Here is a 43,965-nt window from a genome sequence, read left to right on the forward strand (position 1 = left end):
TACCACCTGCGTTTCTTTATATAAAGGATACAGCTCCGTCCACGCATGGGATAATCATGCATACGAACTTCCTCATAGAACCCTTTGCTTTCAAGCTTATCCTGTTGATATTCTTCAGGAGGATTATTTTTCTCCTCAAAATAGATTTCAACTTTATCGGCAAGTTCATTGAAACGAACCATGTTGAAGTAATCAAACATGCCATCGGGAAAGATAAAACGAAGGAAGATATCGTAATTCATAAGTTTTTGGGCCAAAGATAAAGATTATCAATCAAAGCCCCTCAGGATTTCGGTATGATCCTAATCTTCGCCAAACCAATATAAAACACACTTTTTGTCAGAACAAAAGCTTTTATCCTACTTAATAAATGTCATTTTTTCAGCTTACACCATTGGCACATGATTTGCCATATAGTTATCGAAAAGAATACTTCAAAAGGGTATTCAAAAGATATTGTAAATTGATTGTTTAACTTAAAGATAGGAGATTATGATTATGATGCCTGTAAGAAGATCTCAAAATTGGTTACCAAGTATCTTTAATGATTTCTTCGATAGCGACTGGGTGGAAAGAACTAACGTTACTGCACCTGCAATTAACGTAATTGAAACAGCAAACCATTTTAAAGTGGAGGTAGCCGCTCCGGGTATGACGAAAGATGATTTCAATGTTCGTCTCGACGAAGATGAAAATCTGGTCATTTCCATGGAGAAGAAAACCGAAAACAAAGAAGAAAAGAAAGACGGCAGATATCTGAGAAGAGAGTTTTCATACGCTAAATTCCAGCAAACAATGATACTGCCCGACAATGTGGATAAGGAAAAGATTACCGCGAAAGTGGAAAACGGAGTTCTAAACATTGAACTGCCTAAATTATCCGAACAAGAAACGAAGAAAGCCCAGAAATTGATTGAGATTCATTAATTGCCCCAAACGGCAAACGTAAATGATGAATGATAACCACAGAAGGAGTGCCTTGCAAATAGACACTCCTTTTTTTGCTTTAAGCACTCTTTCGATAACTCTTCACAGCCCAGAAATTAAATAGGGTTGCAAAAGCCAGCAAGGCGCCTATCTGCAAAGACAAATCGGTCAATCCGCTGCCTTTGAGGTAAACCATTCTCATGATGTCAACAAAATACTTGAGCGGATTAAGAATGGTGATAATTTGCGCCCATTGAGGCATACTCATAACCGGAGTAAAAAGACCGCTCATCAGCAATAGAATAATAATAAAGAAAAACATGACAAACATAGCCTGCTGCATGGTGGCCGAGTGATTGGAAATAACGAGTCCGAAACCCGACATAACCAGCACAAATAAAGCGGAGAGAAGGTAGATGATTCCCAAACTGCCCACCGGAAGTATTCCATAGATAAGCCAGGCAAAGCCGAACGACAGAGTAAGCACCACAAAACCTACAACCCAAAAGGGAATCAGTTTGGCCAGTATGAATTTGAACTTACCCACTGGCGTTACATTCATTTGCTCAATAGTACCTACTTCTTTTTCACTAACAATATTCAGGGCAGGCAAAAAACCACAAATCACAGTAACAAGCATCACCATCAATGCCGGTACCATAAACAGTTTATAGTTCAAGTGAGGATTATAGAGGTTTTTCTCCGACACACTCACGGAGGGTTGCACAGAGCTAGCGGCTTCCTGAACAATGCCGGACGAAGGGTTTTCTACGTGCAACTGTGCATTGTAATCGGCTAGCGTGGCCGTCATATACGAACTGGCCAGTCCGCCTATGCTTCCGTCAACCGCATTGGCAGCGAGCAACACGTGCGAGGCTTCGCCATTCTCGAGTTTCTTCTCAAAATGACGGGGAATCTCCAATATCACATCGGCATCGCCCGACTCTATATCTCGCAAGGCAGAGTTATAGGTAGGTGACAGGTTGTTGAGGCGAAAATAAGAAGAGGCATCAATTTTATGAATCAACCGCTGAGAAACAACGGAATGATCATTGTCGACTACATTCACAGAGATGTTTTTAATCTCCATATTCGTCGCCCAGGGCATAATAATCATCACCATGCAGGGATAGCCGATGATAAGCCGCGGCAGGAAAGAGTTGCGAAGCAACTGCTTGAATTCTTTTTCAATGAGGAACTTTAGCATAATTCTACTCCAAACGTATTTTAAATTTCTTTAGACTAATCATAATAAGCACAAAGGCCATCAGGGCTAAAATGGCTATCTCTTTGAGGACAAAGACAACACTGACTCCCTGAATCATGACTTTCCGCACAATTTCAATGTACCAGCGTGCCGGAAGAATGGAAGATATAACCTGCAACGGAGCCGACATGGCATCGATGGGAAAGATCATGCCCGACATCAGTGTGGTGGGCATTAGCAGAACCATACCCGATACCAACATGGCTGCAATTTGGTTTTGCGTAACGGTAGATATAAGTAGTCCCAACGACAGGGAGACAAAGATAAACAGCAGCGATACCAGAATGAGTACAAAGAAATTTCCGGCTATGGGAACGTGAAGCACAAAGACCGACAGCAGTAAAATGGTGGCCAGATTGACAAATGAAAGCACAAAATAAGGTACTGCCTTAGCCAAGATAATATAGATAGGTTTCATAGGTGATACCAGCAGCACTTCCATAGTTCCTGTTTCTTTTTCCCTCACAATGGAGATGGAAGTCATCATGGCACAGATCAGCATCAGGATTAGTCCCATAACACCGGGGACAAAGTTGTAGGCACTTTTCATTTGCGGATTGTACAACAAACGAACGTCGGGCACAATTGTAGAACCGGTCGCACCTTCGGGCAACAGTTCTTGTTGCACTGCCGCTATAATACCCGTGGCATAGTTAGTACGGCTCACGGCCATGTTCGGATCGGTTGCATCGGCTACCAACTGCACCTTGGCATCACCGTTATATAAATTACCGGCAAACTGCTCACTGAAGACCAGCGCCAAATCAATATCTCCTTTCCGGAAAGCCTCATCCATCTGTTGTTGGTTGTGCACACGCAGGCTGATCGTAAAATATTCACTGGCATCTACGCGATCAATAATACGACGTGTGAGAAAGTCGGACGACGGGTCAAGCACGGCTACCCGTACATTCTTAACTTCCGTACTAATGGCAAAACCGAAAAGAATGATTTCAATGACAGGCATGCCGAGTAAAATCATCATGGTTCTTTTATCACGGAAAATGTGATAAAATTCTTTTCTTATAAATACAAAAAACTGCTTCATCGTTTAATCTGCTTTACGTATGGCCTTGCGCGCCAGTTGTTGAAAGACTCCATCCATATTGTCAGCACCGAACTGTTTCTTCAGGTTATAAGGCGTGTCGAGCGCATCAATACGTCCGTCAACCATAATGGAAACCCGGTTGCAATACTCCGCCTCATCCATGTAATGGGTCGTGACAAAAATCGTAATTCCTCTGTCGGCCGCTTGATAAATGAGTTCCCAGAACTGCCTGCGGGTAGCGGGATCTACCCCGCCGGTAGGCTCGTCCAGAAAAACAATTTTCGGTTCATGAAAGATGGATACCGAAAAAGCCAGCTTCTGTTTCCAACCCAGTGGCAAGCGTCTGACCAATGTGTTACGCTCTTCCGAAAACTCCAGCCGTTCCAACAAAAGCTCTGTCTTATAGGCTATTTCTTTGTCCTTCATGCCATAGATGCCGGCAAAAAGGCGAATATTCTCCCATACTTTGAGGTCTTCATACAGAGAAAACTTCTGGCTCATGTAACCGATGTTCTTCTTCACCTGCTCGGATTGCAGGGCTACATCAAACCCGGCAACCATACCCTTCCCCGAGGTAGGCTTACTGAGTCCGCACAACATACGCATGGCCGTTGTCTTCCCCGCTCCATTGGCACCAAGAAAACCAAAGATCTCCCCTTTTCTGACTTCAAAAGAGAGGTGATCAACTGCCGTAAATGTGCCGAAACGTTTGGTAAGCTGCTCTGTTTGAATTACAATATCATTCATGTTCTTGAGATGCTAATTTCATGTAACAATCTTCTATGTTGGGTCTGACGGACTCCAACAACAATCCTTTATGTCCCTTTTCCTCTAATTCACAACGAAGTTGCGCCGCGCTGTACCCTTCTTTCAAGGTAATGTGATGCATATCTCCGAATCCGAAGCTGGAAAGGACCTGTTCATTGGCACGCAAATCTTGAAGCAACGCATACATATTCTGCGCACGAATGGCCCAGAGATCTGTCCCGAAAGCATCCATGATATGTTCCGGAGTGTCAATGTTCAGGAACTTTCCCTGACGAATCAGTGCGATGCGATCACACAAAGTAGCCTCATCCATATAAGGCGTGGAAACCAATATGGAAATACCTTGTTGCTTGAGGCGTTTGAGCATTTCCCAAAACTCCTTGCGCGACACCGGATCGACGCCCGTAGTGGGTTCATCCAAAAAAAGCACGCTGGGCTTGTGAATCAGGGCACAACACAAAGCCAATTTCTGCTTCATGCCTCCGGAAAGGGCTCCGGCCTTTCGGGTTTTAAACGGCTCAATCTGCTTGTAGATATCCTCAATGAGATGATAGTTTTCCTGAATGGTTGTTTGAAAAACCGTTGCAAAAAAGGTCAGGTTTTCCTCGACCGACAGATCTTGATACAAAGAAAACTTGCCGGGCATATACCCTACCCGCTTACGAATCTCCTTGAAATCTTTGACCGTATCGAGTCCGTCGACCTTCGCCGTACCACCAGCGGGCAAAAGCAAGGTGGTCAGTATGCGAAACAGCGTGCTCTTGCCGGCTCCGTCGGGACCGATGATGCCAAAGAGTTCTCCCCGGTTAACCTCAAAGGAGATGTCTTGCAAAGCCATGACCTTACCGTAACTTTTGGAAATATGTTCTACTTGTACCGCTTTCATCATTTGTGTAAGTTCATGCCACCATACATTCCAATCTTAAGACCTCCGTCGTTTTTAACCAATACCTTGATGGCGTAAACCAGATTGGCTCTTTCGTCTTTTGTTTGAATGGTCTTGGGCGTAAATTCGGAACGGGAAGAAATCCAGGTAACCACGCCTGCATATTCTTTGCGTATCTCGTCGCCGTAATCGGCAAAGACCGTGACTTTATCTCCCAACTTCACTTCGGCCAGCTGAGCAGATGTGATGTAAGCGCGCAAATACATTTGTTCCACATCGGCTATCTTGAACAAGGGTTTTCCGACAGATGCCAATTCGCCGGCCTCGGCATAACGTGCCAAAACCGTTCCGTTTATAGGTGATGAGATGTGGCATTTAGCCAGCTGATCGGCAACCTGTGCCACTTGTACTGCCACGGAAGTTCCCTGGTCGGTCAGACTTTGCACGTTGTTTTGCAGAGAGGATGTCTGCGCTGTCAACTGTTTCTGTAGCACGGCTATCTCGGAATGAATATCATCCAGCTGTTTCTGGTTGGCTGCACCGGCTTTTAATAAGTTTTCGACCCTCCTCTTTTCACGCTCCGCGGTGGCTATTTGCTGTTTGGTAGCAGCTACTTGTTTATTGAGGTCGGGGCGCTGACTTTGTACCGATTTCATGCTAGCCTCCAACTGTAGTTTCTTCAGTGCCAGCTGCATTGTATCTATAATGCCGACTTCCGCACCGGCTGTAAGCTGACTGCCTTCTTCTACATCAAGGAACAGCAAACGTCCCGCAGCCTCAGCCGAAACGGTAACCTCTGTCGCTTCAAAAGTTCCGGTTGCATCATAATTATCCGAACCGCTACCACATGCCACACATAAAGCAAGGGAAGACATCATCCCTAAAAATTTCATTGCTCTCATATACTTAATTATTCGTTGTGTATTTCAATTGATAAATATTCATTAGTAACTGAACTTCGTGCAAAGCCTTGACTTGTCTGGCTTTGTTTTCCGAATTAATTTCGCGCAGCAGATCAGTCACCGCCAACGTACCGTTTGACACCTTGGCTTCGGCCGCTTTCCGGATGTTGGTTCGCAGGGCAATGATTTCATCGTCCTTGTCGAGCAACGCCCGTACCGAATTAATGGCACTGTTTTGCTGCGTGGCCTGTAAGCGTGTGTTAAACAGAAAGACATCCCGATTGGAATCTAGCTGAGCACGGTTGACCTGAATTTGTTTTTTATCATTCTTCAGGGTGTACAAACCACCGAAATTCCATGAGAGTTTAACACCCGCAATGTAATAGGTTTCAAACTTATCTTTGAGCATGTTGAGTCCCGGATTGCCATAAGCACCCTGCACAAACAATCCCAGACGAGGCATATTACGAGCCTGAAGCATTTGTTCGTTCACATCCAGTCGACCGTTTTGAGCTTCAAACCACGACAACTCCGGACGACGGAAGTAGGCCGGGTCAGTCAGCGGGGCAACACTCTCCACCGGCTTAGCAAACAATGCAGTTTCAGCAATCTCTTCGCCCGTAAAAACAGACAACATCTTCACATAAGCCTCCCGTGAACTTTTTAATTCCGTCCGCTTTTGAAGAGCATTGAGCTGTTCAACCTTTACCTCATCTAAATCAGCCGAGTTAGCTACTCCGTTGGCTACATAAGCCGATATTTGTTTGTGAGTTCTTTCCAGATCATCTAAAAGAAGCGTGTTTTGCGTAAGCTGCTCATCGAGCATCAAGATGCCGAAATACAGATCGTTCACCCGTTCGATCAACGCATACATGTCGACGTTTAATTTTTCACGATCCACATCGGAGTTGGCTTTGGCCAGTTCTTTTTGCGAATGAATGTTGCCACCGTCCCATATCTGCTGATTCAGTTCAACCATAGCCTGATATTGATCCTTGGGAGCAACACGATTCAAAGCAAAATCACCTATTTTCAGATTGATTGTCGTAGCGTCACTTTGGTAAGTTGCTTTGGCCGACAAGCTAAACTGAGGCAAATAGCCCTTGGCGGCGTTACTCACACTAAACTCTTTTGTTTTTTCAATAAGCTCGTACTGCCTTACCAACGGATAATTTGCCTGTGCCTTTTGCCGGCAACTTTCCAAGGTAATCTGAGCCTGAGAAGGTGCGGCAAAACAGCCAATGAGAATCCAGAAAACAAATTGTTTCATAGTTCTTGGGGTTTGAATTTGATATACTTATTTTTGATTGAATTTTCGATACCGCAAAGATAGAGTGTGTAAAAGAGGTACAGACAATCTGTTTGTTGGTCATTATGTTCCAATAGTTCGTTTTATGCTCTTTAAGAAGCAATTTTATGTTCTCTTTATTATCTTTGTGAGATAAATAAACCTTTTGAGGAGGAAAGTATTATGGTAGTAAACGAACCTTTAGAAATATCATTGAAGAATGTGCTGGATTATTTTATTGTTCAAAACAACGAATATCGGTTTGTAACAAAGGACTTTGGCATAGTCAGTAGTTTCATGAGGATGACTAGTGAACTTTTTTTCATCCACCAGCCCTACAAGCTGAAGGAAGGCAGAATCGTTTATGCCGTGAGTGGACAAGTTACACTGTCCATCAATCTGATTCAATATACTGCTAAGAAAGGAGATTTATTGCTATTAGCTCCAAACTCCATTATTGAGATACACGAATTCACTACCGATTTTGAGATGCGAATGATGGCCATTCAAAATGATTTCATTCAGTTCCTGAACAAAGATGAGGTGCTGGAATATTACATTGGAAGACGAGAGAATCTGTTTTTGCCGCTTTCCGAGAAAGATTATGAAATGACTGAACGGTATTTCTTTCTGATCTGGGATACGGTTCACGAAGAAGTATTCCGGAAAGAAGTGGTACAAAGTTTGGTATCGGCTCTTCTATTCAACATTAGCTATATACGAAAAAGAAGCAAAGCGAATAATCAGACGAGGCATACCAGACAGGAAGAAACGTTCCACCGCTTCATCGCTTTGGTGCATGAATATTGCACGCGGGAACGCAATGTGGCTTTCTACGCTGACAAACTGTGCCTATCACCCCGATACTTGAATACATTGGTAAAAAACACCAGCCGGCAAACTGTGATGGAGTGGCTGAACCAAGCCGTCGTTATTGAATCAAAAGTGCTCTTGAAACACAGCGATTTGCTCGTTTACCAGATTGCCGACAAGCTAAACTTCCCCAATCCTTCCTTTTTCTGTAAGTTCTTCAAGAAGATGACCGGAATGACTCCTATGGAATACCAGAAAAGTTAGGCAATCAAAGTGTATAAAACAAAAAAAACGAGAATTCATTAACTGAATTTCCCGTATCCCTTTAAGAAAAGCCAAATGGCTTTTCTTTTTTCTACCTTGTTACCTTAAAAACTCTAAAACCTAATTGTTATCCTAAATCTTTTACCTGAAAACTATTCTCAAACTAATACCTGATACTTATTTGAGCGAAAATTAATTTCTTAATTGCATTGCAAAGATATATAGATTATGGGAATTACAAAAGCATAAAGTGTAATATTGACACTTTTTAAATTATATGCCTTTCACCTCCCCTATTTCCACTAACTTATTAACAATTGCATAAATGGTAAGACCGGCTGCACTGTGTATCTGCAACTTCTTACTTATGTTTCTGCGGTGAGTAATTACTGTATGAATTGACAAATAGAGTTGCTCGGCAATCTCTTTATTGGTCATTCCTTTCACTACACACACTACTATTTCTTTCTCTCGTTGGCTCAATGCTTCCTGGCTATCGCTATCGTCATCAGATTCAATGTTCTGCAGGCGACTTATTTTATTGGATATCACCTCTAAGTCATCATAAACGGATATGGAATCATCATATTTACTCAATACAGAAGCATCGATAAAGGTACTTACTAATGCTATGACACTGATTCCCTTGCCAATGGGGCTTTCCTTAAAACGGAGCACATCAAAGTAATTGCCGAAATTGGGACTCACAATCAAAATATCAATGGGTTGAGAGCGCAAGCAATCATTCAAAGCTTCTATAGAACCGAGTTCTACCGATTGCACTTTGAGACTAGGCAAACGTTTCAACGCAACCGACAAACCGCTGCGGATAATAACAGATGATTCGGCGATAGCTATTCGGATCACCTCATTATTTTTAATCATGTCTCACCCTCCTCTCCAGTTTCAAAATGGCCGGAACAAAAATAAGATCTTCTACTTTACAGTGCGAATCCAACGCCTCTTCACAAGCGAAAATATCAAACAGAGCTGCATTGAGCAGGTTATTGTTTGCGTTAGAAGGACAATATTTGATAATGATATTTTTCAATTCGGTCAGTTTCTCACTGATTTGGTCGTGGTGTTTTGAAAATGTACTGATCTGATAATTTTTTGGCGCCTGATTATGGAGCAAATCATCAACATACTTGAAGACAGTCTTTTCTTCGTATTCCATGTGTTTCCTCACCTCGCTAACGTACGAGTCAAAGAAATTAAGCATGAGCACAACTACTTCCTTTTCGGAGTAGTCAATGGAGTCAAGCAATTTGCGACGAATACTCGGCAAAGAGAAATCAAGAAAATAAATATGTGATTGACGAAGATAATCAACCAAAGCGGGAATGGATATATCATCAGAATCATCATTCATTCGCGAATATCCCTCTTCAACAAAGTTCACCACCGTGAGAAAAGTACGGTAGTCAACCCCATTCATCTGGCATACCTCTTTAACGGTTTTATCACCAAAGCCAAGCGAGAGTCCGAAACGGCTCATTACTTGTAACAAGGAATAGTTATCACAGATGAGATCACTCATCTTATCGGCCGGTTTGTATTTCTGAATTTTGTCCATAAAATACCTATTATATATTAGTTGGTGCAAATTAACACATAATTTTGTGCGCGCACAATCACTAAAATTAGGTATTTTTCTCAAAATAACAATATGTAGGTACTCATAAGTTGTATTTCCACTATAAATAGGGATTGAATAGTGATTATTTTGGCCATATATTTGCACGTAACAAAATCAATTAAAAAGTAGTTATGAGTAAAATAGGTATATTTTATGGTTCCACTACAGGAACTACAGAAGATGTGGCACGTAAAATCGCAGCAAAATTGGGCGTTGAAAAGTCTGATTTACACGATGCAGCCAAGATTTCGGAAGAGTTAGTTAACAAATATGATGTGTTGGTTTTAGGATCGGCCACATGGGGCGACGGTGAACTGCAGGACGACTGGTACGATGGTGTTAAAGTACTGAAAGCGGCCGGTATTTCTCACAAGTTCGTTGCGTTATTTGGTTGTGGTGATTCTGATTCATACAGTGACACATTTTGCAACGGCATGGGTAATCTATACGAAGAATTAAAAGAAACCGGTTGTACATTCTGCGGAAGAACTGAAACAGACGGTTATACGTTTGATTCTTCAATTTCTGTAGTCGACGGCAAATTCGTAGGTTTGGCTCTTGATGAAGTTAATCAGGACGATTTGACCGATCAGCGTATTGACAACTGGATTGAAAAGTTGAAAACAGAATGCCTTAACTAAATATTAACAATAGATATATCCGTTATACATTTCGTCAAAGTTATAGTTGTTTTTCTTATTTAACTTGTATTTTTTTCAAAGAGTGCCCTTAAACAAGGCACTCTTTTTTGATTGTATGAAAGAGTAAACCTACTTTTTCCGGGGTGCCCGAAAAAGATTAAAGCCCGATCGAATCACTTCGCCCGGGCTTCCTAAATAAACTTGGCAGAGTTTATTTCTTAGAAAATATACTAGTTATAAAGAAATCATTCGGTCTGGCCCCACAGCTTTTTAGCAGCTATCATGGCCATGTCAATGGTAGTCCATTGTTTCTTAAGCGCGGTTTCATACGCCTCATTGGGCAACACCTGCGCATTAGGCACACATAAACTTAACCTGTTTAGTGCAATATAAGGTGTTACTTCGTCTATCTTTTCATAAATCTCATCCAGCTCATCGGGCATCGGATAATGTGACGGAATAAATCCGAATGTAGCTTTTTGCTCTTTGATGAACCACAGCAGACTTGTACGCCCGCAACATTCATCATCATAATCCAAGAAAAAAGCCTTCACTCCTCTTATGGCCGATAACATATCGACAGAAGCATGAAATGAGACATACAAATCAGCCGGAATTGCTTCCAAAACCAAATTATTCAAGGCAATACCTTCTTCACAGACATTCCTCGAAGAATCATCAAACTGAATATACCGACATCCCGAATCATACAACTTCTGAATCAATTTACAGTAGCTTGCACTTATATCTGAGACTAACAATTCTCTGTCTTCATAAAAAACATTCAACTGCTCAGCATCTGTTTTCAACACTTCAGACAATAAAAGTGAAGGTGCCGGCAAAACCTGTTTAGCAATTACATCTCCCCCTGTGACGCCCGTCAGAAACATGAAACCATCAATAACAGGATGGTGATGAAAATCAATTCTTCCATTCAGACAAATACCGGTCTTCTTAGCGTTTACGGGTTGTACACCTTCAAAACTCCACATAAAGTCAAGCGGCCACATGGCATTACGAAAACGCCCGTCTGTAACTACTTGTAATCCTGCCGACTTAAGTCGTTCTACCAGATTGCGGATTTCAGCATCTTCCATAGCACGTAATGTAACCAAAGAAATCTGCTCATTCCGATATTGCTCGCGAGCTTCTTTTAATGCCTGAGGCAAAAGAAACGCACCTGCAAGGTCAATCTTGAACGGAGGCCTGATGTTTTCCATACGTAAAATATTAAATTGATTTTATCTTGTACTATACCCTTAACCCACGAAGAATATAGACTTCAAACAGATGGCAGGTCTTCTGACTTAGCTTCCGTTTTGATAAACCTTCCCGGCTAAGGCCAGTGGTTAAAGGGGTATTAATTATCAAAACGTTGAAAATAAAGCTTCACAGCAGCGGGACTGTCCGGGATTTACACCCGATTCCCTTTTAATTATCACTACCGAAAAGTAGCGATAAACCATTCCTAAATGCAAATATATGGAAAAGAATGAATAAGCAAAGCAATCTGTTGTTAATTAACACAAATAGCTAGTAGAATGTATTTTTAACATTTGTGCTCCGAACAAGAGTTTTCTACATCTTCAAACTCCAATGTCACGTGCCTGATTCCGGAGTTCAACAAGATGGTTTTCACCTCTTTCTTCACCACTTCGAGTACGCTAAAGTTTTCAATAACAATGTGTGCAGTCAGCGCCGTTTCCGTTGTACTTATGGCCCAGATATGCAAGTGGTGGCATTCTACAACATCAGCGACTTCCATAATTTGCTCTCTGATTTTCTCTCCGTCAGTTCCTACCGGAACTCCGTCGAGCGACAGCCTGATGCTATCATGCAACAAAGACCAGGTAGAATAAATGATAATACCAGCAATGACAATACCAATGAGAGGATCTATGATGGACCAGCCGGTGTATGAAATAAGTATCCCCGAGAAAACAACTCCTACGGAAACCAACGCATCGGCAGCCATGTGCATGTAAGCTCCCTTCACATTCAGGTCTTTATCCTTGTCTTTCATAAACAACCAGGCAGTTATTCCATTGATAAACACACCTACGCCGGCCGTCCACGCAATAGCCACACCCTCTACAGGTTGCGGATTAAAAAGTTTGCCCAAGCTTTCGCCCAAAATAACGCCGACGGCAATCAACAAAATAATCGCATTCAACAAGGAAACAAGCACCGTACTCTTTTTATATCCGTACGTGTATCTTCCATTCGGTGCGATTTGCGCCAGACGAAAAGCAAGCATGGCCAGAATCAGACTGGCAACATCACTCAGATTATGTCCCGCATCAGATATAAGTCCTAGCGAATTATAATAGATTCCAATGCTAAACTCAGCAATGACAAAAGCAATGTTAAGTCCGATACCAATCAAAAACGACTTATTTAAAGACGTGATCACGGTAGTATGATCATGATGGTGGTGATGATGGTGATGTTCGTGTTCCATCAGACAAATTATTAGTTATTCAATGCTACAAAGATAACTTTATCTTAAAACATATCAAATACCTAGAAGTATGTATATCAACTTCGTTTTTTTTGTAACTTTGCGACCTGAACTGATATTTCACATTTATTTTTGTATGGACATTCACCACCAACTGAAAGAACTATCCAAGTTTCTGTCCGATTACTCCACCTCCTTAATGGCTGTAGGTGTGCAAACTTCGCGTGTTGTGAAAAATACCACCCGAATTGCCGAGTCTTTTGGATTCGACCTGGACATGACTATTTTTCAAAAAACCATCATTATGACTTTGAGAGATGCCGACAACTCTCATTCGTATAGTACAGTAAGCAGGATCAAGCCTATGGCTCTGAACTTTGCCGTCAACTCTAAGCTAAGCACGCTTAGCTGGGAAGCCTACGACAACAGGCTGGGGCTTGATGAGCTCAAGCAGCGATACCATGAGATTATAAACAAACCGCGTGAAAGCAAATGGTTGGTTTTATTCCTGGTTGCTTGTGCCAACGCATCGTTCTGCAGGCTTTTCCAGGGAGACGTCACTTCCATGGGCATTGTATTCGTAGCCACCCTAGCCGGTTTCTTTGTTCGCCAATTCTTAATAGAAAGACATTGGAATCATTTAGCTGTTTTCATTATTTCCTCATTTATTGCTTCCATCATTGGTAGTACCGGTTATTTGTTTCATTGGGGTAATACGCCCGATATGGCTTTAGGTACAAGTGTGCTCTACCTGATACCGGGCGTTCCATTGATAAACTCCATTATGGATATTATTGACGGACATGTATTGGCCGGAACCTCGCGATTTATTAATGCCTGCTTGCTCATTATCTGTATAGCAATAGGCTTATCGATAACACTTTTAATTACAGGAGTCAGCGCCTTATGATAGATTACGAATTTATTCAAGCAATCATATACGACGGATTGTTTGCCGCCGTTGCAGCGATAGGTTTTGCCATCATCTCTAATCCGCCTCGTAAGGCATTGGCTATTTCGGCATTTCTGGCTGCAGTAGGGCATGGACTGCGTTATTTCCTGCTACACACTGAAATGTTCACAATGGATATTGCCACTGCATCATTTTGTGCAGCCGTATCCATTGGTTTGCTGGCTATTCCGTTTGCCAAATTCATCCATTGTCCGGCAGAAGTATTCTCCTTCCCTTCATTGCTCCCAATGATTCCGGGAATGTTTGCCTACAAAAGCATTCTGGCACTCACCAAATTCATGCAAAGCACGGATCAGACGGCTTCATTCAATTACATCGAACAATTCTTCAGAAACGGTATAACCACCATTTTTGTATTGTTTGCCCTAGTTGTGGGCGCTGCCATTCCTGTGTTTATTTTCCACAGACAATCGTTCACCGCAACCCGTTTTATTGATAAGCTGGTTAAAAAATAAAAAACAAACCACCGAAATGACTCACTAACAAAATCATTCCGATGGTTGTCCCCTTAAACACCTTTAAACAAAATGGGAAAAATATGCCTCTAATAATATTAACTAACTAACCCTTTTAATCGAGGCATATTTTATTACTGACCGGCCATTTGCCTTTACAAGCAGATGGCCGCATTAGTAAATATCATTATTTTCTAGCTTCAGCAATATAGCCGAAAGCTTCTTGACACTTCGCAACAATCCATCCCCAGTCCTGAGCATCAACGACTTCTTTAGGGAAAAGATTAGAACCCATACCCACACAAGTAACTCCGGCTTTAATCCAAGCAGTCAAGTTCTCTTTAGTAGGTTCAACACCACCGGTAACCATCAGCATAGACCATGGCATAGGAGCTTTCACGTTCTTCACGAATGAAGGACCGCCTACATTGCCGGCAGGGAATACCTTGCATAAATCGCATCCTAGTTCCTGAGCAAAACCGATTTCAGATACAGATCCGCAACCCGGAGTATAAGGAATTAAACGACGGTTACAGATTTTAGCAATTTCGGGATTGAACAACGGACCAACCACGAAGTTAGCACCTAACTGAATGTATAATGCAGCAGTACCCGGATCAACGATAGAGCCGATACCCATAACCATTTCAGGACATTCTTTAGCAGCCCATTTCACCAATTCAGCGAAAACATCTTGTGCAAAGTCGCCACGATTGGTAAATTCGAATGCACGAACACCACCGTCATAACAAGCCTTAACAACATTCTTAGCTACTTCTACGTCTTTGTGGTAAAAAACGGGAACCATTCCAGTGCTTGCCATTGCATTGAGCACCTGTATTTTATTAAATTTTGCCATTTTCTTTTATCAATTAATAGGTAAGATATTATCTGCTAACACGACCCGAACCGTCACCTTTCATCAGGTTTTCAACTTCAGCTACTGTTACCAGGTTGAAGTCACCGTAAATAGTATGCTTCAAGCATGAAGCAGCAACAGCAAACTCAAGCGCTTTCTGATCATCGGTAGGATAGCTGATCAAACCGTAGATAAGACCTCCCATGAATGAGTCACCACCACCTACGCGGTCAACGATGTGTGTGATATCATATCTTTTTGAAACTTTCAAAGAACCGTCAGAGTAAAGAACGCCACCCCAAGTGTTGTGGTTTGCATTGATTGCACCACGAAGAGTTACAATCATCTTCTTGCAACGTGGGAACTTCTTCATCATCTGAGTACATACAGATTCAAATTCGGCAGAATTCACTTCACCACCGGTAGCAGTTACATCAAATCCTTCTGGTTTAATACCGAATACCTTTTCGCAATCTTCTTCGTTACCCAAAATAACATCACAACCTTCTACCAAAGCAGGCATCACTTCGTCGGCAGTTTTACCGTATTTCCAAAGATTCTTGCGGTAGTTCAGGTCGCATGAAACGGTTACTCCCATTTCATTGGCAACTTTGATAGCTTCCAAACAAGCATCGGCAGCACCTTGAGACAAAGCAGGTGTAATGCCGGTCCAGTGGAACCACTGAGCATCTTTGAACACTTCTTTCCAGTTAACCATTCCCGGTTCAATAGTAGAAATAGAAGAATGAGCACGGTCGTAAACTACTTTAGAAGCACGGGCAACCGCACCTGTTTCTAAAAAGTAAATACCAACACGTTCGCCACCAAAGATTATTTCTTTTGTGCCCACATTGTGTGCACGTAAATCCATAATACAAGATTGAGCAATATCGTTCTTAGGAAGACGGGTTACAAATTCAGTGTCAAGACCATAGTTTGCCAATGAAACTGCCACATTCGCTTCTCCACCGCCAAAAGTAGCAGTAAATTCTTTAGCTTGTGAAAATCTTAGGTAACCCGGAGTTGCCAAACGAAGCATAATTTCCCCAAAAGTAACAACTTTCTTTCCCATAATTCTGTTTAATTCAAATAAGTTATTAATATTGTTAAGTTTCAAATTATAATCATTGATAGCAAAAGGCTCTTAAACAAAAGGTTTTAGACCCTTTTTCCGAGACATTTAAACCTCTTGTTTGTGTCTCGTGTGCGGGCACAAAGATACGATAATTTTCGTAATTACAAAAATTGTTATATATTTGTGTCGAAAATATTAAGATTATTATTGTGTGCGGGCACACAACCCCATAATACAAAGCAAAAATGAATAAGTTACCGGATAGAATCAGAATTAAAGATATAGCCAGACTAGCAGATGTATCTGTAGGAACTGTAGACCGTGTGATTCATGGACGAAGCGGTGTTTCTGAAGCCAGTCGCAAAAGAGTGGAAGAAATACTGGAGCAACTCAACTATCAGCCCAACATGTATGCCAGTGCTCTGGCATCGAATAAACGGTATTCTTTTGCGTGTTTGTTGCCGCAACATCTGGAAGGCGAATATTGGACGGCCGTTGAAACCGGAATCAAAGAAGCATTGGCCAACTATTCTGACTTCAACACCTCGGCACAAATATCTTATTATGATCCTTACGACTATCATTCATTTGTTGATGCAGGCAAAGCCATTGTTGACTCCAAACCAGATGGGGTTCTTCTGGCGCCTACGGCACCGCAATACACCAAGGTGCTTACCGATGCCCTCAACACATGTAGTATACCTTATATATATATAGACTCAAACATAAATGAACTTCGCCCGTTGGCATTCTTCGGTCAAAACTCCCACCAGAGCGGTTATTTCGCGGCGCGGATGTTGATGATGCTCACCCAAAACGAAAAGGAGATTGTCATTTTCAGAAAGATAAACGAAGGCATTGTGGGTTCAAACCAGCAAGAGAACAGAGAGATCGGCTTCCGACAATACATGAAAGAGCATTATCCCGACTGCCGCATACTGGAATTAAACCTCCATGCCAAAAGACCCAGTGAAGACAACATCATGCTGGATGATTTCTTCCGGCAACATCCCGATGTACGTTTCGGAATTACATTCAATTCAAAAGCATACATTATCGGAGAATATTTAAACCAAAGACAACAAATACCGTTTAACCTGATAGGATACGATTTGCTAGAACGCAATATCACTTGCCTGAAAGAAGGAAGTGTTACGTTTTTAATAGCTCAGCAACCCGAATTACAGGGACTCAACGGTATCAAAACATTGTGTGACTATCTTATCTTGAAGAAAGAAGTTACTTGCATTAATTACATGCCAATAGATCTTCTGACGGCAGAAAACATTGATTTCTACCTGAAGATACCCAGATAATAAATTTAAAATAGAAACTGATGAAAACAAAGTATTTACAAATTAATCCGGCCGACAACGTAGCTGTGGCAATAGAGAATCTGTCTGCAGGAGAAAATATTGTAGTCAACGGAATACAAGTTACGCTAAAGGAAGATATCCCGGTCGGACATAAATTTGCTCTGAACGATTTAGCAGAAGGCGAAAACATTATAAAATACGGATACCCGATCGGACATGCCACTACTGCCAAGAAGCAAGGTGAGTGGATGAATGAAACCAATATCAAAACAAATCTGGCAGGATTGCTTGATTACTCTTACAACCCTCAGCAAGTATCGTTGGATATTCCTCAGAAAGACCTTACGTTCAAAGGCTATCGCCGCAAGAGTGGCGAAGTAGGTATTCGTAACGAAATATGGATCATTCCAACTGTGGGATGTGTTAACGGAATTATAGCCCAACTAGCCGACAGTCTGCGTAAAGAAACCGAAGGCAAAGGCGTTGATGCCATTGTGGCCTACCCTCACAACTACGGTTGCTCACAGTTAGGTGACGATCATGAAAACACACGTAAGATTTTGCGTGACATGGTGCTCCACCCCAATGCCGGTGCCGTATTGGTAGTTGGTTTGGGATGCGAAAACAACCAACCCGATGCTTTCAGAGAATTCCTGGGAGATTATGATCAAGACAGGGTTTCATTCCTCGTTACACAGAAAGTTGGCGACGAATATGAAGAAGGCATGAAAATACTTCGCGACCTGTATGCAAAAGCATCCAAAGATGTTCGTGTAGATGTTCCTTTGTCTGAACTTCGCGTAGGCTTGAAGTGCGGCGGATCCGACGGATTCTCAGGAATCACTGCAAACCCATTGTTGGGTATGTTCTCTGATTTCCTTATCGCACAAGGCGGAACCAGCGTATTAACGGAAGTTCCCGAAATGTTTGGCGCAGAAACCATCTTAATGAATCGTTGCGAGAACAAAGATTTGTTCAACCAAACCGTTCACCTGATCAATGACTTCAAAGAATATTTCCTTTCACACGGCGAACCTGTTGGCGAGAACCCTTCACCGGGAAACAAGGCCGGAGGTATCTCTACACTGGAAGAGAAAGCGCTGGGCTGCACACAGAAATGCGGAAAGAGCTACGTTTCGGGAGTTCTGCCTTATGGAGAACGTTTGAAAGTGAAAGGCCTCAGCCTATTGTCTGCACCGGGCAATGACTTGGTAGCCTCAACGGCGTTGGCATCGGCCGGTTGTCACATGGTACTTTTCACCACCGGACGCGGTACTCCCTTCGGAACGTATGTTCCTACGATGAAGATCTCTACTAACTCGGGCTTGGCAGAAAGAAAACCGGGATGGATAGACTTCAATGCGGGAGTTATTGTTGAAAACGAACCCATGGAAAAAACATGCGAACGATTTATTGATTACATCATTCGGGTGGCCAGCGGTGAATTAGTTAACAATGAAAAGAAAGGATTCCGTGAAATTTCAATTTTCAAAACCGGAGTTACTTTATAAGAAGATGGTAGTTGTCGGATGCCGGACTGCGACAGCTACTCTATAAAACCGGCATTTATATATTGGGGAACACTGATTATAGCGTTACAAAGCTGCTTGTTATTTGTTTCAATTGAGAAACATCATGCAAAAGAACTGTAACTGTTAGAGTCAGTGTTCCTTCTATGTATTATCTTTGCCTCGCAAAATCAAATTATAACATACTGCTTCATGGATAACAACAACAGCAAACCAAAAATATCGGGCATGCTGGCTTTAAGTCCGCTACTGGTATTCATGTGCCTTTACCTGGTCACCTCCGTTTGGGTGAACGACTTCTATAAAGTACCCATTACCGTTGCCTTTTTGTTTTCGTCTTGTTATGCCATTGCCATAACACGCGGACTAAACCTGGAGCATAGAATACAACAATTCTCCGCCGGAGCTTCCAACAAGAACATCCTGTTAATGATATGGATATTTGTTTTAGCCGGAGCATTCGCACAAAGCGCCAAAGCCATGGGCGCCATTGATGCAACCGTGAACCTCACTTTGCAGATACTGCCCGACAACCTGCTGATTGCCGGTATATTCATCGCCTCGTGTTTCATCTCTTTGTCCATCGGTACCAGCGTTGGCACCATTGTAGCCTTAACTCCCGTGGCTATCGGTCTGGCACAAAAAACCGGAATTGACCTGCCCTACATGGTAGGAGTAGTGGTGGGAGGTTCCTTCTTTGGCGATAACTTATCGTTTATATCAGACACCACCATAGCCTCCACCAAAACACAAGAGTGTGTGATGAGAGATAAATTTCGTGTCAACTCCATGATTGTGGTTCCCGCTGCCATTGTGGTCCTGGGCATTTATATTTTTCAAGGATTATCCATCACGGCACCCGTCGCGCTCACATCCATTGAGTGGATCAAGGTAGTGCCCTACCTCATTGTTTTGGGAACGGCCATCACCGGGATGAACGTCATGTTAGTGCTGCTGCTGGGCATCATCTCTACCGGTGCGGTGGGCTTGTACACCGGCAGTTTTGACTTCTTTGGCTGGTTTGCTTCCATGGGAAACGGCATCATCGGCATGGGCGAACTGATCATTGTCACCTTGCTGGCGGGCGGCATGCTCGAAACAATCAGGTATAACGGAGGCATCGACTACATCATTAACGCGTTAACCAAACGCGTGAAGAATAAGCGCGGAGCCGAACTAAGCATTGCGGCACTGGTAAGCATAGCCAACTTATGCACGGCCAACAACACCATTGCCATCATTACCACAGGACCTATTGCACGCAACATTGCCATCAAGTTTCACCTCGACCGCAGGAAAGTTGCCAGCATATTAGATACCTTCTCGTGTTTCATTCAGGGAATCATACCCTACGGAGCGCAAATGCTTATTGCCGCCGGACTGGCAAACATCTCCCCTATTCACATTATCGGCAATCTGTATTACCCGTTTATGATGGGATTATTTGCTTTGACCGCCATTCTGATCAGATACCCTCGGCAGTATTCCTGACCGAAAGCTGAAAAAGATCCAAAAACTTTGTCAATCAGAATAAAAGAAGTATCTTTGCGCCGCTATTACGAGTTAATAGCATTATTCAAATCATTAATTTAAAACATTTTTAAATGGCAACTAAAATCAGATTGCAAAGACACGGACGTAAAAGTTACGCGTTTTATTCAATTGTAATTGCAGACAGCAGAGCACCACGTGATGGTAAATTTACAGAGAAGATTGGTACTTACAACCCGAACACCAATCCTGCTACAGTAGATTTGAATTTCGAACGTGCCCTTTCTTGGGTTATGAATGGAGCACAACCTACAGACACTGTACGTACTATCCTTTCTCGTGAAGGTGTGTACTTCAAAAAACACCTTTTAGGCGGTGTTGCTAAAGGCGCATTCGGCGAAGCAGAAGCTGATACTAAATTTGAAGCTTGGAAAAACAACAAGCAAACAGGTTTGGCTACATTGAAAGCTAAGCAAGATGAAGCAGCTAAAGCTGATGCTAAGGCTCGTCTGGAAGCAGAAAAGAAAGTGAATGAAGCGAAAGCTAAAGCTCTTGCAGAAAAGAAAGCTGCTGAACTTGCTGCTAACGCTCCTGCAGAAGAAGCACCTGCTGCTGAAGAAGTTCCTGCTGCTGAAGAAGCTGCTGAAGCTCCTGCAACAGAAACTGCTGCAGAATAATCCGAATTTCGGCATTCCCGATAATCTTTAGGATTAAAAAGTATAAAGTCTCTCGTACAGTTTGTGCGGGAGACTTTTTTTTATGGTATATGTAACATGACCATAAGAAGATGTTACCTGATCGTTCCTGTTTTTAGCAAATACTAATTAGCTTTGCTCCTATAATAAACCATTTTATTAACAAACGAAATCAAGGAACTATGTTAAGACACTTAGTATTAAGTTTATTCCTTCTCAACACGGCCGCCACTTGCCAAGTGGTTATGGCCCAAAACACGCAAGCTCATAACCCGGTGATTTATGCCGATGTGCCCGACATGTCGATAATACGGGTGGGCAGCAAGTATTATATGAGTAGCACCACCATGCACATGAGTCCCGGAGTACCCATCATGGAATCGACCGATCTGGTCAATTGGAAAATGATCAGCTATGCTTATCAGACCTTAGACACCATCAATTCATTAAGTCTGAAGAACGGGGAAAGTACCTACGGAAGAGGCTCCTGGGCCAGCTGTTTGCGCTACCACAAGGGAATGTATTACGTCAGCACCTTTGCCCAACCAACCGGCAGAACTCATATCTATAAAACAAAAGATATAGCCAAAGGCCCTTGGGTGGAACATACCTTCGCACCCAGTTTCCATGATCACACTCTTTTCTTTGACGACGATGGCAAGACCTACCTCATATACGGTGCCGGAAAGCTGAAGTTGGTGGAGTTGGAAGACGATCTTTCCGGAGTGAAAAAGGGAACTGAAGAAAAGGTAATCATTGAGAACGCCGCTTTACCCGCCGGAAACAGCATCGGGTTACCCGCCGAGGGTTCTCAGCTCTTTAAAATAAAAGGGAAGTATTACCTCTTTAATATTACATGGCCCAGAAACAGCATGCGTACCGTTGTTGTTCACCGCGCCGACAAAATCACAGGCCCGTACGAAGGTAAGATGGTGCTTCAGGACAAAGGGGTGGCACAAGGCGGACTCATTGACACACCCGACGGGAGATGGTTTGCTTACCTGTTCCAAGACTGTGGTTCTGTAGGGCGTATTCCTTTCCTGGTTCCCGTGAAATGGGAAGACGGCTGGCCTGTGCTGGGCGAAAATGGCAAGGTTCCCGAATTCCTCAATCTGCCTGCCAATAAAAGCCTGATACCGGGCATTGTTAACTCCGACGAGTTCAACAGGAAAAAAAGAGAACCAGCTTTGCCGCTGGTATGGCAGTGGAATCACAACCCCGACAATAATTTATGGTCGGTTACTGAGAGAAACGGTTACCTCCGCTTAAAGACAGGACGCATTGATCAATCATACCTGACCGCACGCAACACACTGACGCAACGTACCGTTGGCCCCGAGTGCAGCGGATCAACTTGTATGGATGCCAGCAACATGAAGGACGGCGATTGCGCGGGCTTGAGTTTGCTGCAGAAAGATTTCGGATGGGTTGGCATCAGAAAAGAAGGAAATGTGAAGCACTTGGTGATGGTCAACATGAACTTTGCCGATGCGCCTGAGGTAGAGAACATTCCTTTGACGCAAGACAAGGTGTACCTCAAAATAGATTGTGATTTCAAAAACAGAACCGATAAGGCGTATTTCTATTATAGCTTAGACGGCAAGCAGTGGACTTCCATTGGCAAACCTCTTAAAATGTCGTACACCATCCCCCACTTCATGGGATATCGTTACGGACTATTCAATTACGCGACCAAGGAAGTAGGCGGTTTCGTTGACTTCGATTATTTCCACATCACCGATAAACCGTCTAAATAGCAAAGAAATAGTTTGACTTTCACACTCGTTTCGCTGAATCTTGTCAAGAGCAGGTTTATATATTATTAACGAATGGAGAGGAAGAGCGAATCATCGGCAGGAGTTTGAGAAAAGATAACCAACTTTTTGAAAAACATAACCGCCGATTTCAAAAAGATAACGAGCAATTTAAAAAGATAAACCTTCTTTTGGTCCGGGAGAAACCGTCTCCCCGCCAAGAGACGGTTTCTCCCGGACCATTTGCTACCGTGCAAATCGGCGTGAGCAACCGTCTGGCGGGAAAGTTGAACGGCAGCCAACGAAAAAAGGCAGGAGTTTGAACTCCTGCCTTTTTGCCTATATTAAATTGAATGTACTATAGGATTATGCTGACAAAGATAATACATTATATTGCCAAAGTCAAGCATTTACCTTTTTATTTTGCTCTTTTTTCAATCACGGTTGAGTGGATGTAAGTACCAGGCGGGCGGTCTTCAACCCTTTGGCCGTAGCTTGAAAAACAATCTCCCCCGGTGTTTCGGCCGACTGTACCAAAGCAGTCAGTTGTCCGCCAAACGCATGCATTTGCGGTAGATGAAACACATCCAGACAAGTAGGGTCGCCGTTGGCCGAAGCCCGGTAACTGCCGTTGCCTTTTACGGAGAAACGTATCATCCGGTTGTCGTGCGGACAAAGATTACCGTCTTTATCTACCACGCGCACGGTAACGTAAGCCAAGTCTTTGCCATCGGCAGTCAGTTCCTTTCTATCCACCACCAACTCCATGTGATGAGGCTTTCCTGCTGTACGCACCACTTTCTCGTCGGCCACCTTGCCTGTCGCATCATAAGCCACGACCTTGACTTCTCCCGGCTCATACACCACGTTCATCCACATCAACCTGTAACGGTGTTGCAGTGACTCCTTGCTCTTCGTTTGCTTGCCGTAGCTTTTACCGTTCACGAAAAGTTCGGCTGTAGGGCAGTTCGTATAAACAAATACCGGAGTAGTTTGACCCTCGCGGCCTTCCCAGTTCCAATGTGGCAACACGTGCAAAGTCGACTCCTTCTTATTCCAGATGCTTTTGTACAAGTAAAACCTGTCTTTCGGAATGCTAGCCAAGTCAATGATGCCGAACATGGAACTGTGATTAGGCCAGGCATCGGTATCGTAAGGAGAAGGCTCTCCCAAGTAATCAAAACCGGTCCACACGAACTGTCCCATCGTCCAGTCATGATCTTCGGCCATGGCCAAATCATCGTCGGGCAAGTTAGACCAAGAGCAGTACTCCATGTCGTATGATGAAGACTGATGGTCGTCATACAGCGCGTCGGCTTTCTTCTCAACGGGAAACTTATACACGCCCCGTGAGCTGACTGTAGAGGAAGTCTCCGAGCCCAGCACCACTCCCTGAGGCAGTTTGCCGTAAGCCTCTTCGTAACGATGCACCCGGTAGTTGAACCCCGGAACATCCAGCAAAGCAGCAAAGCCATTGCCCAGCACACAAGTCACCTGATCCATGCCGCAAGTTACCGGACGCGTAGGATCTTCGCGGTGACAGATCTCTTGCAGGAACGATGCCACCCGATAGCCATCGGCGCTGCACTGCGTTGGCACCTCGTTGCCGATGCTCCACATTACTACACTGGCGTTGTTGCGGTAGTTACGAAGCATGTTGACCATATCTTTTTCTGCCCATTCATTAAAGAAACGGTGGTAACCGTTGTCACATTTGGCCCTGTCCCACTCGTCGAACGGTTCAATCATCATCATGAAACCCATCTCGTCACACAACGCAACCAACTCGGGAGCCGGCATGTTGTGAGCCGTACGAATGGCATCGCAGCCCATCTCTTTAAGTAGCGTGAGCTGGCGTTTCAAAGCGGCCACATTCACTGCTGCACCAAGCGGCCCTAAGTCGTGGTGATTACAAACGCCCTGGAACTTACGCAGCTTGCCATTGAGGAAGAAGCCTTTGTTGGCTATCACCTGCACGGAACGAATGCCGAAGCGGGTGGTGTATTCGTCAACCAACTGATCCTTCACATAAATCTTTGATACCGCCTTGTATAAAACAGGAGTCTCGGGCGACCATAAAGAAGGGTTGTTCACCGTAAAGTTCTGCACAAAGGCTTGTCCTTTCATCAGCTTGCGCATCTCGTTTTTCTGGGCAACCACCTCGTTGGCAGCATTCACTATTTCGGTTTGTACGCGTACATTTTCATTTGCCAGATTGTCGACCGTCGTTTCCAGGCGGACAGCCGCATATTCATCGGACACATGCGGGGTGGTAATATAAGTGCCCCACACCGGAACGTGAATCTCGTCCGTCACAATAAGGTGAACGTTCCTGTAAAGTCCGGCTCCGGGATACCAGCGCGACGACTGCGGTTTGTTTTCCAAGCGCACAGCCAGCACATTGTTTTTGCCGTCGGCATTGAGGAAGTCGGTTACATCGCAATGAAACGAGTTGTATCCCAACGGCCAGAAAGCCGCTTCCTTGCCATTGACATACACACGGGCTTCACTCATTGCCCCGTCGAACAGAAGCGTTACGCGGCGTTTGCCTTTCTCAAAGTCATCTACGGAGAATGATTTCCGGTACCAGCCGATGCCAACATAAGGCAAGCCTCCCGTGCGACCGGTCTTTACCGACGCCTTTGTTTCAAGGTTTTGTGTGATGGCCACTTCCTGTAAATCATGAGAGCGGTCAAACGGACCATATATAGCCCAATCGTGCGGTATAACAACTCGTTGCCACGATGCGTCATCATAGCTTTGTGCCTGCGCGCCGGGCACATCACCTTTGGTAAACTTCCAGCCTTTGTCGAGTAGAAACTCATTTCTGGCCGCATGCGGCTGAGCCTGCGAAGCCAGCCAGCAGCAAGCCGACAAAGCCAATAAAGTAAAAGATTTCAAGTTCATCATTGATAAGAATGTTTTTATGGTTTTCTAAACGTGCGGAATGTTTTTCGACGATTCCTTCTTCGCTGCATTTTATTTCGTTTATATTTCAACCATCTTTTATAGATAGTCCACCCACTCATAAAAGCAACCACGGCAAATATAAGAATTGTTATGCCCACGCCCAAATTATCTCCTTTAATACGCGACCATATCTCGAGTACATTCTGTGTTTTGTCGCCAAAGTCACGAATCATGGCACAGCGCTCTACCACCTTTTTATCCGGATATTGAATGCGGTCAATCTGCACACTGTCGGCTTCCGGACCAAAGAAGTAAGTCAAATCCGAGTAATAATCCAGTGTTGTGTCTGTTTGCGCCTCTAAGATTTCAGGGGTGGCAACGGCGCTCACGTAACCGGTTGCATCCATGTTTCGCAAGGCAATGTCGGGTCTGCACAAGAAGTTTATAAAATAGCTGGCCGCTTTGGGATTGCCGGCATACTTGGGAATTACCCAGCCGTCATACCAAATGTTACTGCCTTCAACGGGAACCTGATAATCGAGCTCCACACCCACCGAAGAAGCTTCTTCAATGGCCCAGACAGCGTCTCCGCTCCACGTTAAGTTAAGCCACGCTTTGTTTTTGGTCATCATCTCCTTGCCAAAGTCCGACTCCCACCCGGCAATCAAAGGCTTCATGGCTTTCAGATATTGTTCCACCACAGCCATTGCCTGCGGAGAATAATCATTCATCAAGTCTTCAACGGTAATGGTTCCGTTACGCAACTCATTGGCATGGGCATAAATGGCTGCCGTGCCATAGGCATCGCGGTAACTTTCCTTCATCAGAATCTTGCCTTTGTACTTTACATTCCACAAGCACGACCACGAAGAAGCATCGACATCGGACACAAACTTTTTATTGTACAAGATACCCGTGGTGCCCCACATGTAGCAAACCGCATAACGGCTTGCTTGTTGGCCCGGCTGACTCAACTTATCTATTTGAGAGCGTATGTAAGGTGCAATGTTATGCAGGTTATTGGCCGCTCCACCCAGCGTTGTGTCAATGGGCAGAAGCAGTTTTTTCTTGAGCATGCGTTCAATGATATACTCCGACGGGCACACCACATCAAAGTCTTCGTGCCCCTTTTCTATTTTGGTAAGCATGACCTCATTGATATCGAATGTTTGATACACAATGCGTATATCCTCACCCGTTTGCTCCTTGTAGTAAGTCTGAAACTCTTTGAGTACCTCTTCGTCAATATAGTCGGCCCAATTGTATATCTTCAAAACATTCTCGCGCGGCTCGCCTGAGTTATAGCAGGCCGTAAGAGACAGATACAGAAAGAATGTCAATAAGTAAATGGTATATCTTTTCATCAACGTTGTGTTATATTGCCTATAATAGAATGAACTACAGCTGTTTTACTAATTATTTTTCGCTTTCCCCGTGCGGTGGTTTATGACAATAAGCAGCGTTAAAACCACGATAAATATGATGGTTGACAACGGGCGCAGCTCGGGTGTGAGTCCGCCTTTCCTTGCATCGGCATAAATATAGGTAGAAAGCGTTTCCAAACCCTGATTACCAATGGTAAATACCGTTACGGCAAAGTCGTCAATCGAGAGAGTGACCGACAGCATAAAGCCGCTAATCATGCCCGGACGAATTTCCGGAATGATGACCTTGCGCAAGGCTTGCATGGGAGTAGCTCCTAAGTCGAGTGCCGCCTCATAAATATTGGGATTCATCTGTTTCAGTCTGGGCAAAACACTTAGCACCACATAAGGAGTACAAAAGGTTATGTGAGCCAGCAGCACCGTAAGGTAGCCTTGCGAAATGCCTAACGAAATAAATAATAAGAACAGAGAGATACCGGTAATAATGTCGCCGTTCAGGATGGGAATGCTGTTCACAAAGCCGATTGCTTTCTTTGAACGCGCCTTGAGGTTGTAAATTCCAATGGCAGTGACACTGCCCAGCAGCGTAGCAACACAAGAGGCCAGCAGCGCTATGGTAATGGTATTGATCAGCGCATTCATTAATGAATGGTGCGTGCCCGAAGAGAACAAAGACGTGTACAATTTGGTGGAGAAGCCTGTCCAGTTGCCCAACACTTTGGCTTCTGTAAACGAATAAATAAAGATGATCACGATGGGCAAATACAACACAAACAGTATCACCCACAGGTAGGCCTGCGCCAAAATTCTTTTTACCATAGTCCACCTCCTTCGTTTGAATTGTCTTTATCGTCTGTGTTAAAGACAGATGTTGCAGCAATAAGCAGCAGCATAATAAGTGAAAGCGCCGCTCCGTAATTCCACATGCTGTTATTGATATTTTCCTGAATGGTGGTACCAAAGAGTTTGATGTTATTCATCGTGAGCAGTTCGGCAATGGCGAAAGTCGATATGGTAGGCATAAACACCATCATTACCCCACTCATCACACCCGGCATGGAAAGCGGTATAATGGCTTTGACAAACACTTGAACGGGCGTGGCTCCCAAGTCTTGCGCCGCCTCAATGTAACTTCTGTCCATCTTCTGCAACGTATTATAGATGGGGTAAATCATAAAAGGCAGGAAGTTATACACCATGCCGAATATCAAGGCGCCTTCGCCCAACGGCACAGCAAAAAAGTCGAACAAAGCGACCGTGGCAAGTGTACGCACCAATATATTAACCCACATGGGTAATATAAAAAGTACCACCAGTGTGCGCGATGAGTTTAGCTTACTGTTGCTCAATATCCATGCCGCCGGATAACCAATGAGGATGCAGATGGCCGTGGTGATAATGGCAATGCCAATGGAATAAACAAACGTATTAATGGCCTCTTGGTGCATAAAGAACTTGGAGAAATTACTCAATGTAATCGTTCCGTTATCGTCTGTAAATGCGTACACCACAATGAGTAGCAAAGGGATGACCACAAATACGGCGGAGAAAAGGACGTAAGGGAGGGTCCAACTCTTGCGCGATGCAAAAAACAATGAAATTCTTTTAATCACTTCTTGGTTTCTTTAATGGGTTAGCACTTCACAACACGAATGGCCTCGGCCGGAATGGTAATTCCTACCCGGTCACCGTCATCCCACACATCATTGGTATCCACATACACCAGTTCGTCCCAATCGGATAAAACGGTGAGGTGGTAATGGTTTCCTTTATACAGAATGAATCGTACTTCGCCGGTAAGCGCTCCGTCTTCTTCGTTGTCTTGCAGAATAATCTGATTAAAGTCGACCTCAACACTTACTTTCTCACCCGGCTGGGCACAGCTAACCGGCATACAGGCAAAGGTGCAACCCAAAAACTCTACGTGCTCGGCATCGAGCAGTTTGCCTTCAAACGTATTGCAAACACGTTCTTTATGCATAATGTGAATATCCATGGGCTTAACCAGCAAACCCACCGTATCGCCTACCTCAAAATGATGGTAATCTTGCACCAGGAATTCATAGTCGCCACAGAGCACTGTCATTTCGTAATGCACACCTTTGAAGATGGTTGATTGCACCACTCCCGTCAGTTGAGCGGCATCCGATTGCTGAAAGATGTAGATATCTTCGGGCCTGATGACCACGTCGACAGGAGTCTGCTCGCCGAACCCTCTGTCCACGCATTCAAAATCGGTATCACAAAAACGCACCAGGTTATCTTTGATCATGGTACCGTTCAGGATGTTGCTCTCGCCTATAAAGTCGGCAACGAAGGAGTTGGCCGGTTCATTATAAATATCAATGGGTGTGCCTATCTGTTGTATTCTCCCATCGCTCATCACCACAATCGTATCGCTCAATGTGAGCGCCTCTTCCTGATCATGGGTGACATAAACGAAGGTGATGCCCAGGCGTTTATGCATCTCTTTCAACTCCATCTGCATGTCTTTGCGCATCTTCAAGTCGAGTGCTGCCAAGGGTTCGTCGAGCAACAAAACTTCCGGCTCGTTGACAATGGCACGGGCGATGGCAACTCGCTGCTGCTGTCCGCCCGACAAGGAGTCTACGTCTCTGAATTCATAATCGGTCATCCCCACCATCTTCAAAGAGGCTCTCACCTTTCTTTCAATCACAGCTTTGGAAAGCTTCTTGAGTTTGAGTCCGAAAGCAATATTGTCATATACATTCAGGTGAGGAAAGAGAGCGTATTTCTGGAAAACGGTGTTTACAGGGCGTTTGTGCGGAGGTGTTTGCGTAATTTCTTTGCCGGCAATGCGTATTTCGCCCTCAGAAACCGTCTGAAAGCCGGCCAGCAAACGTAGCAAGGTTGTTTTACCACATCCCGAAGGACCGAGAATAGTCACAAACTCACCCTTGCGAACGGATAAATTGATACATTCGAGAGCTGTTTTTTCTCCAAAAAATTTTGAGACGTTACGAATCTCTATGATAAAATCTTCTTCTTGCATATTCATACTTTATTAGGCGCACAAAGGTACATATTTCTAGTATTAGATGAATATATTATCATAATATAACATCAGCATTATGACAAGGCTCAACAAAAAAACTATCTTTGCATAAATAAATATTCATTTAATTGACAGAAGTATGAAGAAACTGATCTATTTACTTACGGTAACAGCCCTGGGTATATCAGCTTGTAACAGCGGAAATAAAGGTTACACAATTAGCGGAACCATTGAAGGCGCAGCAGATGGTGATACTGTATTTTTACAGGAACGTTCAAATAGAGAATTCAACAAGATTGATACGGCTATCATCTCGAAAGGCGGTTTCAGCTTTGAAGGAAGTCAGGACTCTACTGTTAACAGATATATTACTTATTCTAAAGGAGACAATCAACTCATCATGGATTTCTTCCTTGAAAACGGAAAGATAGATGTGAAGATGGGTAAGGAAGAAAATTCTGCCATAGGTACTCCGGCCAATAATGCTTACCAGGAATTCAGAACGCAAATGAGCGCATTGAATAATAAGCAGAATGAGATTTATGAATCAATGGGGAATCCGGCGCTGACCGATGAGCAGAAAGAAGCCAAACTGAAGGAGATGAATTCTCTGGAAGAAGAGATGATGAAAATAATAAAAGACGGTATTCAGAAGAACATAGAAAACACGGTTGGTGTATTCCTTTTGGGGCAGTATAACTACTACCTGGAATATACAGAAATTGAACCGCTGCTCGAGAAAGTTCCGGCTGCATTCCAAAGCAATGAAACGATTGTTCATCTGAAGGAGTTGGTTAAAACAGCAAAAGCCACGGCTGTAGGTCAGAAGTTTGTTGATTTCCAGATGAAAACTCCCGAAGGCAAGGATATCAAACTGTCTGATGTGGCTGGTAAAGGCAAAGTGGTTTTGGTAGACTTCTGGGCTAGCTGGTGTGGTCCTTGCAGACGTGAAATGCCTAACTTGGTTGAGGCTTATGCGAAATATAAAACGAAGGGATTTGAAATTGTAGGCGTGTCGTTAGACAGAGACCTCCAGTCTTGGAAAGATGGCATCAAGCAATTGAATATTACGTGGCCTCAAATGTCCGACCTTAAATTCTGGGAAAGCGAAGGTTCTCGACTTTATGCCATCCGCAGCATTCCTCATGTTGTGCTGATTGACAAAGACGGAACCATTGTGGCACGTGGCTTACACGGTGAAGAGCTTCAAGCTAAATTGGCCGAGCTTATTAAGTAATCATCCGGTAATCAGATACTAAAAAAGGTCGCTAAGTTAGCGACCTTTTTTAGTATCATACGTTCTATTTAGTTAAACCAACGAACATAACAGAAGTCCTGACGATGAGGCAGATCCGGATTTTTAGGATACATGCGGTATGCCACCTTGAAGCTTCCTGCATTGGATAAGCTGTGAGTTGCCTGGAAAGTATAAAGTGTTCCTTCCTTTTTAACTACCTCGAAAGGTTCAACGGAATAAACATGTTCTTTGCCATCTGCATCAGTAAAAATGGTAACCAGCTCAATGCCGATCGCATCATTCAATCCCTTCTCATCAATGACGTAAGTAATGGTGTAATCCTTGCCGCTTTGAATAGAATCCTGAAGTAATTCTTCACTCTTTTCAAAAGAAACGACCTCAATAGAATCCCATTTCTCGGCAACCTCTTCCTTCCACGCTGCTATTTCCTTGGCTTTCTTATAATTGTCAGCATTTAAAACATGGAAACGTTTGGCCAGTTTGTTGTAGAACCGATCATAGTAGTCGTCCAACTGGCGTTTCATGGTATAATGCGGAGCAATTTGAGAGATGGAGTTTTTAATATACTTAATCCATTCTTCGGAATAACCGGCTTCATTCTTGTCATAGTACAATGGCAAGATCTCTGTCTCCAATATACTATAAATAGTTGCCGCATCCAGCTGATCTTGGTATTCCTGATTCTGGTAAGTACGCTTCTCGGTCAACGCCCAACCTGCCTTCTCGCGGTAACCTTCCAGCCACCAACCGTCGAGCACAGAGAAATTCAATACTCCATTCATCAAAGCCTTTTCACCGGATGTACCCGATGCTTCCAAAGGTCTTGTAGGAGTGTTTAACCAGATATCAACGCCGGTGACCAAACGACGGGCCAACTGCATGTCATAGTTTTCAAGGAAGATAATCTTTCCTAAGAATTCAGGTCTCCTTGATATCTCTATAATTCTTTTGATTAATCCCTGTCCGGCGCCATCATGAGGATGGGCTTTCCCTGTAAACAGGAATTGCACGGGGCGATCGGGGTTATTGACAATCTTAGACAAACGATCCAGATCCGTAAAAAGTAAGTGCGCACGTTTGTAGGTGGCAAAACGGCGTCCGAAACCAATTAACAAGGCATTCGGATTGATTTTCTCCATCAGCGAAACAATGCGAGAGGGATCTCCCTGATTTTTCAACCACGTTTCGCTAAACTGTTTGCGTATGTAGTCAACCAGCTTGTGCTTCATGGTTTGACGGGTATTCCATATTTCCTCATCGGGCACGTTGTTGATTGCTTCCCATATTTTAGGGTTCGACTGGTCATAAAGGAAGTTGCTATCAAAATATTTGGCATAGAGTTGTTTCCACTCGCGCGCACTCCAGGTTGGGAAATGTACTCCGTTGGTTACGTAACCCACATGGCTCTCTTCGGGGAAGTATCCTTTCCAGATAGACGAGAACATTTCTTGTGATACTTTACCGTGCATCCAGCTTACGCCATTTACTTCTTGCGAAGTATTACATGCAAAGACCGACATACAGAAGCGTTCACCCTTGTCTCCCGGGTTATTGCGACCTAAATCCATCAAATCATCCCAAGAGATTCCCAGTTTTTGAGGATAGCCACTCATGTATTTACCAAACAACCCTTCATCGAAGTAGTCGTGCCCAGCCGGAACCGGAGTGTGAACCGTATAAAGAGAAGAGGCTCTGACTAATTCTATCGCTTGATCAAAGCTCAATCCTTCGGCAACATAATCAGAAAGACGCTGCACGTTAATCAAAGCGGCATGTCCCTCATTACAATGATATATATCTTTCTTAATGCCGAGCGCTTTCAAAGTTAGTATACCTCCGATGCCCAACAAGATTTCTTGTTTCAAACGGTTCTCCCAGTCGCCACCATACAGCTGATGAGTGATAGAGCGGTCGAACTCGCTATTCATTTCATTGTCCGTATCGAGCAGATACAAGGATATGCGTCCCACATTTACTTTCCACACATAAGCATGTACTACGTAATCGATATAGGGAACATCCACCACAAGAGGTTGTCCGTGCGCATCATTCACCCTTTCCAACGGAAGTGTACCAAAGTTCTGAGCTTCGTAATTAGCAATCTGTTGTCCGTCTATAGCCAATGATTGAGTAAAATAACCATATCTGTATAAGAAACCGATGGCGCAGAGGTCCACATTACTGTCAGACGCTTCCTTCAAATAATCACCTGCCAAAACACCCAGACCTCCCGAGTATATTTTAAGAACATGATTTAAACCATATTCCATACTGAAATAGGCAACGGAAGGACGCTTTGAATCGGGTTCAACATCCATATAATCTCTGAACTTGGCATATACATCATTCATTCTTTTCAGAACGAGCTTGTCATTAGCCAAAGCTTCCAGTTTATCAAAATTCATACGTTCCAGAAGCAAAACGGGGTTTTGTCCTACCTCTTTCCATAAAGCCGGATCGAGACTTCTGAACAAATCTGTTGCTTCATAATTCCACAATGTCCAGACATTACGAGCCATTTCGGATAATTTCTCAAGCTCTGCCGGAACAGAAGATCTCACAGTTACTTCCCTCCAATTAGGAGTATTCACATTGCTAACTTTAATCTTCATAATGCTATTAATTTACTTATTGATGAATAAATCTTTATCTTATTTGCGCTTTGCCGCATTGCATAAAGCAATATGATAAGCCTCGTAATAATACGTTATAAAGTGCTTCCACAACGCTTTCTCGGCAATCGCAGTTGCCTTACCGCTTATTTCAGCGGTTTCTTCGGCGGTCTTAGAAGCAAATACTGTGATCGTATTTTTTATGCTATCGGCTACTTCCATGTAGTTACTGTCTGTACGATGAAGTACTTCTACCCCATCATTTATGCAATTGCATGTATCCAAACCGTTAACCCATAAACCAAAACCGGCTAAATCCGTAGTAATGGTGGGCACCCCGAAGGCAATACTCTCAAGAGGCGTATACCCCCAAGGTTCATAGTATGAAGGATACACACTGAGGTCCTGTCCTAATAACAAATCGTAATACTCTTTGTTGAATACACCGTCTTTTCCGTTCAGGTAACACGGTACAAAAATGACTTTTACCTTGTCATCCGGGTTATTAGTCATGCCAAGCCTCTTAAATGCATGTGTTATTTTATCGAATTCAGGTTCGAATAACAAATGAGATATAAACGAATTGGGCAAGGGAGTATTGTATTTCTTTCGACTCTGTAAACGTTCTACTAAATCTTCGCGCGCTTCTCCGGCCCACGCAGGCACATTGATAAAGGCAAGTACCGTTTTATTGAGTTTTTCGTCCTTATTCAATTGGTACAATGATTCAATAAAAACATCAATTCCTTTATTCTTGAATTCATAACGTCCACTGGTTCCTATAATCAGCGTGTCATCGGTCAGATTAGTGCCCAACAAACAATTGGCTACACGCAGCATAGCTGTCCGAGCTCTTTTACGTTTACCGGTAAAAGCCGCTCCTTTGGGAACAAAATCGTCCTCAAATCCATTCATCAGCACCACGTCTGCCTCCTTTTCTAGCAACTGCTTACATTCCCGGTTCGTGATTTCACTTACGGTTGTAAAACAGTCAACATGATGAGCTGCTTGTTTTTCTATGGAGTGCTTGGATTCCATATTAAGTTCCTGAGCCATTTGGTCGCCATTGTAAGCAAACAAATAGTCGTAAAGAGGTTTCTCGTTTCCGGCAATGGAGCGCCCGATAGAAGTTGCATGGGTCGTAAATATAGTAGCAATTTCGGGAACGGCTTGTTGTATGTACAAAGCGCCTAAGGCGGTCATCCACTCATGCGCCTGATAAACAACTTGATCGTTGTCAGACAGGTAATAACGATAGAAACTTTCTACCAACCGGCCCGCCGCATAAGAAAACATGGACGCTTCATCGTAATCACCGTACGCATGCAAGGAATCAACCTGAAAAGCGTTCCACATCTCTGTGTAGATTTCATTTTTATGTGAGAAAAATGGCTGAAAATCAACCAACATAACGATGGGTTTACCTGGAATATTCCAGCGCCCAATGCGTATGCTTAATCCTTCTTTCAAGGCTTTTTCGCGCCAGTCACTGAAAAGAGTCTTCGATTCCAGAAACAAAGGGTTCTCTTTTCCTTGCCACACATCGGGCCCCACAAAAATAAGTTTGTCGTGAAAATGAGCCTGAAGAGTATTGGCACGAGTAGACAATACCGTGTAGATACCTCCCACTTTATTACATACTTCCCAGCTTGACTCAAATATATAATCGGGTAACAATAATTCTTTTATCATATAAAACTAATACGCTATATCACTAATATTGCAAAAATACATATTAATTATCGAAATATCACGCGTAACACATTAAATCTAAGTAAATAAGAGGTAACAAACGTTTGCGGAAATGACTCAATTGGGCATAAAAAAACATCCGCAAGTTTAAAACCTACGGATGTTTTCAATTTTTTCTATGTTTTATTGCTCATTACGCAACCAGTGCACTACCCATCAGGAAGGTAGCAGCAAGCGCCACGATAGCATATAATTCAGGGAATACAGCCAGAATCAGCGTATTTCCAAACACATTATGACCTTGACCTATCGCTGCAATACCATTTGCACATACTTGTCCCTGACGAATGGCCGAGAAAAGTGCAACCAATCCTAATGCAATACCGGCACCTAAAACAGCAGCAGCCTGAATACCTGTAATGGCAGGTGTCAACACGCCAAAGATGGTTTGAAACATAAAGTATCCGGCAAAACCATATAATCCTTGTGTTCCCGGAAGGGCTGTAAGCACCAAGAAGTTACCAAAAGCGGTATCGTTTTTCTTCAAAGCACCAATTGCTGCATTACCGGCAATTGTTACACCATAAGCGCTGCCGATACCAGACAAACCAACCATAACTGCGATGCCGATATAGGCAATAAATAAATTCATTTCCATAATTTTATTCTATTTTATTGTTTATATATTCATTGATAAATTATTTGCTGAAAGGCTTGTATTCCTTTCCTCCTCCTTCGTAACCCGAATTCTTGAAGAATTCTACAAAGGTTAAACGCATAGGGTGCACCATAGCGCCCAATACATTCATAAAGATATTGATAGAGTGACCTATAACAAAAATAAGCACCATAACAATGGGACCTGCAATTACATTATCCGGACTCATGCCTACTGCCAGACTATTAAACACGCTGGCCAGAATTCCGCCCGAAAGTCCCAAAGCAAACAAGCGCACATAAGATAATATATCGCCCAGTAAGCCTGTTACCATATTATAAGAATCCCATAATCCTAAACCAAAGTTGATAAAGATATTCTTATCCGGACTGTTATAGAACAAGATCATGGCTCCTGCTATAGCAAGAATAACAAGATGTGCAGTTCCACCCATCGGGAATACAGCCGGTAATACGGCAGCCAAACCAACTGATACTAACAAGATAATCCAGCCAATCGTTCCTACGGCATATTTGAATCCAAATTGTATAGCCTGATTAACTGCCTTAAGAATCATACCAAATAGAATCTGTATAACGCCCAATAACAGCGACAGTTGAAACATATCATTGTTGTCCATGGCAATGGCGTGTTTCATTCGTTGAATAAATGGCCAGTCTAAATCATAAAAATTAGCTCCGAAAAAGGTTCCGGTCAGCATGCCACAAAAGAAAGTGGAAGCAGCTAGTAACTGCACCAAAGACAAAATGGGTTTCATGGTTTTACCTATGTTTTTTGCCAGCAAACGGTACAGAGTCACACCCAAAAGCAAAAACAGTCCATACCCCGAATCTCCCAGACAAAGCCCGAAGAAGAGCATGAAAAATGGAGCAAAAAACGGAGTCAGGTCCAGTTCATTGTATTTAGGCAGCATATACAGCTTGCAAATTGGCTCGAACCAGGCAAACAGTCCCTTATTATTCAATTGAATAGGTACATTGTCTTCCGGTGCCGGCTTCTTGATATCATAATACACTGACTGCGAATTCAGGTAAGCAACAATTGGGTCTTCTTCCGATGCCGGTAACCACCCTTGCAACAGCATAAGCTTTTCGCCGGCAGCTGGTTCGGTGTTAAGAACGACTTGATCAAATTCAATCTCACCGTTTAACTCTTTCCTGGCAGCCAATAATGAAGGAATATCCTTCCGCGCGATGTTGTGCAGGGTTTCCTCTTGACGCAATAATTCTTCTTTATTATTTAGAATGAGTTCTTGCGTTTGGCCGTATGACCGATCGGGCAACTTAATCCGCTCCACATCCAAATCAATTTCTTGATTCGTTTTGGTAAAAGTGATAAAGTAAACCTTCGAAGCGACTCTATTAATGACCATGGCATTGTAAGCCTCTATCCAATCTTCATTGAAATTAGCTTCCGTTGATATATAAAATCCAATATCATAGCCGGAATCACGCAGCTTGGCGATACTCTCGGGAGAGAAATCGCCCCATGGTTCTAATACGGCAAGTTCCTTTTCATATGCCAGAATCTGTTGTTGCAAACTACTTTTATGATTGAGCAGCTCATCAACCTCATCAAGAATTTGCATTCCCCTTGAGGCTGAAACGGTTTCCGAATCATCCGTTACTTTCTCTTCAGTTTTTATATTCTGAAGCAATTTTATCGTAGCAGACAACCTGGCAGATAAGCGAATCTTTTCTTGTAACGCTGAATTATCTGCCATTCCTTGCTGTTTCTCAGCAATATGAACAACCCCTAAATCACGGAGATTATTTAAAAAAGCATCATATTCCTTATGGTAAACAAGAAAAGTGAGTTTTTTCATTTTAGTAATCATAACTCAGCCTCCTTTCTTTTCTCTTGTTGCGATTTCAATATCTTTTGTGAAGACTTCGATAAGTTCTCTTCATCTTCCATAAAGCGTTTTATTTTACGCAACGCATCCTGATAACCAGGTATTTGTACCTTCTCAAAAAGATTAACCTTTTGAGTCGTTTTCTTACGCGCATGTTCCAGCAAGTTTAATTTAGCCAGAATAAACTCTCGTTCAATAGCTGTTTGCGCCAATCCTTTTAGCAAATGTATACCATCGGCATACCACTTGGGAGCGTTAAACAAACTATAGGGGCGAATATCAAAATCGACGTTTTCGAGCAATGGAACCCGTACACCGGCAATCTTTTTAATACCCAGATGAACATCGTTTACCCTGATTAACGAAGCATCAAACTCATTCCAAAGAGCGAACATGGCTTCATAGGCAAGAATTTGTTTTTCGAGCCTTTCCTCTAGCAACACAGCTTCAGATTTGCAACGTTTGACCTCCATACGCAAAGCACTCTCTTTATTCTTTATAATAGGAAGAGTACGCACGCGTATTTTCAGTTGCTTTTCGAGCTGTTGAAGAGACGTTTTGTTATATTGAAACTTTATAGCCATCTTATAAGCTTATGGATGATATTTATTTCCAGTACTGATCTACTAACTCTTGTTTGATGTTCACTTCTTCGGGGCGGAAGTACTTACTAAACAATCCCCAAGCTACATCTAGCATCTCAGTCGTATTCAAGTTCACATCAATAGCCAGCAATTGATTCGAATAATCTTTTGCATAAGCCAATGTACGCTCATCGTAGTTAGTCAAATCAAAACCGTTCTCCAACTTGGTTTTAGCATTCGCCGCATCGGCATACAAACGTACGGCCGCATTCATTACTTGCGGATGATCTTTACGGGTCTTCTTTCCGGTAACTAACTGCTTCAAACGAGAAAGTGAACGGAACGGATCCACAATCACCTTACCAATATCACTGTCGCGACGCAGGAATAGCTGTCCTTCCGTAATGTATCCGGTATTATCGGGCACAGCATGAGTGATGTCGCCACCCGAAAGAGTTGTTACGGCTATAATAGTAATGGAGCCCCCTGCTGGGAATTGCACGGCTTTCTCATAAATCTTAGCCAAATCGGAGTATAGTGAGCCAGGCATAGAGTCTTTGGAAGGAATCTGATCCATACGGTTTGACACAATAGAAAGTGCATCGGCATAAGAGGTCATATCCGTAAGAAGTACCAAGACTTTTTCATTGTTATTCACTGCAAAATATTCGGCAGCAGTAAGGGCCATGTCGGGAATCAGCAAACGCTCTACCGGAGGATTCTCCGTTGTATTCACAAAACTCACAATACGGTCAAGAGCTCCGGCATTTGAGAACACATTTTTGAAATACAGGTAATCATCATTGGTCATACCCATACCTCCCAAAATAATTTTATCTGTTTCTGCCCGCAGCGCTACATTGGCCATTACTTGGTTGAAGGGTTGGTCGGGGTCAGCGAAGAAGGGAATTTTCTGACCGGAAACCAACGTATTATTCAAGTCAATACCTGCTATTCCGGTTGCGATCAGTTCAGACGGCTGCTTACGTCGAACCGGGTTGACCGACGGACCGCCAATTTCAACCTCCTCGCCTTCAATTTCCGGTCCCCCGTCAATCGGGTCTCCGAATGCATTAAAGAACCGGCCGGAAAGCTGTTCACTTACTTTTATCGTAGGAGCTTTGCCTAAGAATACCACTTCAGCATTTGTCGGTATACCTTCTGTACCTTCAAACACCTGTAGCGTCACTTCATCTCCTGTTATTTTAACCACCTGAGCTAACTTACCGTTAACAGTAGCCAGCTCGTCATACCCAACTCCTGCTGCTTTCAACGAACAGGTAGCTTTGGTAATCTGAGTGATTTTCGTATATATTTTCTGAAATGCTTTTGTTGCCATTATACTTATTTACTTTACGGTTATCGAATTAAGCTTTCCTTTCTTGAATCAATTCGTTTAATTGCTTTACGAAATCATCATATTCCGGTGACTTGAACTTGGAATAATTCATCTGTTTGCAAACATTGATCATCTTCTTAAAGTAATCCATTACTTCGTTGAAATTATCAAATTCAAATTCAGTGTGGCAAATATCAATAACCATGTTAACAATAGCTTCTTGTCTCTCCATAGGAGTTACCGCATCAATCTCATCAAAAGCATCTTGTTGAAGAATGACAAAGTCAATCAGCTCCGATTTCCAAAAAGTAACGTGATATTCCACAGGAACACCGTCGTCACCCAAGATGTTTATTTGTTCTGCAATCTCCTTACCTCTTTGCAAACGGGTTTTTATTTCGTTGACTTTCTTCAGCCATTCATTATTGATGCGCTTGCCTATATAATCTTCAAATTCGGGGTACTCAATATATTTAGAATACGAATCAATCGGATTCACGGCAGGATAACGCTTTCTATCTGCCCGGTCTTGTTCAAGTGCGTAAAAACAACGCGCAACTTTCTTTGTATTCTCAGTAACCGGTTCTTTCAAGTTTCCGCCGGCAGGAGACACCGTTCCGATAAAAGTGATGGAGCCCGTGTTGCCGTTATTCAGAACTACGTAACCGGCTCTGCCGTAAAAGTTGGAAATAATAGAAGATAAATCCATGGGAAATGCATCCGGACCAGGCAACTCTTCCATACGATTGGACATTTCACGCAAAGCCTGTGCCCAACGTGAGGTTGAATCGGCCATCAACAGAACCTTCAGACCCATAGCACGGTAGTACTCGGCAATGGTCATAGCTGTATAAACAGAAGCTTCACGCGCAGCAACCGGCATATTCGACGTATTTGCAATGATGATTGTACGTTCCATCAATTTGCGTCCGGTATGCGGGTCTATCAATTCGGGAAATTCCGTAAAGATTTCCACTACTTCATTGGCACGTTCACCACAAGCTGCAATAATCACAATGTCGGCCTCTGCTTGTTTGGATATGGCATGCTGAAGAACGGTTTTTCCTGTACCGAACGGTCCGGGAATAAATCCGGTTCCACCTTCAACAATCGGGTTTACTGTATCTATAACACGTACACCGGTTTCCAATAATTTAAATGGGCGTGGTTTTTCTTTATAATTAATCATGGCTCTTTTTACAGGCCACCTTTGAATCATGTTCACTTCAACTTCATTACCGTCTTCGCCTACAAGCACAACGATAACATCATAGATACCATATTCACCTTCAGATACAATTGATTTAACAGTGTAAATACCTTTTAGTGTAAAGGGCACCATGATTTTTAAAGGCTGGAAGTTTTCATCAACTTGTCCGAGCCATGTTGCTGCTTCAACCTTATCTCCTATTTTCACTAAAGGAGAAAAATGCCATTTTTTGTCCTTGTCCAGTGGAAAAGTGTACTGTCCACGCTTCAAGAAAACACCATCCATTTTATCGAGGTCATTCTGTAAACCATCGTAGTTTTTAGAAAGCATACCCGGTCCTAAGGTAACTTCAAGCATGTGTCCGGTAAACTCAGCCTCTGAACCAACCTTCAAACCACGTGTGCTTTCAAATACCTGAACATAAGCATTGACACCTACTACTTTAATTACCTCAGCCATCAGCCTGTCACCACCAGTTGAGATATAACAAATCTCATTTTGAGCTACAGGACCGTCAACTGTGAGGGTTACCATGTTGGATATTACTCCACAAACAGTTCCTTTTGTTGCCATATAATTTATTTGTTTATTTATCTAAATTCAACGGGAATCTGAACATCATTCTTTAGCGAATCTATCATTTGCCTAAAGAGTTTACTGCCCCGTTCCTTATCCATTAAAATCCATCTCTCAACCATTTCTAATTGGAGCAGAAAAGCAAAAATACGCTCTATAGTAAAATAATTAAAGAAAGTTGCATTTTCCAACCATTTCCATTTAAGTATATCTATTTTCTTTTCTCTCTCAACTAAATCGTCTACCTCTGTCATTTTAAGCAACGGTTCAAAATAATCCACCTCACCGGTCAACCCAAAATCACGGGCTCCGGAAGTTTTGAGTGCAATACTTACATCCGTGTTCCCCACGATAGAACGAGCCACATCCTGTTTGTATTTACGAGAAACAAGAGCTGCTAAAATATTATTGAGATTAAGATTAAATTCAAACCATGACACGATAAATTCATTCTTCGACCTCATGGCATATTCAAAATACAATGATGAGAGATAATCTTCTTGAACAGCAGCATTATCATCATTATTCTCACTATAGTAATAGGAAATAAAATCGATAAGGTATGTAGGATATGCCAAAGATTCCTCATTGACACCATCTCTGACCTGAGTTATCAAATCAAGCAATTCTTGCCCGGTATAATTTCCCCTATTGTCAGTGACAGCATCTTTATCATTCAACAGCTTTATCAAATTTCGATTATCAAATTTCAGATAAAACAGATCAATAAGCTTTTTATCAGCAGATGATAAATCCGGATATATTTCAGTTCTGAAGTCGGCTACCGTATAACTCAATTTGGTATCTTCCAAATGAATGTCAGGTAAACCAGCCACCAAACAATAATATTTACTCATATATGGATTGTTTAAAGGCTAAACGCTGAAAAGCATCTCAACCAATTGTGGACGCAAAAATGCCTTAAAGTAATTCATAAATTCTTCTTCCCCAAAGTTTATTTTATAAGATCCATCTTTCGGAGATACGGTGAAGAGTGTTTTAATGCCATTTACTTGTTCTATTTGAACGCCTTTATCTAAAAGAGATTTGGCATGTGCTGCAAAATAAGCTTTCAGAGCTTCTGCTTCTTGAGTACTGATTGTAATAGGCTCGTTAGCACTCCATTTAGAAGCTAAAGCAACGATAAACGAATAAAGATACTCTTTGTTATTTACGAACTCATTAACCGGAGCTGAAACAATTTTATCAGTAACCACAGATGCAATCTCAGACTTGAGCGCATTAACAGACTGACTGGCAAACAATTTCAACTCTGATTTGGTATTCTCGACCAACTCTTCTGCAGCTTTACGAGCAGATGCATTAATTGCATCGGCCTCTTTACGGGCTTTTTCAATAATTGTTTTCGCATCAGCTTCCGCTTTTGCTATCAGTTTCTGAGCTTCTTCATTTCCTTTTTCAACGCCTTCACGATAAATCTTATCTGTGAGTTCTTGAATTTTATTTTCCATACTTATAGGATTATTTTGAAGTTTATATATCAATCGTGTGTCTTAACCAGAAGGAATGGGCCAAATATACGAAATTAACAGCATTTTTGTTTTAAGATGAGAGGAAAAAGGAACTAGTTTAATATATTTTTCATTCCTGTGTTTCAAATGGATATCTCCGGTAGGCTTTAAACGCAAAAAGTCCCACAGCTTTGTATAGCTGCAGGACTTCTCTAAAAAACGGCGACTACCTACTCTCCCACTGTTACGCAGTACCATCGGCGTGACAAGGCTTAACTTCTCTGTTCGGAATGGGAAGAGGTGGAACCCTTGTGCTATAGTCACCT

The 43,965-nt window shown here is 42.9% G+C and carries 38 protein-coding genes, 1 rRNA gene, 1 pseudogene and 1 riboswitch; of the genes and pseudogenes, 12 read left to right on the forward strand and 28 right to left on the reverse strand.

Annotation, left to right across the window (positions count from 1 at the left end; translation table 11 throughout):
* Positions 1 to 242, reverse strand: a 242-nt coding sequence (locus C511_RS0111235) for an ISAon1 family transposase N-terminal region protein (protein WP_034782169.1), incomplete at its 3' end; no start/stop codon positions are given.
* A gap of 256 nt (positions 243 to 498) precedes the next feature.
* On the opposite strand from C511_RS0111235, the gene C511_RS0111240 reads away from it, so the two are divergent.
* Positions 499 to 927: an Hsp20/alpha crystallin family protein gene (locus C511_RS0111240; RefSeq protein WP_024997288.1), complete on the forward strand. Its 429-nt coding sequence runs from the start codon at positions 499 to 501 to the stop codon at positions 925 to 927.
* Between the two features lie 79 nt (positions 928 to 1,006).
* On the opposite strand, the gene C511_RS0111245 is transcribed toward C511_RS0111240, so the two are convergent.
* The 6 genes and pseudogenes from C511_RS0111245 to C511_RS0111270 all read right to left on the reverse strand — a co-directional run bounded on the left by C511_RS0111245 (position 1,007) and on the right by C511_RS0111270 (position 7,068).
* Positions 1,007 to 2,134 (reverse strand): ABC transporter permease, encoded by a 1,128-nt coding sequence (locus tag C511_RS0111245; protein ID WP_024997287.1) that lies wholly within the window; start codon positions 2,132 to 2,134, stop codon positions 1,007 to 1,009.
* Positions 2,135 to 2,138: 4 nt separating this feature from the next.
* Complete coding sequence (locus C511_RS0111250; RefSeq protein ID WP_024997286.1) at positions 2,139 to 3,242, reverse strand: ABC transporter permease; 1,104 nt, start codon at positions 3,240 to 3,242, stop codon at positions 2,139 to 2,141.
* A gap of 3 nt (positions 3,243 to 3,245) precedes the next feature.
* Positions 3,246 to 3,974, reverse strand: a pseudogene (locus C511_RS0111255) (ABC transporter ATP-binding protein); the annotation flags it as partial.
* A gap of 7 nt (positions 3,975 to 3,981) precedes the next feature.
* Positions 3,982 to 4,896, reverse strand: a complete 915-nt coding sequence (locus tag C511_RS0111260) for an ABC transporter ATP-binding protein (protein WP_027318155.1) — start codon at positions 4,894 to 4,896, stop codon at positions 3,982 to 3,984.
* Entirely contained in the window at positions 4,896 to 5,798 is a 903-nt protein-coding gene (locus C511_RS0111265; protein WP_024997284.1) for an HlyD family secretion protein, read from the reverse strand. The genes C511_RS0111260 and C511_RS0111265 overlap by 1 nt, the downstream gene beginning before the upstream one ends.
* A gap of 4 nt (positions 5,799 to 5,802) precedes the next feature.
* The gene (locus tag C511_RS0111270; RefSeq protein ID WP_024997283.1) at positions 5,803 to 7,068 is read right to left on the reverse strand and encodes a TolC family protein; all 1,266 of its coding nucleotides are present in this window, start codon (positions 7,066 to 7,068) and stop codon (positions 5,803 to 5,805) included.
* Positions 7,069 to 7,269: 201 nt separating this feature from the next.
* Here C511_RS0111270 and C511_RS0111275 point away from each other — a divergent pair, with 201 nt between their 5' ends.
* Positions 7,270 to 8,163: an AraC family transcriptional regulator gene (locus tag C511_RS0111275; protein WP_024997282.1), complete on the forward strand. Its 894-nt coding sequence runs from the start codon at positions 7,270 to 7,272 to the stop codon at positions 8,161 to 8,163.
* 273 nt (positions 8,164 to 8,436) lie between these two features.
* Here the strand turns inward: C511_RS0111275 and C511_RS0111280 are convergent, their stop codons facing one another.
* Complete coding sequence (locus C511_RS0111280; RefSeq protein WP_024997281.1) at positions 8,437 to 9,045, reverse strand: response regulator transcription factor; 609 nt, start codon at positions 9,043 to 9,045, stop codon at positions 8,437 to 8,439.
* The gene (locus tag C511_RS0111285; RefSeq protein ID WP_024997280.1) at positions 9,041 to 9,739 is read right to left on the reverse strand and encodes a hemerythrin domain-containing protein; all 699 of its coding nucleotides are present in this window, start codon (positions 9,737 to 9,739) and stop codon (positions 9,041 to 9,043) included. The genes C511_RS0111280 and C511_RS0111285 overlap by 5 nt, the downstream gene beginning before the upstream one ends.
* Positions 9,740 to 9,933: 194 nt before the next feature.
* Between C511_RS0111285 and fldA the strand changes: the two genes are divergently transcribed.
* Positions 9,934 to 10,443 (forward strand): flavodoxin FldA, encoded by a 510-nt coding sequence (gene fldA, locus C511_RS0111290; RefSeq protein WP_024997279.1) that lies wholly within the window; start codon positions 9,934 to 9,936, stop codon positions 10,441 to 10,443.
* 245 nt (positions 10,444 to 10,688) lie between these two features.
* Here fldA and C511_RS0111295 read toward each other — a convergent pair whose 3' ends face one another.
* A complete protein-coding gene (locus tag C511_RS0111295; protein ID WP_024997278.1) occupies positions 10,689 to 11,663 on the reverse strand; it encodes a uroporphyrinogen decarboxylase/cobalamine-independent methonine synthase family protein in 975 nt (324 codons plus the stop codon).
* Between the two features lie 55 nt (positions 11,664 to 11,718).
* Positions 11,719 to 11,927: riboswitch (cobalamin riboswitch) on the reverse strand.
* A gap of 65 nt (positions 11,928 to 11,992) precedes the next feature.
* Positions 11,993 to 12,904, reverse strand: coding sequence for a cation diffusion facilitator family transporter (locus C511_RS0111300; RefSeq protein ID WP_024997277.1), 912 nt, complete (start codon positions 12,902 to 12,904; stop codon positions 11,993 to 11,995).
* Positions 12,905 to 13,040: 136 nt separating this feature from the next.
* Between C511_RS0111300 and C511_RS0111305 the strand changes: the two genes are divergently transcribed.
* Together C511_RS0111305 and C511_RS0111310 are read left to right on the forward strand one after the other, a co-directional pair.
* Positions 13,041 to 13,814 carry a threonine/serine exporter family protein gene (locus C511_RS0111305; protein WP_024997276.1) on the forward strand — a complete coding sequence of 258 codons (774 nt, stop codon included), beginning with the start codon at positions 13,041 to 13,043 and terminating at the stop codon, positions 13,812 to 13,814.
* Positions 13,811 to 14,332: a threonine/serine exporter family protein gene (locus C511_RS0111310; protein ID WP_024997275.1), complete on the forward strand. Its 522-nt coding sequence runs from the start codon at positions 13,811 to 13,813 to the stop codon at positions 14,330 to 14,332. The genes C511_RS0111305 and C511_RS0111310 overlap by 4 nt, the downstream gene beginning before the upstream one ends.
* Positions 14,333 to 14,519: 187 nt before the next feature.
* Here C511_RS0111310 and C511_RS0111315 read toward each other — a convergent pair whose 3' ends face one another.
* The gene (locus C511_RS0111315) at positions 14,520 to 15,191 is read right to left on the reverse strand and encodes a bifunctional 4-hydroxy-2-oxoglutarate aldolase/2-dehydro-3-deoxy-phosphogluconate aldolase (RefSeq protein WP_024997274.1); all 672 of its coding nucleotides are present in this window, start codon (positions 15,189 to 15,191) and stop codon (positions 14,520 to 14,522) included.
* A 28-nt stretch (positions 15,192 to 15,219) separates the two neighbouring features.
* Positions 15,220 to 16,263: a sugar kinase gene (locus C511_RS0111320; RefSeq protein ID WP_024997273.1), complete on the reverse strand. Its 1,044-nt coding sequence runs from the start codon at positions 16,261 to 16,263 to the stop codon at positions 15,220 to 15,222.
* 248 nt (positions 16,264 to 16,511) lie between these two features.
* On the opposite strand from C511_RS0111320, the gene C511_RS0111325 reads away from it, so the two are divergent.
* The 6 genes from C511_RS0111325 to C511_RS0111350 all read left to right on the forward strand — a co-directional run bounded on the left by C511_RS0111325 (position 16,512) and on the right by C511_RS0111350 (position 23,374).
* Positions 16,512 to 17,582 carry a LacI family DNA-binding transcriptional regulator gene (locus tag C511_RS0111325; protein WP_024997272.1) on the forward strand — a complete coding sequence of 357 codons (1,071 nt, stop codon included), beginning with the start codon at positions 16,512 to 16,514 and terminating at the stop codon, positions 17,580 to 17,582.
* Between the two features lie 20 nt (positions 17,583 to 17,602).
* Positions 17,603 to 19,093, forward strand: a complete 1,491-nt coding sequence (locus C511_RS0111330; protein WP_027318156.1) for a UxaA family hydrolase — start codon at positions 17,603 to 17,605, stop codon at positions 19,091 to 19,093.
* Positions 19,094 to 19,303: 210 nt separating this feature from the next.
* On the forward strand, positions 19,304 to 20,602 hold the full coding sequence (locus tag C511_RS0111335) for a Na+/H+ antiporter NhaC family protein (RefSeq protein WP_024997271.1): 1,299 nt from the start codon (positions 19,304 to 19,306) through the stop codon (positions 20,600 to 20,602).
* Positions 20,603 to 20,715: 113 nt separating this feature from the next.
* Positions 20,716 to 21,279, forward strand: coding sequence for a 30S ribosomal protein S16 (locus tag C511_RS0111340; protein WP_024997270.1), 564 nt, complete (start codon positions 20,716 to 20,718; stop codon positions 21,277 to 21,279).
* Positions 21,280 to 21,479: 200 nt separating this feature from the next.
* Positions 21,480 to 23,054, forward strand: coding sequence for a glycoside hydrolase family 43 protein (locus tag C511_RS0111345; protein WP_024997269.1), 1,575 nt, complete (start codon positions 21,480 to 21,482; stop codon positions 23,052 to 23,054).
* 104 nt (positions 23,055 to 23,158) lie between these two features.
* Positions 23,159 to 23,374 carry a hypothetical protein gene (locus C511_RS0111350; protein WP_024997268.1) on the forward strand — a complete coding sequence of 72 codons (216 nt, stop codon included), beginning with the start codon at positions 23,159 to 23,161 and terminating at the stop codon, positions 23,372 to 23,374.
* 115 nt (positions 23,375 to 23,489) lie between these two features.
* Here the strand turns inward: C511_RS0111350 and C511_RS0111355 are convergent, their stop codons facing one another.
* Genes C511_RS0111355 through potA form a run of 5 tightly spaced genes read right to left on the reverse strand, consistent with a single transcriptional unit; the run spans position 23,490 to position 30,365 of the window.
* Positions 23,490 to 25,958, reverse strand: a complete 2,469-nt coding sequence (locus C511_RS0111355) for a DUF4982 domain-containing protein (RefSeq protein WP_024997267.1) — start codon at positions 25,956 to 25,958, stop codon at positions 23,490 to 23,492.
* 17 nt (positions 25,959 to 25,975) lie between these two features.
* The gene (locus tag C511_RS0111360) at positions 25,976 to 27,325 is read right to left on the reverse strand and encodes an ABC transporter substrate-binding protein (RefSeq protein WP_027318158.1); all 1,350 of its coding nucleotides are present in this window, start codon (positions 27,323 to 27,325) and stop codon (positions 25,976 to 25,978) included.
* A 48-nt stretch (positions 27,326 to 27,373) separates the two neighbouring features.
* Positions 27,374 to 28,165 carry an ABC transporter permease gene (locus C511_RS0111365; protein ID WP_024997266.1) on the reverse strand — a complete coding sequence of 264 codons (792 nt, stop codon included), beginning with the start codon at positions 28,163 to 28,165 and terminating at the stop codon, positions 27,374 to 27,376.
* A complete protein-coding gene (locus C511_RS0111370; protein ID WP_024997265.1) occupies positions 28,159 to 28,956 on the reverse strand; it encodes an ABC transporter permease in 798 nt (265 codons plus the stop codon). The genes C511_RS0111365 and C511_RS0111370 overlap by 7 nt, the downstream gene beginning before the upstream one ends.
* A 23-nt stretch (positions 28,957 to 28,979) precedes the next feature.
* Positions 28,980 to 30,365 (reverse strand): polyamine ABC transporter ATP-binding protein, encoded by a 1,386-nt coding sequence (gene potA, locus C511_RS0111375; RefSeq protein WP_024997264.1) that lies wholly within the window; start codon positions 30,363 to 30,365, stop codon positions 28,980 to 28,982.
* Between the two features lie 136 nt (positions 30,366 to 30,501).
* Between potA and C511_RS0111380 the strand changes: the two genes are divergently transcribed.
* The gene (locus C511_RS0111380; RefSeq protein WP_024997263.1) at positions 30,502 to 31,599 is read left to right on the forward strand and encodes a TlpA disulfide reductase family protein; all 1,098 of its coding nucleotides are present in this window, start codon (positions 30,502 to 30,504) and stop codon (positions 31,597 to 31,599) included.
* Between the two features lie 68 nt (positions 31,600 to 31,667).
* Here the strand turns inward: C511_RS0111380 and C511_RS0111385 are convergent, their stop codons facing one another.
* The 10 genes from C511_RS0111385 to rrf form a co-directional block, all read right to left on the reverse strand.
* Complete coding sequence (locus tag C511_RS0111385; protein ID WP_024997262.1) at positions 31,668 to 34,232, reverse strand: glycosyltransferase family 1 protein; 2,565 nt, start codon at positions 34,230 to 34,232, stop codon at positions 31,668 to 31,670.
* Positions 34,233 to 34,271: 39 nt separating this feature from the next.
* Entirely contained in the window at positions 34,272 to 35,924 is a 1,653-nt protein-coding gene (locus C511_RS0111390; protein WP_024997261.1) for a glycogen/starch synthase, read from the reverse strand.
* 193 nt (positions 35,925 to 36,117) lie between these two features.
* Positions 36,118 to 36,582, reverse strand: coding sequence for an ATP synthase subunit K (locus tag C511_RS0111395; RefSeq protein ID WP_024997260.1), 465 nt, complete (start codon positions 36,580 to 36,582; stop codon positions 36,118 to 36,120).
* 40 nt (positions 36,583 to 36,622) lie between these two features.
* Entirely contained in the window at positions 36,623 to 38,440 is a 1,818-nt protein-coding gene (locus C511_RS0111400) for a V-type ATP synthase subunit I (protein WP_024997259.1), read from the reverse strand.
* A complete protein-coding gene (locus tag C511_RS0111405) occupies positions 38,437 to 39,042 on the reverse strand; it encodes a V-type ATP synthase subunit D (protein WP_024997258.1) in 606 nt (201 codons plus the stop codon). Before C511_RS0111405 ends, C511_RS0111400 begins: the two co-directional genes overlap by 4 nt.
* 22 nt (positions 39,043 to 39,064) lie before the next feature.
* Positions 39,065 to 40,381 carry a V-type ATP synthase subunit B gene (locus C511_RS0111410; RefSeq protein WP_024997257.1) on the reverse strand — a complete coding sequence of 439 codons (1,317 nt, stop codon included), beginning with the start codon at positions 40,379 to 40,381 and terminating at the stop codon, positions 39,065 to 39,067.
* A 28-nt stretch (positions 40,382 to 40,409) separates the two neighbouring features.
* The gene (locus C511_RS0111415) at positions 40,410 to 42,164 is read right to left on the reverse strand and encodes a V-type ATP synthase subunit A (RefSeq protein WP_027318159.1); all 1,755 of its coding nucleotides are present in this window, start codon (positions 42,162 to 42,164) and stop codon (positions 40,410 to 40,412) included.
* A 17-nt stretch (positions 42,165 to 42,181) separates the two neighbouring features.
* Positions 42,182 to 43,024, reverse strand: a complete 843-nt coding sequence (locus C511_RS0111420; protein ID WP_024997256.1) for a DUF2764 family protein — start codon at positions 43,022 to 43,024, stop codon at positions 42,182 to 42,184.
* A gap of 18 nt (positions 43,025 to 43,042) precedes the next feature.
* Positions 43,043 to 43,639, reverse strand: a complete 597-nt coding sequence (locus C511_RS0111425) for an ATP synthase subunit E (protein ID WP_024997255.1) — start codon at positions 43,637 to 43,639, stop codon at positions 43,043 to 43,045.
* 217 nt (positions 43,640 to 43,856) lie between these two features.
* Positions 43,857 to 43,964: ribosomal RNA gene (gene rrf, locus C511_RS0111430) — 5S ribosomal RNA — on the reverse strand.
* Position 43,965 lies beyond the last annotated feature (1 nt).

The sequence above is a fragment of the Bacteroides graminisolvens DSM 19988 = JCM 15093 genome, assembly GCF_000428125.1.
In the GTDB taxonomy this organism is placed as follows: Bacteria; Bacteroidota; Bacteroidia; order Bacteroidales; family Bacteroidaceae; genus Bacteroides; species Bacteroides graminisolvens.

Excerpts from the sequence above, each read along its gene's own strand:
- C511_RS0111240 (WP_024997288.1), top strand. The coding sequence starts at position 499 with ATGATGCCTGTAAGAAGATCTCAAAATTGGTTACCAAGTATCTTTAAT.
- C511_RS0111245 (WP_024997287.1), bottom strand. The coding sequence starts at position 2,134 with ATGCTAAAGTTCCTCATTGAAAAAGAATTCAAGCAGTTGCTTCGCAAC.
- C511_RS0111250 (WP_024997286.1), bottom strand. The coding sequence starts at position 3,242 with ATGAAGCAGTTTTTTGTATTTATAAGAAAAGAATTTTATCACATTTTC.
- C511_RS0111260 (WP_027318155.1), bottom strand. The coding sequence starts at position 4,896 with ATGAAAGCGGTACAAGTAGAACATATTTCCAAAAGTTACGGTAAGGTC.
- C511_RS0111265 (WP_024997284.1), bottom strand. The coding sequence starts at position 5,798 with ATGAGAGCAATGAAATTTTTAGGGATGATGTCTTCCCTTGCTTTATGT.
- C511_RS0111270 (WP_024997283.1), bottom strand. The coding sequence starts at position 7,068 with ATGAAACAATTTGTTTTCTGGATTCTCATTGGCTGTTTTGCCGCACCT.
- C511_RS0111275 (WP_024997282.1), top strand. The coding sequence starts at position 7,270 with ATGGTAGTAAACGAACCTTTAGAAATATCATTGAAGAATGTGCTGGAT.
- C511_RS0111285 (WP_024997280.1), bottom strand. The coding sequence starts at position 9,739 with ATGGACAAAATTCAGAAATACAAACCGGCCGATAAGATGAGTGATCTC.
- fldA (WP_024997279.1), top strand. The coding sequence starts at position 9,934 with ATGAGTAAAATAGGTATATTTTATGGTTCCACTACAGGAACTACAGAA.
- C511_RS0111295 (WP_024997278.1), bottom strand. The coding sequence starts at position 11,663 with ATGGAAAACATCAGGCCTCCGTTCAAGATTGACCTTGCAGGTGCGTTT.
- C511_RS0111300 (WP_024997277.1), bottom strand. The coding sequence starts at position 12,904 with ATGGAACACGAACATCACCATCATCACCACCATCATGATCATACTACC.
- C511_RS0111305 (WP_024997276.1), top strand. The coding sequence starts at position 13,041 with ATGGACATTCACCACCAACTGAAAGAACTATCCAAGTTTCTGTCCGAT.
- C511_RS0111310 (WP_024997275.1), top strand. The coding sequence starts at position 13,811 with ATGATAGATTACGAATTTATTCAAGCAATCATATACGACGGATTGTTT.
- C511_RS0111315 (WP_024997274.1), bottom strand. The coding sequence starts at position 15,191 with ATGGCAAAATTTAATAAAATACAGGTGCTCAATGCAATGGCAAGCACT.
- C511_RS0111320 (WP_024997273.1), bottom strand. The coding sequence starts at position 16,263 with ATGGGAAAGAAAGTTGTTACTTTTGGGGAAATTATGCTTCGTTTGGCA.
- C511_RS0111325 (WP_024997272.1), top strand. The coding sequence starts at position 16,512 with ATGAATAAGTTACCGGATAGAATCAGAATTAAAGATATAGCCAGACTA.
- C511_RS0111330 (WP_027318156.1), top strand. The coding sequence starts at position 17,603 with ATGAAAACAAAGTATTTACAAATTAATCCGGCCGACAACGTAGCTGTG.
- C511_RS0111335 (WP_024997271.1), top strand. The coding sequence starts at position 19,304 with ATGGATAACAACAACAGCAAACCAAAAATATCGGGCATGCTGGCTTTA.
- C511_RS0111340 (WP_024997270.1), top strand. The coding sequence starts at position 20,716 with ATGGCAACTAAAATCAGATTGCAAAGACACGGACGTAAAAGTTACGCG.
- C511_RS0111345 (WP_024997269.1), top strand. The coding sequence starts at position 21,480 with ATGTTAAGACACTTAGTATTAAGTTTATTCCTTCTCAACACGGCCGCC.
- C511_RS0111355 (WP_024997267.1), bottom strand. The coding sequence starts at position 25,958 with ATGAACTTGAAATCTTTTACTTTATTGGCTTTGTCGGCTTGCTGCTGG.
- C511_RS0111360 (WP_027318158.1), bottom strand. The coding sequence starts at position 27,325 with ATGAAAAGATATACCATTTACTTATTGACATTCTTTCTGTATCTGTCT.
- C511_RS0111365 (WP_024997266.1), bottom strand. The coding sequence starts at position 28,165 with ATGGTAAAAAGAATTTTGGCGCAGGCCTACCTGTGGGTGATACTGTTT.
- potA (WP_024997264.1), bottom strand. The coding sequence starts at position 30,365 with ATGAATATGCAAGAAGAAGATTTTATCATAGAGATTCGTAACGTCTCA.
- C511_RS0111380 (WP_024997263.1), top strand. The coding sequence starts at position 30,502 with ATGAAGAAACTGATCTATTTACTTACGGTAACAGCCCTGGGTATATCA.
- C511_RS0111385 (WP_024997262.1), bottom strand. The coding sequence starts at position 34,232 with ATGAAGATTAAAGTTAGCAATGTGAATACTCCTAATTGGAGGGAAGTA.
- C511_RS0111390 (WP_024997261.1), bottom strand. The coding sequence starts at position 35,924 with ATGATAAAAGAATTATTGTTACCCGATTATATATTTGAGTCAAGCTGG.
- C511_RS0111395 (WP_024997260.1), bottom strand. The coding sequence starts at position 36,582 with ATGGAAATGAATTTATTTATTGCCTATATCGGCATCGCAGTTATGGTT.
- C511_RS0111400 (WP_024997259.1), bottom strand. The coding sequence starts at position 38,440 with ATGATTACTAAAATGAAAAAACTCACTTTTCTTGTTTACCATAAGGAA.
- C511_RS0111405 (WP_024997258.1), bottom strand. The coding sequence starts at position 39,042 with ATGGCTATAAAGTTTCAATATAACAAAACGTCTCTTCAACAGCTCGAA.
- C511_RS0111410 (WP_024997257.1), bottom strand. The coding sequence starts at position 40,381 with ATGGCAACAAAAGCATTTCAGAAAATATATACGAAAATCACTCAGATT.
- C511_RS0111415 (WP_027318159.1), bottom strand. The coding sequence starts at position 42,164 with ATGGCAACAAAAGGAACTGTTTGTGGAGTAATATCCAACATGGTAACC.
- C511_RS0111420 (WP_024997256.1), bottom strand. The coding sequence starts at position 43,024 with ATGAGTAAATATTATTGTTTGGTGGCTGGTTTACCTGACATTCATTTG.
- C511_RS0111425 (WP_024997255.1), bottom strand. The coding sequence starts at position 43,639 with ATGGAAAATAAAATTCAAGAACTCACAGATAAGATTTATCGTGAAGGC.